Annotated in this window: 54 protein-coding genes (1 of these 54 only partly in view); 26 read left to right on the top strand and 28 right to left on the bottom strand. The window is 72.2% G+C overall.

Translation table 11 applies throughout. The features are described from left to right. Positions 1-137: 137 nt before the first annotated feature. The gene (locus tag AB0I91_RS20965; protein WP_498771062.1) at positions 138-797 is read right to left on the bottom strand and encodes a class I SAM-dependent methyltransferase; all 660 of its coding nucleotides are present in this window, start codon (positions 795-797) and stop codon (positions 138-140) included. Further along, the gene (locus tag AB0I91_RS20960) at positions 794-1993 is read right to left on the bottom strand and encodes a cysteine desulfurase-like protein (protein ID WP_498771064.1); all 1200 of its coding nucleotides are present in this window, start codon (positions 1991-1993) and stop codon (positions 794-796) included. Before AB0I91_RS20960 ends, AB0I91_RS20965 begins: the two co-directional genes overlap by 4 nt. 113 nt (positions 1994-2106) lie before the next feature. Between AB0I91_RS20960 and AB0I91_RS20955 the strand changes: the two genes are divergently transcribed. The 6 genes from AB0I91_RS20955 (at position 2107) to AB0I91_RS20930 (ending at position 6620) form a co-directional block, all read left to right on the top strand. Further along, positions 2107-2658, top strand: a complete 552-nt coding sequence (locus AB0I91_RS20955) for a bacterial proteasome activator family protein (RefSeq protein ID WP_498771066.1) — start codon at positions 2107-2109, stop codon at positions 2656-2658. Between the two features lie 93 nt (positions 2659-2751). Beyond that, positions 2752-3603, top strand: a complete 852-nt coding sequence (locus AB0I91_RS20950; protein ID WP_498771068.1) for a class I SAM-dependent methyltransferase — start codon at positions 2752-2754, stop codon at positions 3601-3603. Between the two features lie 59 nt (positions 3604-3662). Continuing rightward, positions 3663-4586: a galactan export ABC transporter permease subunit Wzm/RfbD gene (gene wzm / locus AB0I91_RS20945; RefSeq protein WP_498771070.1), complete on the top strand. Its 924-nt coding sequence runs from the start codon at positions 3663-3665 to the stop codon at positions 4584-4586. Between the two features lie 19 nt (positions 4587-4605). After that, on the top strand, positions 4606-5421 hold the full coding sequence (gene wzt, locus AB0I91_RS20940; protein WP_230569343.1) for a galactan export ABC transporter ATP-binding subunit Wzt/RfbE: 816 nt from the start codon (positions 4606-4608) through the stop codon (positions 5419-5421). 9 nt (positions 5422-5430) lie between these two features. After that, entirely contained in the window at positions 5431-6327 is an 897-nt protein-coding gene (glfT1, locus tag AB0I91_RS20935; protein WP_498771073.1) for a galactofuranosyltransferase GlfT1, read from the top strand. An 80-nt stretch (positions 6328-6407) separates the two neighbouring features. Next, a complete protein-coding gene (locus AB0I91_RS20930; protein WP_230569345.1) occupies positions 6408-6620 on the top strand; it encodes a hypothetical protein in 213 nt (70 codons plus the stop codon). A gap of 54 nt (positions 6621-6674) precedes the next feature. Here AB0I91_RS20930 and AB0I91_RS20925 read toward each other — a convergent pair whose 3' ends face one another. After that, positions 6675-7613, bottom strand: a complete 939-nt coding sequence (locus AB0I91_RS20925; RefSeq protein WP_499638265.1) for an NADP-dependent oxidoreductase — start codon at positions 7611-7613, stop codon at positions 6675-6677. 112 nt (positions 7614-7725) lie between these two features. On the opposite strand from AB0I91_RS20925, the gene AB0I91_RS20920 reads away from it, so the two are divergent. Beyond that, positions 7726-8247: a MarR family winged helix-turn-helix transcriptional regulator gene (locus AB0I91_RS20920; protein ID WP_498771077.1), complete on the top strand. Its 522-nt coding sequence runs from the start codon at positions 7726-7728 to the stop codon at positions 8245-8247. Positions 8248-8317: 70 nt separating this feature from the next. Here AB0I91_RS20920 and AB0I91_RS20915 read toward each other — a convergent pair whose 3' ends face one another. The 5 genes from AB0I91_RS20915 to AB0I91_RS20895 all read right to left on the bottom strand — a co-directional run bounded on the left by AB0I91_RS20915 (position 8318) and on the right by AB0I91_RS20895 (position 16277). Continuing rightward, a complete protein-coding gene (locus AB0I91_RS20915; RefSeq protein ID WP_499638262.1) occupies positions 8318-10174 on the bottom strand; it encodes a glycosyltransferase in 1857 nt (618 codons plus the stop codon). 85 nt (positions 10175-10259) lie between these two features. Next, positions 10260-12131: a glycosyltransferase gene (locus tag AB0I91_RS20910; RefSeq protein WP_498771081.1), complete on the bottom strand. Its 1872-nt coding sequence runs from the start codon at positions 12129-12131 to the stop codon at positions 10260-10262. Positions 12132-12138: 7 nt separating this feature from the next. After that, positions 12139-13374, bottom strand: a complete 1236-nt coding sequence (gene glf, locus AB0I91_RS20905; RefSeq protein ID WP_498771083.1) for a UDP-galactopyranose mutase — start codon at positions 13372-13374, stop codon at positions 12139-12141. Between the two features lie 34 nt (positions 13375-13408). After that, a complete protein-coding gene (locus AB0I91_RS20900; RefSeq protein WP_498771085.1) occupies positions 13409-15352 on the bottom strand; it encodes a DUF6541 family protein in 1944 nt (647 codons plus the stop codon). Between the two features lie 76 nt (positions 15353-15428). Then, on the bottom strand, positions 15429-16277 hold the full coding sequence (locus AB0I91_RS20895; RefSeq protein ID WP_499608284.1) for a glycosyltransferase family 2 protein: 849 nt from the start codon (positions 16275-16277) through the stop codon (positions 15429-15431). 2 nt (positions 16278-16279) lie between these two features. On the opposite strand from AB0I91_RS20895, the gene AB0I91_RS20890 reads away from it, so the two are divergent. From AB0I91_RS20890 to AB0I91_RS20875, 4 genes are read left to right on the top strand one after another with little or no spacing between them, the layout of a single operon-like run. Beyond that, a complete protein-coding gene (locus AB0I91_RS20890; protein ID WP_498771089.1) occupies positions 16280-17524 on the top strand; it encodes an MATE family efflux transporter in 1245 nt (414 codons plus the stop codon). Positions 17525-17534: 10 nt separating this feature from the next. Continuing rightward, entirely contained in the window at positions 17535-18677 is a 1143-nt protein-coding gene (locus AB0I91_RS20885; protein WP_499608153.1) for a glycosyltransferase family 4 protein, read from the top strand. Between the two features lie 44 nt (positions 18678-18721). After that, the gene (ppgS, locus tag AB0I91_RS20880; RefSeq protein ID WP_230569355.1) at positions 18722-19411 is read left to right on the top strand and encodes a polyprenyl-phospho-N-acetylgalactosaminyl synthase PpgS; all 690 of its coding nucleotides are present in this window, start codon (positions 18722-18724) and stop codon (positions 19409-19411) included. 1 nt (position 19412) lies between these two features. After that, positions 19413-19808: a DUF2304 domain-containing protein gene (locus tag AB0I91_RS20875; RefSeq protein WP_498771093.1), complete on the top strand. Its 396-nt coding sequence runs from the start codon at positions 19413-19415 to the stop codon at positions 19806-19808. Between the two features lie 82 nt (positions 19809-19890). On the opposite strand, the gene AB0I91_RS20870 is transcribed toward AB0I91_RS20875, so the two are convergent. Continuing rightward, complete coding sequence (locus tag AB0I91_RS20870) at positions 19891-20832, bottom strand: NAD-dependent epimerase/dehydratase family protein (RefSeq protein WP_498771094.1); 942 nt, start codon at positions 20830-20832, stop codon at positions 19891-19893. Positions 20833-20908: 76 nt separating this feature from the next. Then, positions 20909-21727, bottom strand: a complete 819-nt coding sequence (locus tag AB0I91_RS20865) for an HAD family hydrolase (RefSeq protein ID WP_498771096.1) — start codon at positions 21725-21727, stop codon at positions 20909-20911. Positions 21728-21760: 33 nt separating this feature from the next. Between AB0I91_RS20865 and AB0I91_RS20860 the strand changes: the two genes are divergently transcribed. Then, on the top strand, positions 21761-22636 hold the full coding sequence (locus AB0I91_RS20860) for an LLM class flavin-dependent oxidoreductase (protein ID WP_499638258.1): 876 nt from the start codon (positions 21761-21763) through the stop codon (positions 22634-22636). 11 nt (positions 22637-22647) lie between these two features. Then, the gene (lhgD, locus tag AB0I91_RS20855) at positions 22648-23835 is read left to right on the top strand and encodes an L-2-hydroxyglutarate oxidase (protein WP_498771100.1); all 1188 of its coding nucleotides are present in this window, start codon (positions 22648-22650) and stop codon (positions 23833-23835) included. On the opposite strand, the gene AB0I91_RS20850 is transcribed toward lhgD, so the two are convergent. Both AB0I91_RS20850 and AB0I91_RS20845 read right to left on the bottom strand, forming a co-directional pair. After that, complete coding sequence (locus tag AB0I91_RS20850) at positions 23822-23926, bottom strand: DUF397 domain-containing protein (protein ID WP_499638254.1); 105 nt, start codon at positions 23924-23926, stop codon at positions 23822-23824. The two genes, lhgD and AB0I91_RS20850, sit on opposite strands and share 14 nt — an antisense overlap. 86 nt (positions 23927-24012) lie before the next feature. Next, positions 24013-24861: a helix-turn-helix domain-containing protein gene (locus tag AB0I91_RS20845; RefSeq protein ID WP_498771104.1), complete on the bottom strand. Its 849-nt coding sequence runs from the start codon at positions 24859-24861 to the stop codon at positions 24013-24015. Between the two features lie 97 nt (positions 24862-24958). Between AB0I91_RS20845 and AB0I91_RS20840 the strand changes: the two genes are divergently transcribed. Further along, a complete protein-coding gene (locus AB0I91_RS20840; RefSeq protein WP_499638251.1) occupies positions 24959-25723 on the top strand; it encodes a hypothetical protein in 765 nt (254 codons plus the stop codon). Between the two features lie 111 nt (positions 25724-25834). Here the strand turns inward: AB0I91_RS20840 and serS are convergent, their stop codons facing one another. Beyond that, a complete protein-coding gene (serS, locus tag AB0I91_RS20835; RefSeq protein WP_498771108.1) occupies positions 25835-27085 on the bottom strand; it encodes a serine--tRNA ligase in 1251 nt (416 codons plus the stop codon). 94 nt (positions 27086-27179) lie between these two features. Between serS and AB0I91_RS20830 the strand changes: the two genes are divergently transcribed. Beyond that, positions 27180-27797 (top strand): DUF6891 domain-containing protein, encoded by a 618-nt coding sequence (locus AB0I91_RS20830; protein ID WP_499638248.1) that lies wholly within the window; start codon positions 27180-27182, stop codon positions 27795-27797. Between the two features lie 110 nt (positions 27798-27907). On the opposite strand, the gene AB0I91_RS20825 is transcribed toward AB0I91_RS20830, so the two are convergent. The 3 genes from AB0I91_RS20825 to AB0I91_RS20815 all read right to left on the bottom strand — a co-directional run bounded on the left by AB0I91_RS20825 (position 27908) and on the right by AB0I91_RS20815 (position 30320). Then, entirely contained in the window at positions 27908-28360 is a 453-nt protein-coding gene (locus AB0I91_RS20825; RefSeq protein ID WP_230569367.1) for a DUF350 domain-containing protein, read from the bottom strand. A 106-nt stretch (positions 28361-28466) separates the two neighbouring features. Further along, the gene (locus AB0I91_RS20820; protein WP_498771112.1) at positions 28467-29630 is read right to left on the bottom strand and encodes a glutathionylspermidine synthase family protein; all 1164 of its coding nucleotides are present in this window, start codon (positions 29628-29630) and stop codon (positions 28467-28469) included. Next, positions 29631-30320, bottom strand: a complete 690-nt coding sequence (locus tag AB0I91_RS20815; RefSeq protein WP_498771114.1) for a hypothetical protein — start codon at positions 30318-30320, stop codon at positions 29631-29633. Positions 30321-30440: 120 nt separating this feature from the next. On the opposite strand from AB0I91_RS20815, the gene AB0I91_RS20810 reads away from it, so the two are divergent. Together AB0I91_RS20810 and AB0I91_RS20805 are read left to right on the top strand one after the other, a co-directional pair. After that, positions 30441-31505 carry a septum formation family protein gene (locus tag AB0I91_RS20810; RefSeq protein WP_498771116.1) on the top strand — a complete coding sequence of 355 codons (1065 nt, stop codon included), beginning with the start codon at positions 30441-30443 and terminating at the stop codon, positions 31503-31505. Positions 31506-31509: 4 nt separating this feature from the next. Then, complete coding sequence (locus tag AB0I91_RS20805) at positions 31510-31860, top strand: metallopeptidase family protein (RefSeq protein ID WP_230569370.1); 351 nt, start codon at positions 31510-31512, stop codon at positions 31858-31860. 15 nt (positions 31861-31875) lie between these two features. Here AB0I91_RS20805 and AB0I91_RS20800 read toward each other — a convergent pair whose 3' ends face one another. Beyond that, positions 31876-32325: a MarR family winged helix-turn-helix transcriptional regulator gene (locus AB0I91_RS20800; RefSeq protein WP_498771118.1), complete on the bottom strand. Its 450-nt coding sequence runs from the start codon at positions 32323-32325 to the stop codon at positions 31876-31878. Positions 32326-32380: 55 nt separating this feature from the next. Here AB0I91_RS20800 and AB0I91_RS20795 point away from each other — a divergent pair, with 55 nt between their 5' ends. Next, positions 32381-33466, top strand: a complete 1086-nt coding sequence (locus tag AB0I91_RS20795; RefSeq protein WP_499638245.1) for a GNAT family N-acetyltransferase — start codon at positions 32381-32383, stop codon at positions 33464-33466. Here AB0I91_RS20795 and AB0I91_RS20790 read toward each other — a convergent pair whose 3' ends face one another. Further along, entirely contained in the window at positions 33467-34081 is a 615-nt protein-coding gene (locus AB0I91_RS20790; RefSeq protein WP_498771122.1) for a histidine phosphatase family protein, read from the bottom strand. It lies immediately after the preceding gene. Continuing rightward, positions 34078-34971 carry a prephenate dehydratase gene (gene pheA, locus AB0I91_RS20785; RefSeq protein WP_499608131.1) on the bottom strand — a complete coding sequence of 298 codons (894 nt, stop codon included), beginning with the start codon at positions 34969-34971 and terminating at the stop codon, positions 34078-34080. Before pheA ends, AB0I91_RS20790 begins: the two co-directional genes overlap by 4 nt. A 114-nt stretch (positions 34972-35085) precedes the next feature. On the opposite strand from pheA, the gene AB0I91_RS20780 reads away from it, so the two are divergent. Next, on the top strand, positions 35086-35688 hold the full coding sequence (locus AB0I91_RS20780; RefSeq protein WP_498771126.1) for a macro domain-containing protein: 603 nt from the start codon (positions 35086-35088) through the stop codon (positions 35686-35688). A 50-nt stretch (positions 35689-35738) separates the two neighbouring features. Here the strand turns inward: AB0I91_RS20780 and AB0I91_RS20775 are convergent, their stop codons facing one another. Continuing rightward, positions 35739-36221 carry a GNAT family N-acetyltransferase gene (locus AB0I91_RS20775; RefSeq protein ID WP_498771128.1) on the bottom strand — a complete coding sequence of 161 codons (483 nt, stop codon included), beginning with the start codon at positions 36219-36221 and terminating at the stop codon, positions 35739-35741. A gap of 60 nt (positions 36222-36281) precedes the next feature. Here AB0I91_RS20775 and AB0I91_RS20770 point away from each other — a divergent pair, with 60 nt between their 5' ends. Then, entirely contained in the window at positions 36282-36911 is a 630-nt protein-coding gene (locus AB0I91_RS20770; RefSeq protein ID WP_498771130.1) for a response regulator, read from the top strand. Here the strand turns inward: AB0I91_RS20770 and AB0I91_RS20765 are convergent. The 4 genes from AB0I91_RS20765 to AB0I91_RS20750 are packed head-to-tail and all read right to left on the bottom strand — an operon-like array spanning position 36903 to position 43721. Next, positions 36903-38021 (bottom strand): GAF domain-containing sensor histidine kinase, encoded by a 1119-nt coding sequence (locus AB0I91_RS20765; RefSeq protein ID WP_498771132.1) that lies wholly within the window; start codon positions 38019-38021, stop codon positions 36903-36905. The two genes, AB0I91_RS20770 and AB0I91_RS20765, sit on opposite strands and share 9 nt — an antisense overlap. After that, positions 38018-41218, bottom strand: a complete 3201-nt coding sequence (gene cydD, locus AB0I91_RS20760) for a thiol reductant ABC exporter subunit CydD (RefSeq protein ID WP_499638242.1) — start codon at positions 41216-41218, stop codon at positions 38018-38020. Before cydD ends, AB0I91_RS20765 begins: the two co-directional genes overlap by 4 nt. Next, on the bottom strand, positions 41215-42231 hold the full coding sequence (cydB, locus tag AB0I91_RS20755) for a cytochrome d ubiquinol oxidase subunit II (protein WP_498771136.1): 1017 nt from the start codon (positions 42229-42231) through the stop codon (positions 41215-41217). Before cydB ends, cydD begins: the two co-directional genes overlap by 4 nt. A gap of 11 nt (positions 42232-42242) precedes the next feature. Next, positions 42243-43721, bottom strand: coding sequence for a cytochrome ubiquinol oxidase subunit I (locus AB0I91_RS20750; protein ID WP_498771138.1), 1479 nt, complete (start codon positions 43719-43721; stop codon positions 42243-42245). Between the two features lie 319 nt (positions 43722-44040). On the opposite strand from AB0I91_RS20750, the gene AB0I91_RS20745 reads away from it, so the two are divergent. Next, complete coding sequence (locus tag AB0I91_RS20745) at positions 44041-44640, top strand: TMEM165/GDT1 family protein (protein WP_499638239.1); 600 nt, start codon at positions 44041-44043, stop codon at positions 44638-44640. A gap of 366 nt (positions 44641-45006) precedes the next feature. Here the strand turns inward: AB0I91_RS20745 and AB0I91_RS20740 are convergent, their stop codons facing one another. The 4 genes from AB0I91_RS20740 to AB0I91_RS20725 are packed head-to-tail and all read right to left on the bottom strand — an operon-like array spanning position 45007 to position 48346. Further along, positions 45007-45591, bottom strand: coding sequence for a Uma2 family endonuclease (locus tag AB0I91_RS20740; protein WP_499638237.1), 585 nt, complete (start codon positions 45589-45591; stop codon positions 45007-45009). A gap of 47 nt (positions 45592-45638) precedes the next feature. Further along, positions 45639-46307: an IclR family transcriptional regulator gene (locus AB0I91_RS20735; protein WP_498771144.1), complete on the bottom strand. Its 669-nt coding sequence runs from the start codon at positions 46305-46307 to the stop codon at positions 45639-45641. 3 nt (positions 46308-46310) lie between these two features. Further along, complete coding sequence (locus tag AB0I91_RS20730) at positions 46311-47483, bottom strand: fumarylacetoacetate hydrolase family protein (RefSeq protein WP_498771146.1); 1173 nt, start codon at positions 47481-47483, stop codon at positions 46311-46313. Further along, the gene (locus AB0I91_RS20725) at positions 47480-48346 is read right to left on the bottom strand and encodes a hypothetical protein (RefSeq protein ID WP_498771148.1); all 867 of its coding nucleotides are present in this window, start codon (positions 48344-48346) and stop codon (positions 47480-47482) included. Before AB0I91_RS20725 ends, AB0I91_RS20730 begins: the two co-directional genes overlap by 4 nt. Positions 48347-48415: 69 nt before the next feature. On the opposite strand from AB0I91_RS20725, the gene AB0I91_RS20720 reads away from it, so the two are divergent. From AB0I91_RS20720 to AB0I91_RS20700, 5 genes are all read left to right on the top strand, one after another. Next, positions 48416-49594, top strand: coding sequence for a homogentisate 1,2-dioxygenase (locus tag AB0I91_RS20720; protein ID WP_499608117.1), 1179 nt, complete (start codon positions 48416-48418; stop codon positions 49592-49594). Between the two features lie 60 nt (positions 49595-49654). Further along, entirely contained in the window at positions 49655-50953 is a 1299-nt protein-coding gene (locus tag AB0I91_RS20715; RefSeq protein WP_499608115.1) for an SWIM zinc finger family protein, read from the top strand. 331 nt (positions 50954-51284) lie between these two features. After that, complete coding sequence (locus AB0I91_RS20710; RefSeq protein ID WP_499638234.1) at positions 51285-52712, top strand: DUF5691 domain-containing protein; 1428 nt, start codon at positions 51285-51287, stop codon at positions 52710-52712. Further along, positions 52709-53797 carry an ATP-binding protein gene (locus AB0I91_RS20705; protein ID WP_498771156.1) on the top strand — a complete coding sequence of 363 codons (1089 nt, stop codon included), beginning with the start codon at positions 52709-52711 and terminating at the stop codon, positions 53795-53797. The genes AB0I91_RS20710 and AB0I91_RS20705 overlap by 4 nt, the downstream gene beginning before the upstream one ends. Continuing rightward, positions 53797-54408, top strand: the beginning of a protein-coding gene (locus tag AB0I91_RS20700) for a DUF5682 family protein (protein WP_499638231.1). 1635 nt of this gene lie beyond the right edge of the window; the window shows 612 of its 2247 coding nt (coding positions 1-612); it begins with the start codon at positions 53797-53799; the stop codon falls past the right edge of the window. The genes AB0I91_RS20705 and AB0I91_RS20700 overlap by 1 nt, the downstream gene beginning before the upstream one ends.

Genomic DNA, 54408 nt, shown 5'->3' with positions numbered 1-54408 from the left:
GGGATGACACGAAACCCGGACCCACAACGGACCCGGCGCAGAACCACCGAACGGGCCGTCATCCTGCTGATCTGCCCGTCCGGCGAGGACATGCTTTTAAGGCTTTTAATCTTTCACCACTTCTCGCCGCCGCAACTTCAGTCCAACGCCGTCGCCGTAGCCAAGAAAGTCCGAGGCGTCGTCCGGAACCGCAGCGCGAACTCCTCGGCCCACCGCACCAGCACGGTCTGCTCGCCGGGGCGTTCGGCGTCGTCCACCAGGACCGCCGCGCCGGGCGCGAGCACGCCGCGCAGCACGGGCAGCGCCGGGTAGCGCGCGTCACCCAGCAGCGGGCCGTCCACCAGCAGCAGGTCGACCAGGCCGTAGCGCTCCACGTACGCCGACACCTCGTCGTGCACGAGCTGCGGGTGGTACCACTGGGCGTTGCCGAGCGCCGCCGGGTGCGGGGTGAGCGGGGCGTGGACGACGCGCGCCACGTGGCCGAGGCCTTCCCGGCGCAGCTGGCTGGCCACGAACGCAGCCGTCCGCTCGTCGTGCTCCACCGACAGCAGGTGCCCGAACCCGCGCCGCGCGAGCAGCCGGGCCAGCACCACCGACGACGCGCCGCACCCGCACTCCACCAGCACGGTCCGCGACCCGAGCAGCACCTCGTCCACCACGGCCGCGAGCGCGGCTGGCCGCAGTTCGTGCGCCGTGGTGGGCAGGTACTCCGACATCAGGGGCGCCAGCCGGTGCAGTGCGGCGAGGTCGGCGAGCTCCCGTGACAGCAGGTCGTCCACCCAGCCCCCCGGTCTCACGCCAGCTCGGCGACCGCCCGCACGAGCTCGTCCACTTCCACCGCGTTCGTGTAGTGCGCCAGGCCGACGCGGATCGCCCCGCCGACCTCGCCGACGCCCAGCACCGAGAACACGCCGTGCTGCCCCGAGTCGGCGAACGCGCACACGCCGCGCTCGGACAGGTGCTCGACGCCGTCGGTCGCCTTCACGCCGGCCACCGTGAACGCCAGCGCGGGCACCCGCCGCATGGCGTCGCCGATTACCATGACGTGACGGAGCGATCGCAGTTCGTTGATGAGATTAGCCAGAAGTCCGGCTTGGTACGCCTTCACCGAGCTCAACGACGTGAGCACGCGCTCGCGTCGCGGGCCCACCGCGGCGTCGTCCAGACCGGCCAGGTACTCGACGGACGCGACCAGACCGGCCAGCAGCGGGTAGGCGTGCGGGCCCAGTTCCAGGCGTTCGGGACCCCGCGCACCCGGCTCGACGGCGACCGACGGCAGCAGGTCGAGCATCGCCGGGTCGCGGAACACCAGCGCGCCGACCGGCGGCCCGCCCCAGTTGTTCGCCGACACCGCCACTACGTCGGCGTCCATCGACGTGATGTCGAGCGGCACGAACGGCGCGGCCGAGGAGGCGTCCACCACGACCAGCGCGTCGGTGCGGCGGGCGGCCTCGGCGATCTTGCGCAGGTCCGGGCGGGTGCCGACGGAGCCGGACGCGGCCGTCACGGCGACCAGCTTGCACTTGGGCGTGACCAGGTCGTCGTACTGCCAGGCAGGCAGCTCGCACGTCTCGATGTCGACCTCGGCCCACCGCACCACGCTGCCGGTGCGCTGCGCGGCCCGCTGCCACGGCGCGATGTTGCCCGGGTGGTCCAGCCGCGACACCACGACCTCGTCGCCGAGGAACCAGCCCTCCGACAGCGCGTCGGCCAGCCGTTGCAGCAGCACGGCGGAGCTCGGCCCGAGCACGACGCCCGCCGGGTCGGCGCCCACGAGGTCGGCCACCGCGCGCCTGGCCGCGTCGACGATCGCCTCGGCGCGTTGCGAGGCGGGGAAGATGCCACCCGGCCCGGAGACGGGTGCGCGCAGCGCGGTGGAGACGGCCGTGGCCACCTGTTCGGGTACTTGCATCCCCGCAGGAGCGTCCAGATGAACCCAGCCGTCGCCGAGCGCGGGGAACAGCCCACGGACCCGGGCGACGTCGAACGCCATGCCGCACACCGTACGGAGGACGTCGGCGGGAGCGACAGCAGGGGCCGGGGGTTTGCCACCCGATCTGTGACCCGGTTCGGCGTCCGCCACCCGATCGGGCCAGGATGGGACGCATGAGCGAGGCACCCCGAGATGATCAGCTGGAGAACGAGCGGCACGTGGTCGTGGTCGGCCCGGACGGCACGCCGGTGGGGACCGCGCGGGTGCCGTCCGGCGACGACGCGGGCGGTCAGGACGTGACCGACCTGGTCGAGCAGCCGGCGAAGGTCATGCGCATCGGCACGATGATCAAGCAGCTGCTGGAGGAGGTGCGCGCGGCTCCGCTCGACGAGGCCAGCCGCAACCGCCTCAAGGAGATCCACAAGCGGTCCATCGACGAGCTGGAGGACGGCCTCGCGCCGGAGCTGCGCGACGAGCTGGAGCGGCTTTCCCTGCCGTTCACCGAGGAGGGCACCCCGTCCGACGCGGAGCTCCGGATCGCCCAGGCGCAGCTCGTGGGCTGGTTGGAGGGCCTGTTCCACGGCATCCAGACGGCCCTGTTCGCCCAGCAGATGGCAGCCCGCGTCCAGTTGGAGCAGATGCGCGGCCGCGCCCTGCCCGCCGGGTCGGGCGCCGCCGATCACGAGGGCGGTCCGCACATCCGGGGCACTGGTCAGTACTTGTAACGTTCCGGTGCGGCGTTGAGGTCGCGGGGCTGGACAACGGGCACCGCGCTGCCCGACCGTGTTCACCGCCACACCCGCGAGAGGAGCCGACAGGTGCTCGACAAAGTCCGGCACAGCCCGATCGTCGAAGAGGTCCGCAAGCGCGTGCGCGGCAAGATCCTGCGGGTCATCGACGACGCGGTCCGCCCCTACCACCGCGAGCAGGCCGAGCGGATCGCCCGGCTCCAGGACCAGGTGGAGGAGCTGCGCAGACAGGCGGACCGCGCGGTCGACGCGACGATCCAGTACGAGATCAGGGCCCGGCGCGACCTGGTGTTCGCCGGTGAGCAGGAAGCGGCCAAGGAGAGCGCCCGGTTTATCCGGGAGCACCTGCCCACCGCGCCGCACTTCGGCCACCCGCACACCACGCTCGAGCACGCCCTCGGCCTGGTCTCGGCCGAGGGCATGGCGCTGGAGTTCGGCGTCTACACCGGCGGCACGCTCAAGCTGATCGCCACCGCGTTCGAGGGCCGCGACGTGTACGGCTTCGACTCGTTCGAGGGCCTGCCCGAGGACTGGCGCAACGGCTTCCCGGCCGGCCTGTTCGGCATGGACGGCCTGCCCGACGTGGACGGCGCGGAGCTCGTCGTCGGCTGGTTCGACGACACCCTGCCCGGCTTCCTCGAGGAGCACGCCGGCCCGGTGTCGTTCCTGCACGTCGACTGCGACCTGTACTCGTCGACCAAGACCGTGCTGGACCTCGTCGGCCCCCGGCTGGTGCCCGGCAGCGTGATCGTCTTCGACGAGTACTTCAACTACCCGGGCTGGCGGGACCACGAGCACAAGGCCTGGTCCGAGTACGTCGCCCGCACCGGCATCGAGTTCGACTACTGCGGGTACACGTACGATCACGAACAGGTGATCATGAAGGTAACCGGGGTGCCGGAGGCCTCGCAGCAGGGGTGACCGCACCGTGACAGCCCGGCGACAGGGTCACCACCCCGTCGCCGGTAGTCTCCTTACTCGTGCAACCCACGAGTACGGTCGAGCGACCTCCCGCTCCCCTGGCACCCAACTCGCGCACCTTCGCGCGCGCGTTCGGCGACGTGCGCGACGCCTGGCGGCAGCGGGAGCTGTGGGGCCACCTGGGCTGGCAGGACATCAAGCAGCGGTACCGCCGGTCCGTCATCGGCCCGCTGTGGATCACGATCTCCATGGGCACGACGGCGCTCGCGCTCGGCCTGCTCTACTCCCAGCTGTTCAACCAGGAGCTGGGCACCTTCCTGCCGTACGTCACGGCGGGCTTCATCATCTGGCACTTCGTCCTCGGCGTGGTGACCGAGGGCACCGAGGTCTTCATCGCCAACGAGGGCCTGATCAAGCACCTGCCCGCGCCCATAACGGTGCACGTGCTGCGCATGGTGTGGCGCCAGACGCTGTTCCTCTTCCACAACCTGGTCGTGTACCTGGTCGTCGTCGCGATCTTCTTCCCGACGCTGACCGAGAGCTACCAGATGGAAGGCGACAAGGTCGTCCAGCCGGGCCTGTCGTGGACGGTGCTGCTGGCCATCCCCGGCCTCGCCCTCGTCGTGGTCAACGCGGTGTGGGTCGCGCTGCTGTTCGGCATCATCAGCACCCGGTTCCGCGACATCCCGCCGGTGATCAGCAGCTTCATCAACCTGATCTTCTTCATGACGCCGATCGTGTGGCACGTCGGCGTGCTCAACAAGGTCACCAACGCCGAAGCGGGCGACGACGGCGGGTGGCGCATGCTGATCGCCGAGCTGAACCCCATCTACCACTACGTGGAGATCGTCCGCGCCCCCATGCTCGGCCACGTGCAGGACTGGCACCACTGGGTGGTCGTCGGCGCGTTCACCGTCGTGGGCTGGGGACTGGCGCTGATCGCGATGCGGAACTACCGTGCCCGCGTCTCCTACTGGGTCTGAGTGAGGCCGCAAACACATCATGGTCAGCATCGACGTCTGGAACGCCTCGGTCGACTTCCCGATCTTCGACGCCAAGTCGAGGTCGCTGAAGAAGCTCGCGCTGGGCAAGGTCGGCGGCAAGATCGGCTCCGAGGGCCGCGTCCCGATCATCGAAGCCCTGCACGACATCAACATCTCGCTGCGCCACGGTGACCGGGTGGGCCTCGTCGGCCACAACGGCGCCGGCAAGTCGACGCTGCTGCGGCTGCTCGCGGGCATCTACGAGCCCACGCGGGGCAGCTCGCGCGTCGTCGGCAAGGTCGCGCCCGTGTTCGACCTCGGCGTCGGCATGGACCCGGAGATCTCCGGGTACGAGAACATCATGATCCGCGGTCTGTTCCTCGGCATGAGCCGCAAGGAGATGGAGAAGCGGGTCGACGACATCACCGAGTTCACCGAGCTCGGCGACTACCTGCAGATGCCGCTGCGCACCTACTCGACGGGCATGCGGGTGCGGCTGGCGCTGGGCATCGTGACGTCGATCGACCCGGAGATCCTGATCCTGGACGAGGGCATCGGCGCCGTCGACGCGGCGTTCATGGCCAAGGCGCGGGACCGGATGAACGACCTGGTGAAGCGGTCGGGCATCCTGGTGTTCGCGAACCACTCCGACGACTTCCTCGCCGAGTTCTGCACCACGGCGATCTGGATGGACGAAGGCAGTGTCAAGATGCAGGGGTCGCTGCGGGACGTGCTCACCTCCTACAAGGGACGTGACCCGTTCGAGAACATGGCCCCGGAGACGCTGGAGCGGATCGGTCAGCCGCGGGTGCTGAGCGGGAACGGTGGCGAGTAGGTGAGCGTCGTGGGCGCACTGCCGGAGGGCTCCGTCGTCGGTGTCGTGGTGACCCGGCACCGGCGCGAGCTGCTGGCCGACTCGTTGAAGGTGCTGGCGTCGCAGACCCGGCCGCTCGACCACCTGGTGGTCGTCGACAACGGGCCCGACCAGCCGGTGGACGACCTGGTCGCGCAGTGCCCGATCCCGACCACCTACCTGGCCTCGCACCGCAACCTGGGCGGCGCGGGCGGGTTCGCGCTGGGGATGCTGCACGCGCTGTCGCTGGGCGCGGACTGGCTGTGGCTCGCCGACGACGACGGGCGGCCCGCCGACGAGACCGTGCTCGCCGTGCTGCTGGAGGAGGCCCGGCGGCGCAAGCTGGCCGCGATCTCCCCGGTGGTGACGAACATCGAGCGGCCGGAGAAGCTCGCGTTCCCGCTGCGGCGCGGGTTGACGTGGAAGCGGCACGCGGCCGAGCTGGGCACCGACTTCCTGCCGGGCATCGCGTCGCTGTTCAACGGGGCGCTGTTCAAGGCGTCCACGGTGGACGTCATCGGCGTGCCGGACTACCGGCTGTTCTTCCGGGGCGACGAGGTGGAGATCCACCGGCGGCTGGTGCGCACCGGCCTGCCGTTCGGCACGTCGCTGAAGGTCGCCTACCTGCACCCCGACGGGTCGGACGAGTTCAAGCCGATGCTCGGCGGCCGGTTCCACGCGCAGGACCCCGAGAACGAGGTCAAGCGCTACTACACCTACCGGAACCGGGGTTACCTGCTGGCGCAGCCCGGTATGCGGAAGCTGGGGCTGCTGGAGGCGTTCCGGTTCGGGCTGTACTTCATCGGCGTGCGCCGCGACCCGAAGGCGTTCCTGGAGTGGTTGAAGCTCGTGCGCCTGGGCCAGCGGGAGCGCTTCTTCCGCAAGTGAGAGCCCGGTTCAGCTCGGCGCGGAATCGCTGACGGCGAACCCGTCTTGCCTGGTCAGGTGGCCGGTGGTGGGGTGGCGCCATGACTTCTGAAGCGCGTAAGACGGCACTGGTCCTGCACCTGGCCGCGAACCCGAACCCGATCTCGATCAAGGTTTCCGCGGAGACCGCCGAGGATCTCGGGTCGAGGTTGATCCAGGTCGTGCGCAACGGCCACACCCAGTCCATCCGGACCGCCGACGACAAGGAGTTCGTGGTCAACTTCAGCCACGTCGTAGCCGCGCACTTCGAGTAGTCGCCGCCAGGCCCCGCCGACGAGGCTCGGGGCATGACGGCGACCTCCGGATCGTCAGGCGGCGGGCGGGACGGCCACGACCTTGCCGCGGACCTCCCCCGCGGCGGCCTGCCGGTGGATCGCGGGCAGCTCGCTCAGCGGCACGCGCCGGGCGATCTCGACGTGGAGCTCACCGCGGTCGACGAGGTCGACGAGGCCCGAGAGCACGTCCGCGTCAGGGTGGACGAAGATCGTGGCCGCGCGCACGTTCCGCTCCTGGTCACCGGGCGTCGGGACGGTCGGTGTCGTGGAGACGACCACTCCGCCGTCGCGGACCAGTACGACCAGGGCCGTGAACCCGTCGGGGGTGATCGGGGCCAGGTTGAGCAGCACGTCGACGGGTTCGGCCACCGCGTCGAGCACCGAGGTGGCCGTGTGGTCGATGATCTCGTCCGCGCCGGCCGCCTTGACGGCCTCGCTGCTGCGCGGGCTCGCGGTGGCGATGACGTAGGCACCCGCGCGCTTGGCCAACTGCACCGCGTACCCGCCCACGGGGCCGCCGGCACCGTTGATCAGCACGCGCTGGCCGGCCGTGAGCCCGCCTGCCTCGAAGAGCGCCTGCGAGGCGGTGAGCCCGACCGACGGCAGCCCCGCGGCGTCCGCCGGCGGGATGGTGGTGGGAGCCTTCACCAGCACCTCTGCGGGGGCGACGACGTACTCCGCGGCCGAGCCGTCGGCGGTCATGGGGATGAGCCCGATGACGTCCTCGCCCACGGCGAAACCTTCCACGCCGTCGCCGAGCGCGTCGATCCTGCCGGAGACGTCGTACCCCGGAACGTGCGGCAGCGTGACCGGGATCGGCAGGAAGCCCTCGCGGATGCCGCCGTCGGCCGGGTTGTAGGCCGACCCCGCGACCCGGATGCGGACCTGGCCCGCGCCGGGGACCGGCTGGTCGACGTCTTCGTAGCGCAGGACTTCCGGGCCGCCCGTTTCGTGGAACCGCACTGCCTTCATGATGTCGACCCTCCGGTGATGTGCTTCGAAGTCGAAGCAACTGGAACGACCGTAACACTGCTTCGATTTCGAAGCAAGTGCTTCGAGTTGGAAGCACTGATAGGCTCGACCCATGACCGCCCCGCCGCCCCGCCTGGACGCCACGCAGCTGGGCGCGTACTTCGCCCTCATCGAGGCGAGCAGCCTGCTGAAGCACGCCGTCGAGCAGCAGTTGCGGGATGCCGGCGATCTCAGCTACGTGCAGTTCCAGCTCCTGGCCACGCTCGGCGACTCACCGACGGGCAGTCGGCGGATGACCGATCTGGCCGACGGTGTCGTCTACAGCCGCAGCGGACTGACCTATCAGGCGCAGACGCTGGAGAAGCGGGGCCTCGTGACCCGGACGCCGTCCGCCGATGACGAGCGCAGCGTCACCGTCACCATCACCGAGGAAGGACGTGCTGTGCTCGCGGGGGTCTTCCCCGGTCACGTCGCCGTCCTCGACGACCTGCTGTTCGCCCCGCTGTCCCGCTCCGACGTCGAGGCGCTCGCCGATGTCCTGGCCCGCGCGCGCGACCACATGCGTCGGACGCCGCCGCGGTCGGCGGAACCGCGGCGGCGCAAGAAGACGACTGGAACCGATCAAGCTCCGTAGCGCGCCGCGCTCGCCTCGACCACCCTGATCGACGACAGCGCGCCCGACCCGACCGCGTGCGGGAGTGCGGTCAGCGGTTCTCGAACGCCTTGCGCCACTGCTCGGCCGAGGTCAGCTCCGGCAGGGCGTCGCGATACAGGCGGCGCAGCCGCGGCCACTCCTTGCCCAGACGCCGGTAGTTGCGGGCGGCACGCGCCATCAGGGTGCGGAACTGGTCGGGGTCGCGCTTGTAGAACGCGACGCCGGTGCCGTCCGCGGTGGACACCGTGGCGCTGTCCAGGTTGCCGAGCAGGAACCAGCGGGCGTTCAGCGCGGGCACGTTGAGCTGCGGGCGGTCGCCGGCGGACGCCTGGGGCGGGCGCAGGTTGTGCAGGACGGACTTGGCCGCGCGCACCGCGATGGTCGCCTTGCCCTTGGACGGCCTCAGCAACGCCTCGGCCCGCACCATGTCGAACGTGGGCGGCGGGAACTCGCGGGCCGACTCCAGCCGTCGGGCGTCGCTGTACTCCTCGCGCATCGCGCGCACCATCGGCAGCGCCGTGCGCAGCGAGTCGAACAGGCCGGCCGGACCGTCCAGGAAGTCCTCGATCGCCTTCTGCTGCAACGCCACGGTGGAGTACTCCATGGACAGCAGGTGCCGCAGCGACAGCTTCAACCCGTGCTTCACGATCCCGTTCCGCACGTCGTACGGGCTGTGCAGCGCGGCCAGCACCAGGCGGTTGCGGGTGTGGAAGTAGGCCTGCCAGTCGGTCGAGTCGTTCTTGTCCGTCCACGGCATGTGCCACACCGCCGAACCCGGCAGCGACACCGTCGGGTAGCCGTGCTCCAGCGCCCGCAACGAGTACTCGGCGTCGTCCCACTTGATGAACAGCGGCAGCGGGTAGCCGGTCCGCTCCACCACCTCGCGCGGGAACAGGCACATCCACCAGCCGTTGTAGGTGGCGTCGACCCTGGGGTGCAGCTCGGGCGTCTCGCGCAGCGACGAGGTGGCGAAGTCGTGGTCGGTGACCGCGCCCGGCGCGGCCCGCCAGAAGCACGTGCCGAGGTCGACGATCTCCGCCGTGCTGTGGAGCCGGGTCCTGGCCTGCAGGTTCAGCATGTGGCTGCCGACGATGACCGGCGACGCCGCCGCGCGCGCGAACGCGTTGGACCGCAGCACGGCCTCCGGCTCCAGCCGGATGTCGTCGTCCATCAGCATGATCTGGTCGGCGTCGGTGTGCTCGACCGCCTCGAACATGCCCCGGGTGAACCCGCCCGCGCCGCCGAGGTTGTCCTGCTCGATGACCTCCAGCCGGCCGCCGAGCCCGGCCTCCGCCTCCGCGAAGCCCGCCACCGAGCGCACCTTCACCGCGCCCTGGTCGGCCACGAACACGTTGCTCACGACGTCGAGCACGGCCGGGTCGCTGCCCAGCGCCCGCAACGCCTCCACCGCGTCGTGCGGGCGCATGGTGGTGATGCTGACCGCGACCTTCTTCGCCGGCAACGGCGACCGCACGGCCCACTCGGCGTCCTGGATCTCCAGCGACGCCTCGTGCGTGAACGCGTCGAACCAGATCAGCCCGCCGTCCTCGAACGGCCGCAGCGACACCGGGAACTCCAGCGACGTCCAGTCCGCCGCGTCCCGCACGAACGAGCCTTCGAGGTGCACGACGTCGCCGCTGGGCTTGGACCGGTACACGTCGATCCGGCCGGAGCCGCGCACGCGCATCCGCAGCACGACCTCGTCGACGACCGTCCACCGCTTCCAGTAGCTGGCCGGGAACGCGTTGAAGTACGTCGCGAACGACACCTTGGCGTGCTCGGGCACGGTCAGCCCGCGCCGTGAGTCGACCTGGCAGTGCACGTTCTCCGGCTCGTCCAGGTACATCGGCCGGACGTCGAGCGGGTCGTCGTCCCTCGGCAGGATGATCCGGTGCACTGCGTCCACTGAAGGTCCCCCGGTGAGAAGCGCGTGAGAAAGACGTGGGAGAAGCGAAGCGGGGCGACCGCTCAGGGCCGCCCCGCCTCACCGGTCACAGGTCGTACAACCGCCGCCAGTTCTCGCGGCTGGTGAGCTCGCCCATCGCGTCGCGGTAGGCGCGCTGCATCTCGGGAGCACGCTGGTAGAGCTCCTTGAGCAGCTTGGTGCCCTGCTTGCCGAGCCGGATGGCCAGCTCGCGGTCGCGCCGCCGGACCCGCACGCCCTCCTGGGACGCGTCGGTGACCACGGCGGTGTTGAACAGCGACACGTGCCACCACGCCGAGTCGCCCGCGGCGACCGCGCCGACGTCGTGCACGCTGCGGCCGAGCAGCTGGTTGACCACGCGCTTGGCCAGCACCGGCGCGAACAGCCGCGGCGCGGGCGGCGCCGTGATCAGCGGCAGGTCGCCGGAGGAGATGCCGGGCACCTCCGACGCCGGGTGCTTGACCGTCTCGGGGTACTCGGCGCGCAGCTTGCGGATGTCCGCCGCCGCCTGGACGCCGCCGTCGCGCAGCATCTCGGGGCCCTTGAGGAAGTCCTCGATGGCCTTGAGCTGGGTCGCCGCCAGGCCGTACTGCATGCCGACGAGGTAGGTGGCGAGCTGGGCCGCCATGGACCGGCAGATCCGCTTCGGGTCGAACTGGCTGTGCAGCGCCGAGGTGATCAGGGCGTTGCGCAGGTTGAAGTACCGGTGCCAGTCGTCCCAGTCCTTCCAGTGGAAGTCGGCGTGCCACACGCCCGCGCCGGGCAGCGTGACCGTGGCGAACCCGTGGGCCCGCGCGCGGTAGCCGTACTCGATGTCGTCCCACTGGAAGAACAGCGGCAGCGGGTAGCCGACCGCCTTGACGATCTCCGACGGGATCAGGCACGACCACCAGCCGTTGTAGCCCGCGTCGACCCGGCGGTCCTGCACGTTGCGCTTGCCGGTCTCCTCGTCGTACCCGGTGAGGTCGGCGTCGTGCAGGGCGCCGTCGACGACCTGGCCCGGGGCCAGCGTGTCGAGGTTGGCGTACTCCGCGCCCACGTGCAGGTGGTTCGGGTGCAGCAGGTAGAGCATCTGGCCGCCGACGATGACCGGCTGCGCGGTGCGGTTGGCGAACGCGGTCGTGCGGACCACGATCTCCGGCTCGCACAGCACGTCGTCGTCCATGAAGAGCACGTTGGCGTGCTCGGCGTGGTCGACCTCCATGACCTGGTACAGGCCGCGGGTGAAGCCGCCGGCGCCGCCGAGGTTGGGCTGGCGGATGTAGCGCAGCTTGTCGCCGAGCGCGGCGGCGACCTCGGCGAACCGGGGCCGCGACTCGACCGGGTCGCTGCCCTGGTCCACCACGTAGATCGCGTCGACCAGGCTCAGCGGCTCGGAGTCGGACGCGAGGGCCGCCATGGTGTTGAGGCAGTCCTCGACCCGGTTGAACGTGCAGATCACGACCGCGGTCGGCCGGACCCGCTTGGGCGGCGCGACCGTCCACCGGGCGTGCTCGACGACCAGCTCGTGCTCACCGGTGACGACGTCGAACCACAGCGCGCCGCCGTCGGTGAACTTGTCGATCTTGGCCGTCAGCGTCACGACCTGGCCCTGCGCGCCCGAGACCTGCTCGGCGACGATGGTCCGGGACTCGCCCTCCGCGTCGGAGGCCACGACCGAGACCGTGCCGGAACCGGTCAGGGTCAGGCTCAGCTCCACCTCGGCGCTGACGCACCACCGCTGCCAGTAGGTGGCCGGGAACCGGCCGAAGTAGGTGTTCATCGACACGGTGGCGTGCGGGTGCACGACCATGCGGTGCCGCTCGCGGTCGGCGATGCCCTGGGAGATCTCGGCGTAGAGGTCCTCCGAGACGATCTGCGACGGCCCGGCGAAGAGGCCGCGCTGCGCCAGCAGTTTCTCCGGTGCCTCGTGCTCGACGAGGGTGGAGTTGCCCGACATAACCGAATCAGTCCTCCAGCGAACCGTCCAGCGCCCGACCGGAGGCCAGGTGCGGGGCGATCTTGTTGTCGAACACGCTCAGCGCGGAACCGATCGCCATGTGCATGTCCAGGTACTTGTAGGTGCCCAGTCGACCACCGAAGACGACGTTACGCTCGGCGGCCTCGGTGCGCGCGAGCTCGCGGTAGCGCTCCAGCTTGGCGCGGTCCTCGGCGGTGTTGATCGGGTAGTACGGCTCGTCTTCCTTCTCGGCCGCGCGGGAGAACTCGCGCACGATGACCGTCTTGTCCGACGGGTACTCGCGCTCGGGGTGGAAGTGCCGGAACTCGTGGATCCGGGTGTAGGGCACCTCGGCGTCGTTGTAGTTCATCACCGGCGTGCCCTGGAAGTCGCCGACCGGCAGGACTTCCTGCTCGAAGTCCAGCGTGCGCCAGCCGAGCCAGCCCTCGCTGTAGTCGAAGTAGCGGTCGAGCGGGCCGGTGTAGACCACGGGCGTGCCGGCCGGGATCTCGTCCCGGACGTCGAAGAAGTCGGTGTCGAGCCGCACCTCGATGTTCGGGTGGTCGGCCATCCGCTCCAGCCACGCGGTGTACCCGTCGACGGGCAGGCCCTCGTAGGTGTCGTTGAAGTAGCGGTTGTCGAAGGTGTAGCGCACCGGCAGGCGGCTGATGACCGCCGCGGGCAGCTCCTTCGGGTCGGTCTGCCACTGCTTGGCCGTGTAGTCGCGCACGAACGCCTCGTAGAGCGGGCGACCGATGAGCGAGATCGCCTTCTCCTCCAGGTTCTTCGCGTCCTTGGAGTCGATCTCGGCGGCGTGCTCCGCGACCCACGCGCGGGCTTCCTCGGGGCTCAGGTAGCGGCCGACGAACTGCGAGATGAGGCCGAGGCCCATCGGGAACTGGTAGGCCTGGCCGGCGTGCATCGCGAACACCCGGTGCTGGTACCCGGTGAACTCGGTGAACTGGTTGACGTAGTCCCACACGCGCTTGTTGGACGTGTGGAACAGGTGCGCGCCGTACCGGTGCACCTCGATGCCCGTCTCGGGCTCCGGCTCGGAATAGGCGTTGCCACCGATGTGCGCGCGGCGTTCCAACACGAGCACGCGCTTGTCGAGCTGTGATGCGGTGCGTTCGGCGACCGTCAGGCCGAAGAACCCGGAACCGACGACGATCAGGTCAAATCCAGCGAAGCTCACAGCAGTCGAGGGTACGGCAGTGACCGGACGCGACCGTCCACACCCCATGGGGTGAAAGTGGGGCACCGATCGGTCGATACGCTCATCGGCCGGCCGCCGCCGCGGCTCCTTCGAGCACGTCCTCTTGGCCTTCGATTTCGTAAATCACCGAATCGGAGTTGCGGAACACCTCGTTGAAGCCCGCCGTGCGGTCGAGGCCGACGAACCCGGGCGCGATCCGGTTCTCCTTGCGCACGAAACCCCGGCCGACGATCACGTACCGGACCCTCAGCTCGGTCAGGGCCTCGCGCACCTCGGGGTTCTCGTCGAGCTCGTTGAGGTGCTTGGTCAGGAAGTTGCTCGGCGTGCCCGCGGGCGTGCCGTAGAACGTCCACTCGACCGGTTCGACCTTCGCCATCGCGTACAGCCAGCCGCTGCCGTCGAACACGTCGTTCATCACCCGCTCGCCGGGCCGGACGCGCTCGGCCAGCCACCGGTAGGCCTCCAGCTCGCCGTCGCTGACGGTGGGCCCGTTCTGGTAGTTCCCGGCCAGCCGGGCGCTGTTGCGCCCGACGTACGCGCCGCTGACCAGGCCGATGAGCAGGAAGAACACCGCGCTGACGGCCACCGGCGCCCACGGCGAGCGGCCGAGCGCGGGCACCCGGTCCCGGTAGCGGGCGACCACCCACGTGCCGAACGCGACCACGGCCACGCCGAACCCGATGGAGCCGGGCAGCGGCAGCATGACCGCGAGCCGCCAGTGGTCGTTGTAGAAGTAGCCGGTCAGCCGCTGGATGACGGCGCCCTCCAGCGAGACGGTGACGGCGTACAGCCCGCCGAACGCCAGCCACACGCCGACCATCCACACCATGAGCCGCCGCTTCGCCATGACCACCATGCCGAACAGCGCGGGCAGGCCGATCCACCACTGCGGGAAGTCGACCACGCCGGAGAACGTGAGCATCTGCCCGAACGCGCCCGCAGGCGTGGCCTCCGACGGCCACACCATGGCGGCCACGCCCTCGGCCGAGCGCATGGACGGCAGGATCAGCGGCACGGCCACCGCCAGGCCCAGCACGCCCAGCGCGACCAGGCCCGGCCACGCGCGCTTCCAGTCGATCGGCACGAGCCGGAACACGCACGCCACGAAGATCACGCCGAGCAGGCCGGCGAGGATGAACGCCAGGCTCGGCTGCAGGCCGACCAGCGCCGCCACCGACACCGCGATGGCGACCGGCCCGGTGATGCCGCGCGGCCGGACCAGGTACGTGACCAGGGCGAGCACGGCGGGCAGCAGGGCGATGCCGGCGACGTAGGGCCACAGCGGACCGCGCCACAGCGAGTCGTACGGGAACGGCGAGAACCAGGTGGACACGGCGGCGGCGGGCGCGACCATCCGGGCGGGCAGCTTCCAGGCCAGGCCCATGGCGGCGATGCCGACCGGCCACACCAGCACGGTGCTCAGCGCGCCGGAGTTGAGCAGCTGCGGCAGCGTGACGCCGAACTGGTCGAGCAGCAGCGCCAGCAGCTGGTGGTAGGTGGCCGGGTAGAAGTAGTCCGCGTTCTCCGGCTGGTTGCCGATCGCGCCCGCCGAGGACACCAGCGACGTCTGGTGCTCGGCGAGCCAGCGCACGAGGTTGCCGTGGTGCGGCGCGTCCCAGTCCTGGGCGAGGCGGTTCAGGCTGCCGATGCCGCGCAGGAACGTGACCGCGCCGACCGCGAGGCCGACGGCCACGCCCGCGCCGACCACCAGGTGGCCCCGGCGCGACACGCGCGGCTCGTCGTCGTCCACCCGGGCGGGCCACCGGCGCTGCACCAGCGTGGTGACGGCGAACAGCACGGCCGACGCGGCGAGCGTCCACGCGCCGAACGTGAGCAGCGTCCAGGAGAACCCGAGCTCGCCCAGCAGCAGGCCGCCGACCGCGACCAGGCCGTAGGTCAGCGCCGGCGCCGCCGCGGCGAGCGTCCACCCCCGCAACCGGACGGCCGCGCCGAACAACAGGCCAGGCACCCACAGCAGCAACAGCACCAGCAGTGCAGCACTCATCGCGTCAGCAACCCGATCACTTGGTGTAGGAGCGGGGCCCCCGTCCCGCCGCGACCGCAGACTACCCGCGCGGGCCTCACCAGCGGCGGTGGGCCACTTGCACGCCGAGCCACGCGGCGTGCCGGGCGGCGACGCCGAGCCCGCTGACCCCGATCCGCTTCGCCAGCGCCTGCTTGGACCGCCGCAGCAGCTTCGTGTGGGAGCCCATGAGCGCGCCGCGGCTGTACTGGCCGGGGTGCACGCGGTAGCCGACCAGCTCCTCGGGCAGCACGTCGCCGTCCGCCAGCGCCATGACGCGCAGCCACAGGTCGTAGTCCTCCAGCCGCACCAGGCGCGGGTCGAAGCCGCCGACGCGCGCCGCGAGCTCCTTGCGGACCACGATCGTGGAGGTGATGAGGCAGTTGTAGAGCAGCATGGTGCGCGCGACCTCGGGCCCGATGGCCGAGTGCATCTCGCCCACGACCTGCCCGGACGGGTCGATCTGCCGGGCCCACGCGCCGACCAGCCCCAGGCCCGGCCGCTGTTCGAGCACGGCGACCTGGTGCGCGAGGCGTTGCGGCAGGCACAGGTCGTCGGCGTCGAGGAAGGCCACGAGGTCGTGCTTGGCCGCGTCGAGCCCGATGTTGCGGCCGACGGCGGGCCCGCTGCGCGGCGCGGGCGTCAGGTGCACCTGCACCCGGTCGTCGGGCAGCGTGCGCGCGGCGGCCCGGTTCTGCTCGCACTCGCCGTCGAGGACCAGCACCACTTCCCAGTCCTGGTGGGTCTGCTCGGCGACCGAGCGCAACGTCTCGGCGAGGAAGTCCGCCCGGGGCGCGCACGGGATCACCACGGACACCGGCGATGGCATGGGGTTCTCCTGCTGCGGGGATGGATCGGACAACGCCGTACAGTAAGGCCCGCTCTGGCACCCCCAAGAAGAGGACACCCGTGACGGCGGCGAACAGATCACGGCTCGACGGTCTGCGCGCAGTGGCCGGCACGGCGGTGCGCCAGTCGGCCGTCACCCTCGACCAGCTGGTCTTCAGCGCCATCACGTTCGCCGTGCAGCTGATCGCCGCGCCGTTGTCGACCGACGCCGAGTACGGCGTGTTCTCGCTGGTCGCGATCGTGCAGATCGGCCAGTGGTACCTGGGTCGCGCGGTCGCCGCGGAGCCGCTGCTGGTGTCGAAGGTCGTCGCGTCCGGCGACGCGCGGGGTGTGCGCGGCGCCGCGGCGACGTCGTTGCTGCTCGGCCTCGCGATCGGGGTCGGGTGCCTGGTCGTCGGGCTGCTGTCCGACGGGCCCGCCCGGACGTTGCTGCTGGTCCAGGCGCTGGCCTCGCCGTTCACCGCGGTGCTCGACCACGGCCGGTACGTCTCCTACGCCCGGCAGCGGCCGTTGCGGGCGCTGGCGCTGGACGCCTCCTGGCTCGTGCTGTTCCTGGGCGCGATCGGCGTGGCCCTCCTCGTCGGCGAACTGGACACCTCGTCCACGTACTTGCTGTGGGCGCTGAGCGCGGTGCCCGTGGCGGCGGTGTGCGCGTGGCTGACCGGCGGCCCGTTCGCGGTCGGCGCGGTGCGCGGCTGGCTGCGCGACCGGCGGTCGTTGCTGCCGGGGTTCCTCATCGACGCCGTGTACCTGACCGCGGGCACCTGGGCCACGTTCGGCGTGACCGCGTGGGTGGTCGGCCTCGACGGGCTCGGCCTGCTGCGCAAGGCGCTGGTGCCGGTGACCGCGCTCACCGTGCTGTTCATCGGGATCAGCAACGCCCTGCTGGCGCACCTGGCGGGCCGGTCGGCGCGCGAGGTCGTGCGCGCGCCGATGCTGGTCTCCGGGCTGGCGGCGGTCGTCAGCCTCGTCTTCGCGGGCCTGGCCCTGGTCGCGCCCGCCGACCTGCTCACCGCCGCGCTCGGCACGCCGTGGGAAGGCCTGCGGCCGATCGTGCTGGTGCTCCTGGCGTACGCGTTCCTGCTGGCCACGGCGCAGACGGCGCTGGTCGCGGGCAAGGCGAGCGGCCGGGCCTGGCTCGGACCGCGGGTGCGCACCGTCCAGTTCGTCACCGAGATCGCCCTCGTGGCGGGCCTCGGCCTCCTGCTCGGCGTGATGGGCGTCGCGTTCGGCATGGCGCTGGCGTGGCTGACCGCCGCCGCACTGGCCTGGGCCGGCCTGCTCGGGCATCGGGAAAGGGCCTAGATTCGTGGCCGTGCACTTGGTCGACATGCCCGTCTACTACCCGCCTCACAAGGGCGGGGTGGAGGCGTACGCGCACGAGCTCCACCGGCGCATGCTCGAAGCCGATCCGGACCTGCGGATCACCGTGTTCACCTCGGCGGTCGGCGCCCCGGCGGGAGTGGAACGGCTGGGCGACCGGTGGACGGTCGTGCGCTGGCCGGGCCGCGAGGTCATCTCCCACTACCCGGTGCCCTACCCCGGTTTCACCCGGAAGCTGCGCGAGCTGTGCGGGCCGGACGCCGTGCTGATGACCCACACCCGGTTCTACTGGCCGCACCTGTGGGCGTCGCTGTTCGCCAAGCGGGCGGGGCTGCGCCGGCTGCACGTCGAGCACGGGTCGAGCCCGGTGCAGAGCGGCGGCTGGTTCGTCCGGTTCGTCGCGGCCACCGTCGACACGCTCACCAGCCAGCCCGTGCTGCGCTGGGCGGACGCCGTGGTGGCCGTGTCGCAGTCGGCCGCGCGGTTCGTCCGCGACCTGGCCAAGCGCGAGGCGAAGGTGCTCTACCGGGGCATCGAGCTGCCCGACGGCGTGGTGGCCCGCCGTCCGGACGAGGCCGACGGCCCGGTGGCCTGCTACGTGGGCAGGCTCATCAACGGCAAGGGCGTGGCCGACCTGCTCACCGCCACCGCCACCCTGCACCGCCGGGGCGTGCCGCTGAAGCTGCGCCTGTGCGGGGACGGCCCGGCCGCGGCCGACCTGCGGGCCCAGGTGGCGCGGCTCGGCCTGGAGGAGCACGTGCGGTTCCTCGGCGAGGTCGACCACGACACGGCGCTGCGCGAGATGTCCGCCGCCTCGCTGTTCGTCAACCCGAGCTGGACCGAGGGCCTGCCGACCACCGTGCTGGAGGCGGCGGCCATGGGCTGCACGGTCGTGGCCACCGACGTGGGCGGCACGGCCGAGATCGTGGACAACGGCGTGACCGGCTGGCTCGTGCCCGCGCGCGACCCCGCCGCGCTCGCCGTCGCCCTGGAGACGGCCGTCACCGACCCGGAGCGCGAGGCGCGCGCGGCCAAGCTCGGCGAGATCACCCGCGAGCGCTTCTCGTGGGACCGGACCATCGCCGAGTTCGCCGCAATGCTGGTCGGCGGCGGCGGGGACCGGTCCGCGCGCTAGCCTGTCTGCGAAACCCATCCGACTCACTCGCCAGGGAGGCCGCCGTGGCGGACCAGTCTGACGTATGGCTGGTCGTGCCCGTCTACAACGAAGCACAGGTGATCGCGGACGTGGTGCGCAACGCGCTCCAGACGTTCCCGAACATCGTGTGCGTCGACGACGGTAGCCGGGACGGCTCAGCGGACGCGATCCGCGGCACGGGCGCCCACCTGGTGCAGCACCCGGTCAACCTCGGCCAGGGCGCGGCGATCCAGACGGGCGTCGAGTACGCCCGCGAACAACCGGGCGCGGAGTACTTCGTGACGTTCGACGCCGACGGCCAGCACCAGGTCGCGGACGTGGTGCGGATGCTGGACCGGCTCCGCGCCGAGCCGGTCGACATCATCGTCGGCACCCGGTTCAAGGGCGACGACTCGCACATCCCGCTGATCAAGCGCGTGGTGCTCAAGACCGTGGTGGCGGTCAGCCCCAAGCTGCGCAAGCTGAAGCTGTCGGACGCGCACAACGGGCTGCGGGTGTTCAACAAGAAGGTGGCGGACGAGCTCCGCATCACGCTGAACGGCATGGGCCACGCGTCGCAGATCGTCGACATGATCTCGCAGCGCGGGTGGCGGGTCACCGAGGAACAGGTCGAGATCCTCTACACCGAGTACTCGATGTCCAAGGGCCAGTCGCTCATCAACGGTGTGAACATCCTGTTCGACTCGGCTCTCAAGACGGGGTCCAGGCGCTGACATGCTGATCCAGTTCCTGCTCATCGCCGCGGTCATCGTGCTGCTGGTGTTCTTCCTCAAGAACCACGGCACGACCAAGACCGCGGCCGGCGTCAAGATCGGCTTCCTGCTGTTCCTGGTGCTGGCGGTCGTCGCCGTCATCAGGCCGGTCGAGGTGTCGAAGGTCGCCGAGCTCGTCGGCGTCGGCCGCGGCACCGACCTGCTGCTCTACGCCCTGGTCGTGGCCTTCGGCTTCCAGACCATCAACACCTACCTGCGGTTCAAGGAGCTGGAGCTGCGCTACGCGCGGCTGGCCCGCGCCATCGCGCTGCGCAACGCGGAGGCCCCCGAACCGCCCCAGGACGCGCCGGTCGTCGAGGCCGTCGAGCGCGTCGAGGACCCGGCCCACACCTCCTGACCCGGACGAACCCCGGACGAACGCGGACGGGCCGGTCGCTCCCCTCCCGGGAGGACCGGCCCGTCCGCCTGTTCCGCTCGGTTCAGCTCTCCAGCGCGCGGAAGTAGTCCACGGTCAGCCGCACGCCGGTGGCGATGTCCACCTCGGGCTTCCAGCCCAGCTCGGCCCGCGCGAGCGACGGGTCGATGGCCGACGCGCGCAGGTCGCCGAGCCGGGCAGGCGCGAACTCCGGGTCGTCGGCCACGCCCGCCGCCTGCGCGACGAGGGTGTGCAGCTCGCGGTCGGACACCTGGTGCGCGGTGCCGATGTTGTAGCGCCGGCCGCCGCCCGCCTCGCCGGAGGCCGCGACGAACGCCGACACGACGTCCTCCACGAACACGTAGTCCCGGGTGTTGCCGCCGTCGCCGAACACCTTCGTGGGACGGCCCGCGAGCAGCGCGGACGCGAAGATGGCCACCACGCCCGCCTCGCCGTGCGGGTCCTGCCGCGGCCCGTAGACGTTGGCCAGCGCCAGGTGCGTGCACTCCAGGCCGTACAGCTGCCGGTAGGTGTTCAGGTACACCTCGCCGGACACCTTGGACGCCGCGTAGGGCGACTTGGGGTTGATCGGGGTCGACTCGGCGACCGGCAGCACCTCGGGCGTGCCGTAGATCGAGCCGCCGGACGAGGCGAACAGCACCTTGCGCACGCCCGCGCGACGGGCGGCCTCGGCCAGGTTCACCGTGCCCAGCACGTTCTTGTTGGCGTCCAGCAGCGGGTCGGCCACGGACACGCGCACGTCGATCTGCGCGGCCAGGTGGAACACCACCTCGGGGCCGAACGAGGACACCACGTCGGTCAGCTCCGGCGAGGTGATGTCGACCCGCGAGAACGAGTAGCGGTCGGCGTGGGCGGGGTCGGCCGGGGCCGTCCGCTTGCCCCGGCTGAGGTCGTCGACGACGTGCACCTCGTGCCCGTCCCTCAGGAGCCTGTCGACCAGGGTTGAACCGATGAAGCCGGCTCCGCCGGTCACGAGTGCGCGCACGGGTGTCTCTCCAGTGTGGGCCGATCCGGGTGGGGCGGATCGGGGTGGGTGTGGGGGTCGAGTCGTCACGGGCAGCCTAGAACCACCGCTCGAGCACCAGCGCGACCCCGTCCTCGGAGTTGGCCGCGGTGACCTCGTCGGCGGCCCCCCGGGCGTCCTGGTGGGCGTTGGCCATGGCCACGCCGTGACCCGCCCACGTGAGCATCGGCACGTCGTTGGGCATGTCGCCGAACGCCAGCACGCCGCTCGCGGGCACGCCGAGGCGTTCCGCGACGGCGGCCAGGCCGGACGCCTTCGTCACGCCGGGCGCCGCGAACTCCAGCAGGCCCTCGTTGGTCGACCAGGTCATCGCCACGGAGTCGCCGACCAGCGGGCCGACGGCCCGCGCCATCTCGTCCGAGCTCATGTTCGGGTGCCTGACCAGCAGTTTCACCGCCGGCTTGCCGACCAGCTGGGCCCGCTGGTGCCCCGGCAGCGGCTGGGCGCCGTCGCCCCACGGGTGCAGGTAGTGCTCGTCGGCGATGAACTCCGGCTCGGTGGAGCCGCGGGCGGACTCGCCGACCCGCTCCGAGGCCAGGGCGCAGCCGGGCAGCGCCTCGTCCAGCACGGCGGCCAGCTCGGTCAGCTGCTCGGGGGTGAGCAGCTCGGCCGTGACGACGCGGTCGGCGCCGATGTCGTAGAGCACCGCGCCGTTGGAGCACACGGCGTAGCCGGACAGGCCCGCGGCCTCGGCCACGTCCGGCACCCAGCGGGGCGGGCGGCCGGTGGCCAGCACGAACGGGACGTCGGCCGCCAGCACCCTGGCGATCAGGCCCGCCGTGCGCGGGCTGACCCGGCCGAGGGGCGTGAGCAGGGTGCCGTCGACGTCGGATGCCACAAGGGAAGGTCTCTGCACCTGCCCATCGTGCCTCTCGGCTACCGTCGCCGGGTGCGCACAGGGATTGTGATCCTGCCCGAACACCGCTGGTGGATGGCCGAACACAAGTGGAAGGCCGCCGAGGAGTACGGCTTCCACCACGCCTGGACCTACGACCACATGGGCTGGCGCTCGCTGGTCGACGGACCGTGGTTCGGCGCGGTCCCGACGCTGGCAGCGGCCGCCGCGGCCACCGGGACGATCCGGCTCGGCACGCTGGTCGCGTCACCCAACTTCCGCCACCCGGTGCCGTTCTCCCGGGAGCTGCTCGCCCTCGACGACCTCTCCGACGGCCGCTTCACGCTCGGCGTCGGCGCGGGCGGTGTGGGGTACGACACGGAGGTGATGGGCGCCACGTCACCGCGCAGCAGGCAGGGCCGGTTCGAGGAGTTCGTGACCGCGCTGGACATGCTGCTGGCGCAGGACCGGACCACGTTCAGCGGCGACTACTACGAGATCCGCGACGCCCGCAGCGCGCCGGGCTGCGTGCAGCGGCCGAGGCTGCCGTTCGTGGTCGCGGCCAACGGGCCGAGGGCGATGGCGGTCGCGGCGAAGTACGGCACGGGCTGGGTCACCACCGGGCCGGAGACCGAGGACGAGGACGAGTGGTGGGACGGCGTCGCCGCGATGACGGCCCGGTTCCGCGAGGTGCTGGCCGGGATCGGGCGGGCCAAGGAGTCGATCGACTTCCACCTCAACGCCGATTCCTGCCCGGTGTACTCGCTGACCAGCGTGGAGCGCTTCCGCGAGGTGGCGGGCCGGGCGCGCGGGCTGGGGTTCACCGACCTGGTCGTGCACTGGCCCCGGGCCGACGGCGTGTACGCGGGCAGCGAGGCCGTGCTGGAGCGGGTCGCGGCCGACGTGCTGCCCGAACTCGTCGGCGGCTAGCGTTCCCGGCTGTGCGACGAGTCGTGGTGATCGGTGGCGGGATCGTGGGGCTGGCGACCGCTCGGGAGTTGGCCCGGCGCGGTCACGACGTGGTGGTGCTGGAGAAGGAGCCGCAGTGGGCGGCGCACCAGACCGGGCACAACAGCAACGTGGTGCACGCGGGCCTGTACTACAAGCCGGGGTCGTTGAAGGCGCGCATGTCGGTCGCGGGCAACGCCTCGATCGTCGCCTACGCCCGGGAGCACGGCGTGCCGGTGGACGTGTGCGGCAAGCTCGTCGTCGCCACCTCGCCGGACGAGGTGCCGCGGCTGGAGGCGCTGGCGGAGCGGGCCGAGGCGAACGGGGTGCCCGCCCGGCGGATCGGCGTGGACGAGGCCCGGGAGTACGAGCCCGAGGTGGCGGCCGTGGCCGCGTTGCGGGTCGAGAGCACGGGGATCATCGACTTCCCCGCCGTGTGCGCGGCTCTCGTGCGCGAGCTGAACGGGCACGACCTGCGGCTGCACACGCCCGCGTTGGCGATCCGGCGGGCGTTGAGCGGCGGTGGCGTCGAGGTGGCCACGACGCGCGGGGTGGTGCGGGCGGACGCCCTGGTGAACTGCGCGGGCCTGCACAGCGACCGCGTGGCGCGGCTGGCGGGCGTGACGCCGTCGGCGGCGATCGTGCCGTTCCGCGGCGAGTACTACGAACTGCGGCCGGACCGCCGACGGCTCGTGCGCGGCCTGATCTACCCGGTGCCGGACCCGGCGCTGCCGTTCCTGGGCGTGCACCTGACCCGGATGCTGGACGGCAGCGTGCACGCGGGCCCGAACGCGGTGCTCGCGCTGCGCCGCGAGGGCTACCGCTGGCGTGACGTGTCCGGGGCCGACCTCGCCGACGTGGCCCGCTTCCCCGGCACGTGGCGGCTGGCCCGCAGGTTCGCCCGCACGGGGGCCGAAGAGGTGCTGCGGTCCTTGTCGCGCAAGCGGTTCGCACGCAGCCTGGCCCGCCTGGTGCCCGCGATCCGCGAGGACGACCTGGTGCGCGCGTCGGCCGGGGTGCGGGCTCAGGCGATGCGCGCGGACGGGTCGTTGGTGGACGACTTCCTGATCGACACCGCGCCGCGGCAGGTGCACGTGCTGAACGCGCCCTCACCCGCCGCGACGTCGGCCCTGGAGATCGGCCGGCACGTGGCCGGCCAGGTCGAGCTCAGCTGGACTTGAGCGAGCCCAGGAAGGACGCGAACGCCCCCCGGCTGAACTCCAGCACGTCCCCGCCGGGGTTCTTCGTGTCCAGGACCCCGGCGCGAGCCACCTCCACCGACACCCCGACACAGGCACTCGCGGTGTTGCTGGCACTGGAAGTGAGGTACACCCTTCCATCCCGAACGAGTCGCTTTCTCATGTTTCCCTCACCGCTCGAATGAAGTCGACAGTCTCCTCGACCGACAGCGCGTGGGCAGCCGCGTCATCCCACACCGCCCGCAGCCGCGCGACCCCTTCCGCATCCTCCACCGGGCTCAGCCCGGCGAGACTGTCCACATAGGCCGAGCCCAGGTCATCAGCGGGGAAGTCGTAGATGATCAGTGTCCCAGAGAGGGCGCCGTAGGCACCAGCACCATTCGGGATGACCTGGATGTTCACATTGGGCAGTCGCGCCGCTTCCAGCAGGTAGTCCCACTGATCGGCCATGGTGGCGGGTCCGCCGATCTCCCGGCGCAATGCCGCTTCGTCGATGAGCGCGTGCAGGATGAGCGGGTTCGGTTCTCGGCGCAGCAGGCCCTGCCGGTCCAGGCGTTCCGGCGCGGCCCGCTCTTCCCAGTTCTCCCCTGGCAGCAGGAACCTGTTCCCCACCGCCACCGCTGAGGCGTAGTCGCTGGTCTGAAGCAGACCGGGGACCAGCACCACGTCTATGGCCCGCTCCACCACCGCTTCCGTCTCGTCGCGACGGAAGCGCAGGTAGCTCTTGGGCAGCGAAGCTGCGTGTTCGATGGGGACCGCCTCGTCGTCGGCGATCTCCCACAGCGCCATTGCACGCTCGCGCTCTTCGTCGCTGACCTTCATCACGGAGAGGATGGCGAAGAACAGGGCCCACCTCGGCCTGGCCTCGCCCGCGATCATCCGGCTCCACGTCGAGCGGGACGTCCGGACCTCCTTGATGATCACGTCGGCCTTGAGGCCGGACTTCTCGCGGTACTCCTCCATGAGCGCGCCGAGCTTGCGCTTGCCGCGCGTGGTCCCTACTGCCATTGGCCCACCTTAGCGACACTGCGTAGCCGAACGTTCACCACAACATCACCCTTTTGGGAAGAGGAGTTTTGGGCATTGCGAAGACTACTGTGTCGCCATGGATAAGGTGATGAAGGGCATCCGGGCGTGCATGACGAAGGGCGCGGTGGAGGACGCGGCGACCTTGCTCCTGCACCTGTGGGCGGAGGCGCCGGACGTGGCCGGGCTGCGGGAGACGAGCGTGGAGTTGGCGGACCGGTTCCCGCTGTCCGACTCGGCGGCCGAGGTGCTGCGGGCGGCGGCGTTGAGCAGCGCGGAGCGGGGTCTGCTGCCGGCGGCCGAGGAGTTGGCCAGGCGGGAGGTGGGTGTCCGGCGGGCGCGGTGCCAGGCGGAGCCGACGCCCGAATCGCTGATGGCGCACGTGGGCGCGCTGGACGTGTTGGCGAGCGTTCGGCGGGCGCTCGGCGAGGAGGGTGGCGTCGCCGCGTGCCTGGCCGAGGTGGTGGAGTGGCAGTACGACCACGGCGACCGGGCGGGCGTGGCGTGGGCGTTGCGGGAGCTGGGCGTGCTGGCGATCGAGGAGGGCGACCTCCCGCTCGCGGGCCGGCGGCTGACCCGTGCCGTGTCGCTGTACCGCGAGCAGGCCGACGACTCGGCCGTGCGGTTGGCGCGGGCCGGGTGCTGGGTGCTGCTGGCGTGCGTCCGCTGGGCCGAGGAGCGCCCGACGGAGGCCCGGGTGCTGCTGGAAGCCGCGTTGGGCGACCTCGGGGACGACGACGCGGCCGTGGACGTGCTGCGCCTGCTGGAGGCACTCGACTCCGGCGACGACCTGCCGGAGTCGGTGCCCCTCGGTGCGGAGTTCGGGCAGCTCAGCTGGGTCTGATCAGCGGGGTCTGATCAGCGGGGTCTGATCAGCGGGGTCTGATCAGCGGGGTCTGATCAGCTTGGTCTGATCGCGATGCCCACCGGATCGTGGTCGACCACGAGACGTCGGTCAGGAGGGCTTGAGCACGTCCAAGCCGACGAACGGGCGCAGCGCCTGCGGGACGACGACCGAGCCGTCGGCCTGCTGGTGGTTCTCCAGGATCGCGACGATCCACCGCGTGGTGGCCAGCGTGCCGTTGAGCGTGGCGGCGATCTGCGGCTTGCCGTTCTCGTCGCGGTAGCGCACGTTGAGCCGACGGGCCTGGAACGTGGTGCAGTTCGAGGTCGACGTCAGTTCCCGGTACGCCTGCTGGGTCGGGATCCACGCCTCGCAGTCGAACTTGCGCGCGGCCGACGTGCCCAGATCACCCGCGGCCGTGTCGATGACCCGGTAGGGGACCTCGATCTTGGCCAGCATCTCCTCTTCCCACGCCAGCAGCCTGGCGTGCTCGGCCTCGGCGTCCTCCGGCTTGACGTAGGAGAACATCTCGACCTTGTTGAACTGGTGCACGCGGATGATCCCGCGGGTGTCCTTGCCGTACGAGCCGGCTTCGCGCCGGTAGCACGACGACCAGCCCGCGTACCGCTTCGGGCCGTCCAGGATCTCGTCCGCGTGGTACCCCGCGAGCGGCACCTCCGACGTGCCGACGAGGTACAGGTCGTCGGCTTCGAGGCGGTAGATCTCGCTCGCGTGCGCGCCGAGGAACCCGGTGCCGGCCATGATCTCCGGGCGCACCAGGGTCGGCGTGATCATCAGCTTGAACCCGGCCGCGGTGGCCTGGGCGACGGCCATGTTCAGCAGCGCCAGCTCCAGCTGCGCACCCACGCCGGTCAGGAAGTAGAAGCGCGAGCCGGACACCTTCGCGCCGCGTTCCATGTCGATCGCGCCGAGCCGGACGCCCAGGTCCAGGTGGTCGAGCGGCTCGAAGTCGAACTCGCGCGGCTCGCCGACGTGCTTGAGCACGGCGTAGTCGTCCTCGCCGCCCTCGGGCGCGTCGGGGTGGACCACGTTCGGCACGGCGCGGTGCAGTTCGTTCAGCTCCGCCTCGGCGGCGGACTGCTCCGCCTCGGCGGCCTTGACCTCGGCGGCCAGCTCCTTGCCCTTGGCCAGCAGCGCGTCGCGCTCCTCGCCCTTGGCCCGGCCGACCTGCTTGCCGAACGTCTTCTGCTCGCCGCGCAGCGCGTCGGCGCGGGCGATGGCGGCCCGGCGGCGCTCGTCGGCGGACAGCAGCGCGTCGACCACGGTCTCGTCCTCGCCACGCGCGCGTTGCGACGCGCGGACGGCTTCCGGGTTCTCGCGCAGTGCCTTGAGGTCAATCACACCAGGAAGGGTAGTACCCGGCCGGAAACGGTTTGCACGACGTCGCGCCCCGCTGCCGGACGCCGCTGTCGGACCCCTCGGGCAGGATGCGCGCGTGGTTGAACGAACGGACGACGACGACGCCGGCCTGCCCACCGAGGCGCCGGAACTGGCCGAGAACTACGCGCGCACCCTGGTGCACGCGGGCATGACCTCGTTGGACGACACGGTGGAGCAGGTGCTCGACTACGTGGCCGACGAGCACCCGATCACACCGGCGGTCGCGCGGGCGGTGGTGGAGCGGGTGTGGCGGGAGCGGTCCGCGGAGCAGGAGGCGTGGCCGGAGAGCACGGACGTGGACCGGCTGTTCGCCGTGTTCGACGCGCTCGACCGCGACGGGATCGTGGCGCGCGCCGACTTCACGTGCTGCCAGACGTGCGGGCACGCCGAGATCGGCGACGAGGCGGGCGACGACGCGCGCGGGTACGTGTTCTTCCACCGGCAGGACACCGAGAGCGCGGTGGCGGGCGACGGGGTGTGGCTCGCCTACGGCTCGTTCGGCGAGCCCGCGGGCCACGGGTCCACCGACCACGCGGCGGCCGACGAGGCCGTGGCGCGCGAGGTGGTCGCGGCGCTGGCGGCGAGCGGCCTGCCCGTCGAGTGGAACGGGTCGGCGCGCACCCGGATCAAGGTGGGGCCGATGGACTGGCGGAAGCGGCTGCCAGTGGCTTGACCAGCACATCCCTGGCGGTACGGGCTCGGCAGCACGCAACCCGGCAGCACGGCCCAGCAGCGCGAAGGGGGCGTGCCCGACCAGCGGGCACGCCCCCTTCGCCGTGCGAGCTACGAGATCGCGACGGCGACCACGAGACCGAGGGCGACGTGCGCCGAAGCCACGACGACGCTGGCCGGCGCGAAGCGGTCCGACTCGATCAGCGAGCCGATGTCCAACCTGGTCACCCATTCCAGCAGCCGCACCGCCAGGACCTGCACGATGATGCCGACGAAGCCGAAGATCAGGGCCGAGAGCAGCCCCTCGTCCAGCTTGCCCGCCGCGCTGTAGATCGCCACGACGACGATCAGCGCCATGCTCACCAGACCGGCGGAGGTGACGATGACCGCGTTCGGGGCGCCACCGCGGACCAGGGCGCTCAGCTTGCCCGGGGTGGTCCAGTCGATGGCGTAGAAGCCGACGACCATCAGGATGAGGCCGACGATCGCGTACAGCGCGATCGCACCGACGCCGGTGCCGATGGCGGACCCGAAGCCGGGGTCCAACGCGAGTGGGGGAATCACAGACCCTCCATGTGCAGGTTGATCGGTTGTGCCGCCGGTGAAGGAGCCGGTGACGACGGGTGTGGTGAGGACGGGCGTGGTGCGGTCACGCGTTACGGGGAGGGTCTCATTCGACGATCCTGTGCGGCACGAACGCCGCGCCGTCGTCGGTGACCAGGCCGACGGTCTCCCGGATGCCGAGGCCCGCCGAGGCGTCGCCGACGACCCACGCGCCGAGCGCCGGCCGGTAGCCGTCGAACTCGGGCAGCGGGTCGAAGAGCTGGTAGACGAAGCCCTCCTTGCCATAGACCCCGCCGGTCTGGGTCTCGTAGCCGGGGGCGACGATCTGGATGTTCTGCCCCTCACGGCCCAGCCTCGGCTTGCGCACGTACTCGGTGAGCAGGCCGGGGTCGTCCAGGAACGCGGGCAGCAGGTTCGGGTGGCCCGGGTACATCTCCCACAGCACGGCCAGCAGCGCCTTGTTGGACAGCAGCATCTTCCACAGCGGCTCGACCCACAGGGTGCCGGGCAGGCTCTCCACGGCGTAGCGGCCGAACTGCTCGTCGACCACCCACTCCCACGGGTAGAGCTTCACGACCGTGCCCATCGGCGCGTCTTCGAGGTCGACGAACCGCTTCAGCAGCGAGTCCCAGCCGATCTCCTCGATCGCCAGGCCGACGGTGTCCATGCCCGCCTCGGCCGCGGTCTCCTGCAGGTAGGCCACGGTGACGTGGTCCTCGCCCGAGGGGTCGGCACCCGACCAGGTGAAGTGCAGCTCGTTGGACGGCAGCCGACCGCCGATCTCGGCCCAGCGCTCGACCAGCTTCTCGTGGATCGAGTTCCACTGGTCGTCCTCGGGGTGGACGTCGGTCTTCCAGTTCCACTGGACGACCGACGCCTCCAGCAGCGACGTGGGCGTGTCGGCGTTGTACTCCAGCAGCTTGGCCGGCCCGCTGCCGTCGTAGCGCAGGTCGAACCGCCCGTAGACGTGCGGGTCGCGGCGCTTCCACGACTCGGCGATCGCGGGCCACAGCCACTCGTTGATGCCGAAGTCGCGGTAGCGCTCGGTGACCACCACGTTGTCGACGGCTTCGAGGCACATGTTGTGCAGCAGCTCGACGTCGGCTTCCAGCGACAGCACGTCGCTCATGTCGAAGACGTAGTGCGCCGACTCGTCCCAGTACGGGCGCGGGCTGCCGTCCGCGGCCCGCGCCGGCGCCCCGAACACCAGCCCCTGCTCGGAGACGGTGCGCTGCCAGTTCGGCCGGGGCGCGGAGGTCTCCCGACGCACTCAGCTGCCCCCGCTCTTGCTGCCGCCGGACACGCCGAACCCACCGCGCTGCACGACCGTGCCCGACTTGGTGCTGATGTTCGCGCCCTTGGGCATGGTGTAGGTGCCGCCGCTGATCTTCTGGCCGACGGGGGTGCTCGGCGCGCCGTAGTTGTACCGGTACGAGCTGCCGCCGATGTAGATGAACCCACCGCTGACGTAGCCGCCGTGCGACCGGGCGTAGCTCTCGTCGCAGTACTGGTCCTCGACCACCACGTCGTCCTTGACGCACTGCGCGACCACGTCGTCGGGGCTGGACGCGGCGTACCAGATGGCCACCACGCCGGCCACGCCGACGGCCACGCCACCGCCGATGAGCAGCCGCTTGCGCAGCTTCTTGCGCCGCGCCTCCTCGGCCTCGACGGCGAGCTGCTGCTCGCGCTGCTGCTCGATCGCCGCAGCGCGGGCGCGCTGCTCGGCCAGTGTCGGCGGCCGGGGCTTGGTCTGGCCCGCCTCCTGGTTGCGGATCTGGCCACGACCACCCGACGGCGGTCCTTGCGGCGCGCCCTGCGGCGTCGGGGGCACGTACGGCGGCGGCGACGCGCCACCGCTCCCCGGCCCCGGCGTCGCCGGTCCGCTCGATCGGTCCGGTCCGCTCGGCCCACCCTGGCCGGGCGTCGCGGCGCTACCGGTGTTGTCGTTCTCAGTCATCAGCCACTCCCGGCGGGGACGGTACAGAGATCGGCCGCCGAATGGGTGACGAGTGTCCCAAAAGCAACACTCTCCACCCGCCCGAACGGTTGCACGGCCTACACAGGCATCATGGAGTAGATGTCCGCCACCACGCGCTGGTTTCGTCGAGGTGACCACTTGGTCATGCTCGGCGCGTCGGCTGGCGCGTTCGTGCTGCTCGCCCTGAGCACGCTCACGGGCTGGCCGGTGGGCGCGGGCGGCCTCGGCAGCCCGGCCACGACCAAGGTCAACCCCGTCATGGCTGCTCAGGCGGGTGATTGCCTGAACTGGACCAAGCCGGACCTCTCGGACGTCGAGAAGGTCGACTGCGCGGCCCAGCACCTGTTCGAGGTTACCGGTGTGGCGGACATCTCCGCCGCTCACGGGCCTCAGGCGCCGTTCCCGGACGACGAGCAGTGGCAGTTGATCAGCCAGGAGCGGTGCGCGAAGACGTCGCTGGACTACCTCGGCGGCAAGTTGGACCCGTTCGGCAAGTACACGGTCGGTCCGCTGAACCCGGGCGAGCGGCTGTGGGGCGAGGGGCAGCGGACGCTGCGCTGCGGCCTGCAGGTGGCCGGTCCGGCGGGCGGGCTGCTCCCGTCCTACGGCACGGCGCGCACCCAGGACCAGTCCGACGTCTACGACCCGGGCGTGTGCCTCGGCATCACCGCCACCGGGTCGGTCGGCGACCCGATCGACTGCGCGAAGCCGCACACGTTCGAGATCACCGGCGTGGTGCCCCTGCCGCCCGGCGAGTTCCCGCCGGCCGAGCAGCAGGACGACGTGCTGTTCGGCGAGTGCGGCAGGCTCACCGCCGAGTACACCGGCGGCGCCGACCTCAAGGCCCGCGGCCTCATCGTCACGTGGGACACGCGGGCGCCGGAGAGCTGGGCCGCCGGCTCCCGGCTGGCGAACTGCAAGGTCGGCGCGCAGCCCGTGGACAACGTCCTGATCGCGTGGGAGGGCAGCGTCCGCAACCCGAACGCGCCGCCGCTGACCACGTCCAACCCGCCGCAGACGACCGCCGTGCAGCAGGACGAGCCGACCGGCGCGCCGCTGCACTCGCAGTCCAACTCCAGCTCCGCCGCGCCGCCCTCGTCGGGCTCCAAGCCGCCGAAGTCGGACGAGACGACGACAGCCACGACCACGACGACGTCGAGGTGACGACATGCCGGTGGAGATGACCCGTCAGCGGTTCGAGGAGCTGGTCGGCGAGGCCCTCGACCTCATCCCGCCGGACTTCGCGGCGGCGATGAGCAACGTCGTGGTGCTGGTCGAGGACCGCAACGCGGACGTGCCGAGCCTGCTCGGCCTCTACCACGGCATCGCGCTGACCAGCCGGACCACCGACTACGGCGGCGTCCTGCCGGACCGGATCTCCATCTACCGCGAGGCGATCCTGGACATCTGCCGCACCGAGGACGACGTGGTGGAGGAGGTCGTGGTCACCGTGGTCCACGAGATCGCGCACCACTTCGGCATCGACGACGCCAAGCTGCACGAGCTGGGCTGGGGCTAGACGCGCCCAGCCTGATCAGTCGGGCAGGTCCGCGATCCGGTTGGCGATGGTCTCCAGGGTCGTCAGCTCGTCGGCGGACAGGTGGTCGATGAACCGGTCCCGCACCGACCGCACGTGCCCCGGCGCGGCCTGCTCCAGCGCGGCGAAGCCCTCGTCGGTGAGGTGGTAGATGCTGCCGCGGCCGTCGTTGACGTCCTCGGTGCGTTCGAGCAGCCCGCGGGCTTCCATCCGGGCCGCGTGGTGCGAGAGCCGGCTGCGCGACCACTGCATCTTCGCGGCGAGGTCGCGCAGCCCCCAACGCCGGTCCGGCTTCTCCGACAGCGTGCTGAGCACCTCGTAGTCGGTCGAGGAGAGGCCGAGCGCGGCGAGGTCGCGAGCGGTGCGCGCGGGCAGCACGGTGAGCAGGCGCCGGAACGCCCGCCACGCCCGCTCTTCGTCCGGCGTCAACCACGGCACCTCGGGCATCGCCCCATCCTGCCACCTTTGACATGTCAACGAAACCGGAGCTAGCCTCGTTGACATGTCAAAGAAACCCGTCCGCGTCCTGGTGGTCATCGCCGGCACCCGACCCGGTCGGCTCGGCCGTGCCGTCGGCGAGTGGTTCACCCGGGTCAACCACGACGTCGCGGTCGACAGCGCCGCCGAGACCGCCATCGCCGACCTCGCGCGGATCGGGCTGCCCCTCCTGGACGAGCCCGAACACCCCTCCTCCGGCATCTACCACCACGAGCACACGCGGGCGTGGAGCCGGCTCGTCGCCGACGCCGACGCGTTCGCGATCGTCACCCCCGAGCACAACCACGGGATGCCGGCCGCCCTGAAGAACGCCCTGGACCACCTGTCCGAGGAGTGGGCGTACAAGCCGGTGTCCTTCGTCGGCTACGGCCACACCTCGGCGGGCACGCGCGGCGTCCACATGGCCAAGCAGGTCGCCACCACCCTGCGCATGATGCCCACCGGGGCCACCGTCGCCCTGCGCATCGGCGACCACTTCGGCGACGACGGGCGACTGCTCGACGACCCGTCCAGGGACGAGGCCGCGCGCCACGCGTTCCGCGAGCTGGTCCGCCTGGCCCGCGTCCTGCGCCCGCTGTACCGGCCGGACGGCGACGCGGTCGCCCCGGCCGTCCCGCCGCCGGTGCCGGGGGTGCGCCTGCGGCCCGCCGACGCCGCCGACGCGGCGGAGCTCGTCGTCCTGCAGCGCTGCTGCTGGGTCCAGGAGGCCGTCGCCAACCACGACTGGGACCTCGCGCCGCTGCACGAGGCGGTCGACGACGTCCGCGCCTGGACGGCCGACTGGGCGGTGTGGTGCGCGCGCCTCGACGGCCGGCTGGTGGGCGCCGTCCGCGCCCGCCGCGACGGCGACACGTGGGACATCGGGCGCCTGATGGTCGCGCCCGACCTCGCGGGCCGGGGGCTCGGCGCCTGGCTGCTCCGCTTCGCCGAGGGGCAGGCGCCGGCCGGGGTGCGCACGGCGCGGCTGCACACCGGCGCCCGGAGCCACCGCAACGTCGCCCTCTACGAGCGCTCGGGGTACCGGCGCGGCGCCGTCCAGGACGGCGTCGTCCCGTTGACCAAGCCGGTCCCGGCGGGCGCGCGGCGCTGATCAGTCCCCGACCACGTCCACCCCGGTCCACGACGTGCAGCGCCAGCCGTCGCCGCCGCGTTCCAGCACGACCCGGCCGGTGTTGGGCAGCAGGCCCGCCTCGGCCAGCGCGGGGCCCACGTTGCGGGCCAGGGCGAGCGCGCCCATCCGCAGCACCGCGCCGTGGCTGACCAGCACCACCGTGTCGCCGTCGCGGTGCTTGGCGGCGATCCCGTCGACCGCGGCCAAGTAGCGGTCCAGGGCCTGGCGACCGCTCTCGCCGCCGGGCAGCGGCACGTCCAGCTCGCCCTCGGCCCACTGCTTCACCGTGGCGATGAAGACCTCGAACGCCTCGCGGTCGTGCCGCCCTTCGAGGTCGCCGCAGAAGATCTCCTGCACGCCGTCCACGACCTCGACGTCCAGGCCGTGCGCCGCCGCCACGGGCGCCGCGGTCTGCTGCGCGCGCACCGCCGTGCTGGCGTACACGGCCGCCACGGGCTCGGCGGCCAGCTGCTCGGCCAGCGCGGCGGCCTGGGCCCGGCCCGCGTCGGTCAGCGGCGGGCCGGGTGGCAGCGAGTCCAGCGCCATCTTCACGTTCGACGCCGTCTCGCCGTGTCTGACCAGGATCAACCTCACGCGCCGTGCCCCCTCCGGACCGCGTCGACCCACTCGGCCGCCGCCACGAACTCCTCGTTGCCCGCCACCACACCGCCCGGCTCGGCCTTCGGGTACGAGCCCAGGAACCGGGTCTGCGGGCAGTGCCGGTGCAGCGCCGCCAGCGCGTCGCCCACCCTCGGCTCGACCACGTGGCCGTCGAAGTCGATGTAGAACCGGTACTCGCCGAGCCTGCCCTTGGTCGGCCGCGACTCGATGCGGGTCAGGTTGATGCCGCGCAGCGCCAGCTCGGTCAGCAGCTCCGACAGCGCGCCGATCCGGTCGGCCGCCGTGCAGACGACGGACGTGCGGTCGTGGCCGGTCGGCTCGGGCAGCTCGCCGGGCGGGCGGAGGAGCAGGAACCGGGTCTTCGCGTCCCGCACGTCGGCCACGTCGGTGGCCAGCACCTCCAGCGGGTAGTGCCGCACGGCCACCGGAGCGCTCACGGCGGCGTCGAACTCGCGGTTGAGCACGGCCCGCGCCGCGGCGGCGGTGGACGTCGTGGCGACCGCCTGGGCCTGCGGCAGGTGCTCGGCGAGCCAGTGCCGCACCTGGGCCAGCGCGTGCGGGTGGCTCGCGACCGTGCGCACGGGCTCGCCGCCGGGCCGCACCAGCACGCTGAACCGCACCGGGAGCACCGCCTCGGCGACCGCGACCAGCGGCTCGCCCTCGGTCAGCGCGTCCATCGTCGCCGGCACCGCGCCCTCGACGGAGTTCTCCACCGGCACGCACGCCGACGCGGTCTCCCCGCGCCGGGTGGCGGCCAGGGCGGCGGGCACCGTGTCGAACGGCACGAGCTCCTGCTGCGGAGAGGCGAAGCCGCGTGCGGCCTGCTCGGTGAACGTTCCCTGCGGTCCGAAGTAGGCGAGCACGGCCGCAACGATACGAGGACCACGTCCGGTGACCGTTGTTGAGGCGAGGATCACCCGCCTGGTGGGTGCCCGCCCCCGTTCCGCCGCAACCCGTTCTCCTGGAATGCTGGTGACGTGTCCGCCGCCGATACGGAGGGTGAGATCAACGCTCCGGTAGCAGTTCCCCGTCTGGTGTTGTGCGCCGTCGACGAACCGCTCGCCCGCGCCTGGCTCGCGGTGGCCGAGGGCCGCAGCGGCGTCGAGGTGCACCGGGGCTCGGTGCTCGACATCGTCGCCGAGGCCGTGGTGAGCCCCGCCAACTCCTCCGGCTGGATGCGCGGGGGCATCGACGCGGTCTACGCGCGGGCGTTCCCGCTGGTGGAGGGCAATGTCCGCAGTGCCGTGCTCGGCCTGCACGGCGGCGAGCTGCCGGTGGGCGAGGCGCTGGTCGTGCCGACCGGCGAGCCCGAGCCCGAGTGGCTGATCAGCGCGCCGACCATGCGGCAGCCCGGTGAGCTGCTGCCCGAGGACACCGTGCACCCGTACCTGGCCGCGCGCGCCGTGCTGCGGTTGTGGCTGGGCGGCCGGTTGGACGACGGCCGCCCGGTGCGCGAGGTCGTCCGCACGATCGCCATGCCCGGCCTGGGCACGGGCGTAGGCGGAGTCGCGCCCGCCACGTGCGCCCGGCAGGTCGCGGCGGCGTGGGACGAGGTGTTCAGCCCGCTGCCCAGCAGGTAGCCGCCAGTTGTGCACAACCTGTGGACAGTTCGCCCGGGACCTGTGGACAACTAGCGCGGCGCGACCCAACGTTCCAGGTCCAGCTCGTCGGTGATGGGGATGCCGTAGTCCCCGACGCTGGGGATCTCCGGCTTGAGGCGACGGGCTTCGCGCACCGCGTCGGCGCGCAGGGCGGTGAGCCGGAAGCCGCGGCGCTGGTAGAAGCGCAGGGCGTCGAGGTTGTCGTTGGTCGTGGTGAGCCTGACCCGGGAGCAGCCGAGCTGGCGGGCCCGGCGGACGGCGGCGTCGACCAACGAGCTCCCGACACCCCTGCCTCTTCGCAACGCGTCGATGGTGACGATCTCCAAGTGTCCGTCGGCGGCGGCGTAGGTCAGCAACCCGACCACGGTCTCCTGCTGTTCGACCAGGAACCCGGGCAGGCTCGCCGGGAAGAACACCTGGCCGTGGGCGACCGCGGTGTGCGCGCCCCACAGTTCAAGCACCAGCCTGCCGACGACGATCCGGTCGGCTTCCTCGATCGCGCGTACGAGCATTCCTGCACTGTCTTGGCGGGCGCGCGCGGTGGGTACCGGCATTCGACCTATGGTTGGTTCGTGCCGGTGCGAGTGTTGCTCGTAGACGACCACGAGGTGGTGCGCAGGGGGCTGCGCGAGTTGCTGGAGGACGAGGACGACATCTCGGTGGTCGCCGAGGCGGGCGGGGTGGACGAGGCCCTGGTCCGCGCTTCGGCGACCCGGCCCGACGTCGCCGTGGTGGACGTGCGGCTGCCCGACGGCGGCGGCGTGGAGCTGTGCCGCCGGCTGCGCGGCCTCGCGGACGGGCCCAGGTGCCTGGTGCTGACCGCGTTCGACGACGAGGAGGCGCTGGTCGGCGCGATCATGGCCGGCGCGTCGGGCTACCTGCTCAAGCAGGTGCGCGGGCAGGACCTGGTGACGGCGGTGCGCGAGGTGGCGGCCGGCCGTTCGCTGCTGGACCCGCAGACGACGTCCCGCGTCCTGGACCGCATGCGCCGCCCGGTCGAGGTGGACGTGCTGGACGCGTTGACCGAGCAGGAACGGCGGGTGCTGGACCTGATCGGGGAGGGCCTGACCAACCGCCAGATCGCCGAACGGCTGTTCCTGGCGGAGAAGACGGTGAAGAACTACGTCACCGCCGTGCTGTCGAAGCTGGGCATGGAACGCCGCACCCAGGCCGCCGCCTGGGTGGCCCGCCGGTCACGCTAGCGGCACGTGCCAGCTGATCGTGGTGCCGGTCCGGGGCGACGAGGTGATCTCGCAACCGCCGCCGGCCGCCAGGGCGCGCTCCTCCAGGTGCCGCAACCCCCGCTTGGCCACCCCCCGCGGGACGCCGCACCCGTCGTCGGCGACCTCCAGGTCGAGCCGGTCGGGCGTGCGGCGCAGCGCGATGCCGACGTGCCGGGCGCCCGAGTGCCGCACCACGTTCGACAACGCCTCCCGCAGCGCCGCGCGGGCGTGGTCGGCCAGGTCCGCGGGCACGTCCGCGACGTCGCCCTCGACGCGCACCTCCGGCTCGAACCCCAGCAGCTCGCCCGCCGTGCGCGCCTCGGCCAGCACCGAGCCCTTGAGGTCGACGTCGGCGGGCTTGCCCGGGTCCGCGCTGCGCAGGGCCCGGACGGTGGCGCGGACCTCGGCCATCGTCCGGTCGAGCTGGTCCACGCAGTCCGCCAGCCGCCGCGCCTCCCGGCCGTCGAGCTTGAGCCGCCGGTCGAGCAGGTCGAGCTGCACGCCGGTCGCGTACAGCCGCTGGATGATCACGTCGTGCAGGTCGCGCGCGATGCGCTCGCGTTCCTGGTAGACCGCTATCCGCTGCCGCGCGGTCGACCCCTCGGCCAGCACGACCGCGAGCCCCGCCTGCGCGGCGAACGCGGCCAGCACCTCGACCGTGTCCTGGCTGAACGGCTGCGCGCCCTTGCGCCGGTACACCGCCAGCGCGCCGATCCGGCGCTCCTTGGTGCCGAACGGCGCGACCGCGAACGGCCCGTAGCCCCGCAGCTCCTTGGGCACGAACGGCGCGGTGCGCGGGTCGGTGGTGAAGTCGTCCGCGACCACGGGCACGCCGGTCCGCGCCGCCCGTGCCGCCGACGAACGGCTCGACAGCACGACGCCCACCGGGTCGTCGTCGCCGGAGGACGCCTCGACGGTCAGCGTGCCGTCCTCCGCGGTCACCATGGCCAGGCCGAGGTCCGCGCCGGCGAGCTCGACGGCGCTGCGCACCACGAGCGGCAGCACGGCGTCCGGGTCGTCGCCGGCCAGGGCGGCCGAGGTGATCTCGGTCGACGCGGCGAGCACGCGGGCTGGGTCCACGGTGGTCAACGGTAGGCCCTGGTCCGCATCCGCCCGTCGGCGACGTCCAGCACCAGGTCGGCGCGGTCCGCTTCCGCCGGCCGGTGGGTGATGTGGATGACGGTCTTGTCCCGCAGCACGTCGTCCAGGCGGGCCAGCAACGCGGCGGCGGTCGGCTCGTCGAGGTGGGCGGTCGGCTCGTCCAGCAGCACGAGGTCGGCGTCGTGGAGCAGGGCGCGGGCCAGCGCGACCCGCTGCGCCTCGCCGCCCGAGAGCAGGGTCGGGCCGATCACGGTGTCGAGGCCCAGCCGGACGCCCGCGACGTCGAGCGCCCAGAGCAACCGCGCGTCATCCGCTCGGGGGTCGCCCAGCCGCAGGTTCTCGCGGACCGTGGTCGAGACCAGCATCGGCTCCTGCGGGCACCAGGCCACGCGGTCGGGCCGCCACACCAGCCCGCGTTCGGGTTCCAGGAACCCCAACAGCAACGCGAACAGGCTCGACTTGCCCGCGCCCGACGGGCCCACCACGGCCACCTTGGCGCCCGCAGGCAGGTCGAACGACACCCGCTCCAGCACGGGTTCCGCGCTGCCCGGCCACTTCAGCGTCACGCCTTCGAGCCCGACCGCGCCGCCGACCGAACCCTGCTCGACCCGGGCCGGCGAGGTGCTCGGCGACTGGTCGACGATCCGGCCGTACGACTCGCGCAACGCCGCGCGGTGCTGGGCGGCGGCGGGCAGCGCGCCCAACACCTCGGCCAACGCGAGCGGCACGAGCCCGAGGACGGGCACCAGCAGCGGGTCGACGCCGCCGGCCAGGCCGATGCACACCGCCGACGCCAGCCCGGTCGTCAGGTGCACGATGCCGATCGCCGCGCCCGCGCCGAGGGCCTGCCGCCGTGCCTGGCGGGCGAGTTCGGCGTCCTGGCGCGCCAGCTCGGCGCGCACCTCGCGGTCGGCGCCGAACGCGATCAGGTCGGGTGCGGCGGTGAGCAGGGTCAGCACCTGCTCCGACACGTGCCGCCGTCCCCTGGCGAGCACGGCGGTGGCGCGGCGTTCGGCGAGCACCGCGACGACCGGCGCGAGCGTGCCGCCGAGGACCAGCGCCACGGCCAGCGCGAGGCCGGCCATCGGCTCGATGATCGCGAACAGCGCCACCGCGGCGGCCGACACGCCCACCGCGATCAGCGGCGGCTGCAGGACGCGCGGCACCAGGTCGCGGACCGCGTCGACGTCGTCGACCAGTCGGGTGAGCTCGGCCCGACCCGGCCGGAGGCCGCGCCACAACCGGACCCGCAGCGCCTCGGCGTAGCGGAACGCGGCGTCGTGCGACACCAGCCGCTCCAGGTACCGGAACACGCCCTTGGCCAGCGCGAACGTCCGCACGCCCACCACCAGCACCGACAGCGTCAGGATCGGCGGCTGGGTCGCGGCCTTCGCGATCAGGTAGGCCGCGAACGCCGTCAACGCCACACCGCTCAGCGAAGCCGCCGCGCCCAGCAACGCACCCGCCAGCAGCCGCCGGGTCGGCCGCGGCGTCCGCGCGGTGGTCGACCGGTCGTCCACGACGCCGACCTCACGGGCCGCCGCGACCTCCTCGGCCTGCTCACCCACCCGCCGGTGCGTCGCCAGCACGACCGCCGCACCACCCTCGGCGGCCCGGTGCACGGCGGCCATCACCTTCGCGGCCGTCGCCGGGTCGAGGTGCGCGGTCGGCTCGTCCAGCAGCAGCACCGTCGCGCCGTCCCGGACCCGGGTCAGCGCACGCGCGACCGCGACCCGCTGCCGCTCCCCGGTCGACAGCTCCGCGATCGGCCGCGCCACCAGGTGGTCGGCCGCCACCGACGCCAGCACGTCGTGGTCGACCCGGCCCGCGGTCAGCTCCAGCTCGTCGGCCACGGTCCGCCCGGCGAACGCGGGCCGCTGCGGCACCCAGGCGATGGCCGACCGGTCGACCGCCACCGACCCGCCGTCCGGCTCCACGAACCCCAGCAGCACGGCGAACAGCGTCGACTTGCCCGCCCCGCTGGGCGCGTCCAGCCGGTGCACCTCGCCGGGCCGCACCCGGAACCCGACCCCGTCGGGCGCGAACCGCTCCCGCCGCCGGACGCGGAGATCACGGACCTCCACCCCCTCGACCGAACGGTCCGAGCCGACCGAGCCGTCCTGGCCGACCGAGCCGACCGAGCCGTCCTGGCCGACCGAGCCGACCGAGCCGTCCTGGCCGACCGAGCCGACCGAGCCGTCCTGGCCGACCGAGCCGTCCTTCGCCGGACCGGGCGCGGGGATCTCCGCGACCCGCCGCACGGCCTCCACCCCGTCCTCCGAGGCGTGGTGAGCCGCACCGGCCGCCCGCAACGGCAGGTAGCACTCCGGCGCGAGGATCAACACCACCAGGCCCGTGACCAGCGTCATCTCCCCCGACACCAGCCGCAGCCCGATGCCGACCGCGATCAGCGCCACCGACAGCGACGCCACGATCTCCAGCACCAGCGCCGACAGGAACGCCACCCGCAACGTCCCCATGGTCGCCCGCCGGTACCGCTCGCCCACCTCCCGCACGGCCGACGCCTGAGCCGCCGCGCGCCCGAACGCGGTCAGCACCGGCAGCGCCCGCACCAGCTCCGCCAGCCGCCCCGACAACCGCTCCAGCGCCGTCGCCGCCGCGGCCACCCGCGCCGAGGTGAACCGGCCGATCAGGATGGCGAACACGGGGATCAGCGGCAGCGTCACCGCGATCAGCACGGCCGACGTCGGGTCGGTGAAGAAGATCCAACCGCCCACCGCCACCGGCACCACGGCCGTCGTCACCAGAGCCGGCAGGTACCGGGTGAAGTACGCGTCCAGCGCGTCCAGCCCCTTGGTCGCGAGCACCGCCAACGACGCCGGCCCCCGCGCCACGATCCACGACGGCCCGAGCCCCAGCGCCCGGTCCAGCACCGCCGCCCGCAGCTCCTCCTTCGCGCCCGCCGCCGCACGCGCCGCCACCGTCTCGGTCGCCCACGCCAGCACCGCCCGCGCCACGACCGCGCCCGCCAGCACCCACAACGACCCGCCGGTCACCAGCGCCGACGCCAGCGCGACCGCCTGCCACACCAGTGCGCCGGCCGTCAGCGCGGCCAGCACCGCACACCAGGCCAACGCCCGGCGCGCCGAGCGCGAGAGCGCGGGCAGCGCGCCGAGCGGGCCTTTCCCCGGCTTCTTGGCGGAAGGGGCTCCGGGGAAGTTCATCGGGTCGTCCCGGCGGGCACGTGGGCCTCCGGGATGTGCCGGGTGCCGATCCGCTTGCGGAACACCCAGTACGTCCACCCCTGGTAGACGAGCACCGCGGGCGTGCCGAACGCGGCGACCCACGTCATCACGGTCAGCGTGTACGGGCTCGACGCCGCGCCCGCCACCGTCAGCGACCAGGCCGGGTCCAAGGTGGACGGCAGCACGTTCGGGTGCAGCGCGCCGAACAGCGCCGCCACCGCCGCCGCCACCACGACGCCCATCAGCGCGAACGCCTGCCCCTCGCGCCGCAGCACCAGCCGCCCGTACGCGCCCAGCGCCGCCAGCGCCACCACGATCGACGCGCCCCACGTCCACACCGAGCCGAACCGCAGCTGCACGATCAGCAGCAGCACCAGCAGCGGCAGCAACGCCACCGGCGCGACCCTCAACGCCAGCGCGCGCGCCCGTTCCCGCACGTCGCCCTCGGTCTTCAGCGACAGGAACACCGCGCCGTGCACCAGCGCGTACCCGGCCACCGCCACCGCGCCGAGCAGCGTCTCCCACCGGATCGAGGCGAACGGCGAGCCGACGCGGTCGCCGGCGGCGTCCAGCGGCATCCCGAACACCGTCGTCGAGAGCAGCAACCCGACCGCGAGCGCGGCGGTCCACGACCCGGTCACGATGACCGCGTCCCACACCCGCCGCCACCGCGCCGAGTCGACCTTCCCCCGGTACTCGAAGGCGACACCGCGCCCGATCAGCGCCAGCAGGAACAGCACCAGCGGCAGGTACACCGAGCTGAGCAGCGCCGCGTACCAGGCGGGGAACGCGGCGAACGTGGCGCCGACCGCCACCAGCAGCCACACCTCGTTGCCGTCCCACACCGGCCCGATGGTGTTGATCAGCACCCGCCGTTCGCGCTCCGAGCGCCCGAGCACGGGCAGCAGCATGCCGACGCCGAAGTCGAAGCCCTCCAGGAACAGGTAGCCCAGCCACAGCAGGGCGATCACGCAGAACCAGAACGTCTCCACGGCTCCCCCTCTCAGTAAGCGAACGTCAGGACGTCGTCGTCACGCGATCCGGCGTCGTCATCCGGCTTTCGAGCCGGCAGCACGCCCGCGATCCCCGCGCGGACGTACCGCCGGATCAGGAACACCTCGACGCCCGCCAACACCCCGTAGACCAGCGTCAAGGCGACCAGCGACGTCAACACCTCCCCCGGTGTCGACGACGACACGGCCCGCGCGGTGAACATCCACACCCCGTCCACCCCGCTCGGGTTCGGCACCACCACGAACGGCTGCCGACCCATCTCGGTGAAGATCCAGCCGAAGCTGTTGGCCAGGAACGGCGTCGCGATGCTGCCCAGCGCCAGCCACTTGAACCACCGGCCGCGCGGCGTCCGACCACCGCGCGTCAGCCACAGGATCAGCAGCCCCGCGCCGACCGCGATGCCGCCGAAGCCGATCATCAGCCGGAAGCCCCAGTACGTGACCGGCAGGTTCGGCACGTAGTCGATCGGCTTGCCCGACAGCTCGCCGAGCTTCGGGTCGACCGGGTAGTTCGCGCCGTACTTCTCCTGGTACATCGGCACCAGGTCCTCGATGCCCTTCACCTCGGTGGTGAAGTCGTTGTGGGCCAGGAACGACAGCAGCGCGGGCACCGTGATGCTCTTGACGTTCTCGCAGTCGGGCCGCGACACGTCGCCGAGCGCGAACACCGAGAACGCGGCGGGCGACTCGGTGTGGCACAGCGCCTCGGCGGCGGCCATCTTCATCGGCTGCTGCTCGAACATCAGCTTGCCCTGCATGTCACCGGTGATCGCGAGCCCGGTGAACGCCGCGACGCCCACCCACGTGCCGAACTTGACCGACGCGCGCCACACCGGCCCGTCGTCGCTGCGCCGCCACAGGTGCCACGCCGCGACGCCGACCAGGAACGTCCCGGCGACGGCGAACGCGCCGAAGATCGTGTGCGGGAACGCGGCCAGCGTGGTGTTGTTGCCCAGCACCGCCCAGATCGACGTCAGCCGCGGCCGCCCGTCGACCAGCTCCACGCCGACGGGGTGCTGCATCCACGAGTTCGCGGCCAGGATGAAGTACGCCGAGGCGATCGTGGCCAGCGAGAACGCCCACACGCAGGCCAGGTGGACCTTCTTCGGCAGGCGGTCCCAGCCGAAGATCCACAGCCCGAGGAACGTCGACTCGACGAAGAACGCGACCAGGCCCTCCATCGCCAGCGGCGCGCCGAACACGTCGCCGACGAAGCGCGAGTAGGCGCTCCAGGTCATGCCGAACTGGAACTCCTGCACGATGCCGGTGACCACGCCCATGGCGAAGTTGATCAGCAGCAGCTTGCCCCAGAACTTGGTCATCGCCAGGTACTTGCGGTCACCCGTGCGCACCCACGCGGTCTGCATCCCCGCCACCAGCAGGGAGAGCCCGATGGTCAGCGGCACCATCAGGAAGTGGTAGACGGTGGTGATGCCGAACTGCCACCGTGCCAGGTCGAGGACGTCCACGGGTCGACCGTAGGTCCGGGCCGGGGGCCGGCCTCAGGTACGACGGTCCCCCGGGACCCGGGACCAAGGTCCCGGTGTTCGGCGTCACGCCGGCGCCGCCGCCCGAACCGGCTACGATGTTCGGGCCAGAGGGGAGTAGTTCCCCCGGGTCACCACGACCGGGGCGAGAGGATCGACACACTGATCCGCCTGCGCGCGGATCCGGTCCCTCACCCGTTCTCCGGAACGGGCGAACGAGACCTCCGGCCGGGTAGCGCACCACGCCCGGTCGGGGTCGTGCTGCCTCCGTCCGGGTTCACATCGGACGTCGGAGGTTCCCGTGGCACCTGAACTCATCGCGGCGGCGACGGCTTTCGCCATCGTCTTCCTGGCCGAGCTGCCGGACAAGACCATGGTCGCCACCCTCGTGCTCACCACGCGGTACCGGGCGTGGCCGGTGTTCGCCGGCGTCACGGCGGCGTTCGCGATCCAGTGCGTGGTGGCCGCGACGTTCGGCGGCGTGCTCACCCTCCTGCCCGACCGGGTGGTCGCGGGCGTGGTCGCCGCGCTGTTCGGCGTGGGCGCGTTCCTGCTGCTCAAAGAGGGTTTCTCGAAGGACGGCGACGAGACCGGCGCGGCCGCGGACGGACCTGGTCGGGTGACGTTCCGGCGGGCCGCGCTCACGTCGTTCGGCGTGCTGTTCGCCGCCGAGTGGGGCGACGCCTCGCAGCTGGCGACCGCCGCCCTGTCCGCCCGCTACGCGAGCCCCGTGTTCGTCGGCCTCGGCGCGTTCCTGGCGCTGGTCACGGTCGCCGCCATCGCGGTCCTGGTGGGCCGCCGGATCGCCACCCGCATCCCGACGCACCTGATCCAGCGGGTGAGCGGCTTCGTGTTCGCCGCGTTCGCCCTGGTGGCCCTGTGGCAGGCGGTGGTGGGCTAAGCGGTCGCGTCGACGCCGCGGGTGAGCAGGTGGGCCTCGCGCATCCGGCCGTCCGGGGTGAACCGCCCGAAGAAGTGGACGTCGATGGCGAGCGGCTTGCCGAGGTTGACCACGTGCAGGGTGTACCGGGCGGCGATCCGGTCGCCGGGCGGCCGGCGCGGGTGATCCGGCGGGGCCGGGAGACGGGCGAGTTCGACGACAGGCTGCCGGTGGACTGCTGATCGCCGTCACGGTGAAGCTCGGCCACGCGGCGAGCGAGGAGGTCGAGGCCGGCCGAGCTGTCCGAGGAGGAGTCGGCGCACCCTCCGGACCACCCTCCTGCGCGTCCTCCGCGTCGGACCGCTGACCACCGGTCCGACCCGGGTGTCAGACCAGCCCGTCGAGCTTGAGCGTCACCGGGAACGGCACGGAGGTGGTGAATTCGCCTGTCACGTCGCCGGCGTCCTGGTACCCGAACTCGCCGGCGTGGTGGCAGGCCACCAACGAGACCGGCGGGTCGAGGTCGACGATCCAGTAGTGCGGAATACCCGCGTCCGCGTACTCCCCACGCTTGAGCACCCGATCCATGCGCTTCGACCCGGGCGACACGATCTCGATCACCACCAGCACGTCGGACGCCTTGAGCAGTCCCCCGCTCCGGGTCGCCTCACGCGGCACGACGACCAGGTCGGGCCGCCGCGAGAATCCGGGATCGCCCGGCGGGACCAGTTCCAGGTCGACGTCGACGTCCTGGATCGCGACCAAGTCGCCGGGCACCTGGTCACGGAGCTGGACGAACAGCTCACCCGAAGCCATCATGTGGCGCGGACTCGGGCTCGGTGACGTCAAGGTGCGACCCTCTTGCAGCTCGGAGTAGCCGCGCTCGGTCTCCCCGAGCGCCGCGTATTCGGCGACCGTGAACAAGTGGACGTCCTCGGCCGAGTTCTCCATGTCCTCGGACAGAGCGATCACTTCGTTCCCCTCAGTCTCACTGAGAGTGTCCCAGAGGCTACTGTGCGTCAGCGCAACGCGTCAGCGACCTCCTGGGCCGCCCGCACCACGTGCGGCCCCACCACGTCACCGTCCAGCTTCTCCAGGGCCACCACGCCCACGCTGGCCCGCAATCCGGGCACGCCCCGCACCGGCGCCGCCACCCCGAACGCACCCGGCTGCAACTCGCCCGTCGAGTGGACCCACTGCCGCCCTTCCGGCGACAGCCCGATGGCCTTGCCCGCCGCGCCCCGGTGCACGGGGTGGCGCGACCCGACCCGGTAGGCCACGTGGTACGCCGTCCACGACGGCTCCACCACGGCCACCGCCTGCGCCTCGCTCCCGTCGGCCACGGTCAGGTGCGCCGTCGCGCCCACCGTCTCCGCCAGAGTCCGCAGCGCGGGCTGCGCGGCCAGCCGCAGCTGCGGCAGCACGTTCGACGCCAGCCGCAGCACGCCGAGCCCGAGCCGCACCTTCGACCCCTCCCGCCGCACCAGCCCACGCGACTGCAACGGCACCAGCAGCCGGTACACCGCCGCCCGCGACGCGCCGATGGCCGCCGCCAGCTCGCTGATCGACGGCGCCTCCGACTCGGCGTCGGCCACCGCCTGGAGCAGGGCCAGGCCCCGCTCCAGGGTCAGCGAGCTCTCCTTCGACGCGGGTGCCGGCAGCCGGCCGCGGGGATCGGGTCTGACCACGCTCTACCTCTCGTCGGCGGGGACGACCGTGCCGAGGACCTCGGCCAGCCCGACGACCGAACCGCCTTCACCCGGAGCCGTCGCGGTGATCCGCACCGTGTCGCCGTCCTCCAGGAACGTCCGCTCGCCGTCGTCGAGCACCACCGGCTCCTTCCCGCCCCAGCTCAGCTCCAGGAAGGAGCCGCGCTCGTCGCGGGCCGGGCCGGACACGGTGCCCGACGCGATCAGGTCGCCCGGCCGAACGGTAGCGCCGTTCACCGACAGGTGCGCGAGTTGTTGCGCGAAAGTCCACGACATCTCGCGGAACGGCGGCCTGGACACCACCGTGCCGTTCCACTCGACCTCCAGGTCGATGTCCAGGCCCCACGACCGGTCCTCGACCAGGTACGGCAGCAGGTCGTTGCCCAGCGGCGGCGGCGACACCCGGGCCACCGCGAACGCCTCCAGCGGCGTGATCCACGCCGAGACCGACGTGGCGAACGACTTGCCCAGGAACGGCCCGAGCGGCTGGTACTCCCACGCCTGTACGTCCCGCGCGGACCAGTCGTTGACCAGCACCACGCCGAACACGTGCTCGACCGCCTGCGACGGCGTCAGCCGCGAGGCGACCGGCCCGCCGCAGACGAACCCGACCTCGGCCTCGATGTCCAGCCGGCCCGTCGGCCCGAACACCGGGCCGGACGACGACCGGCGCTGCCCGTGCGGCCGGACGATCGGCGTGCCGGACACGACCACCGTCCCGGCCCGGCCGTGGTAGCCGACGGGCAGGTGCGTCCAGTTCGGCAGCAGGGCCTCGCCGTCGGGCCGGAAGATCCGGCCGACGTTCTCCGCGTGGTGGCGAGACGAGTAGAAGTCCACGTAGTCGGCCACGGTGAACGGCAGCACGGCGCCGTCCAGCCCGACCAGCTCCGCGCCGCGCGGCGCCGACGTGGCCGAGACGATCTCGACCAGCCGCGCCCGCAGTTCGCTCCACGTGGGCCGGCCGGCCGCCAGCAGGGCGTCCAGCGTGCCCGTGGCCACCAAGGGCTCCAGCCGCTCGCCCAGGGCCAGTCCCCGCAGCAACAACGCCTGGTCGCCCACCCGCACCGCGACACCGCCGGGCACCACGCCGTAGGGCAGCGTCTGCGGCCCGAACGGCTCGTCCGCGGTGAACGCGGGGTCCTCGATCCAGCTCACAGCAGACCCAGCTCCTCCAGGTCGGCGATCGGCTCGTCCAGCGAGCACGACCCGTAGGAGGCGAACACGCCCCGGACGGCGTGCGCGGCCTGGTCGGACAGCCCGTTGGCCTCTTCGCCCAGCGCGACCGCGTCCGTGCTGGACAACGCCTCGCGCACGTCGCCACCGGAGAGCGAACGCGCGGTTGCGACGAGCAGGTTGAGGAACCCGTGGTGGGTGAACCCGGTCTCGGCGTCCGTGTGCCGCACGGCGTGGTGCAGGCCGGCGGTCGCCTTGAAGGCCACGCCGCCGCTGCTCACCACGGCCAGGAAGTCGGCGACCTCGTCCACGCTCGGGAAGTTCTCCTTGCTGACCCCGCCGCAGCGCAGCTTCGGCCAGCTGCCGTGCTCGATGACGCGGCGCACGCCGTCCAGCCACTCGGCGCCGCCCCGCCGGGGCTCGACGACGCGGATGACGTCCTCGGGCACGAACTCGGAGACGCGTTCGAGCCACACCTCGTCCACGTCGGACGGGGCCGGCATCTCGACCATCCGCAGCGCCAAGAGCTCACTGCGGGACTCGACGATCGACACGGCCTTGGGCACACCTCCCAGACCCGTGTCGATGACCAGCGAGAGGGCGACCGGCTTCACCGGCTTGACCTTGATCAACTCGGTGATGAGCTCGGCCAGTCGCGAAGCGGGGCACAGGAAGAGGCCGACCGCACCGGCCCATTCCCCGGCACGTGCGTCGAGGTGGCCGCGGACCGCGTCGGGCATCGAGGCGTTGCCCGGCGGGAACAGTGCGGCGTCGTCGACAAGCCTCGCGAGCAGGGGCGGAGTGCCGCGTGGACCGGGCGCACGGAGTTCGAAGGCGCTTGACACGGCTGACACGCTAGTGGCGTACCGGTCAATGAACAAAGATGTCCGACTATCGAACGCCCGGAGTGAACCATGGCGTACTACCGCCAGGTGGGTGAGATCCCCCGAAAGCGCCACACCCAGTTCCGCACACCGGAGGGCGGGCTGTACGCGGAAGAGCTCATGGGGGTCGAGGGCTTCTCGGCCGATTCGGCGCTGCTCTACCACCGCCACCTGCCGACCGCGATCGTCGACGCGGTCACCGTCGAAGAGACGCGCGGCGCGTTGACGCCGAACCTCCCGCTCAAACCGCGGCACTTCAAGACACCGGCGTTGACCTGGGAGTCCGCCGAGGTGGACGCGGTCACCGGCCGCCGCACGCTGTTCGGCAACGCCGACGTGGTCATCGGTTTCGTGACCGCCACCGCGCCCAGCCCGCTGTACCGCAACGCGGCCGGCGACGAGCTGCTGTACGTGCAGTCCGGCGAGGGGGTGGTGGAGACGATCTACGGCGCGCTGCCGGTCGCCGAGGGCGACTACGTGGTGCTGCCGACGTCGTGCACGTACCGCGTGGTGCCGTCGGAGCCCATGAACATCCTGGTGCTGGAGGCCACCGGACACATCGGACCGCCGAAGCGGTACCTGTCGGCCAAGGGCCAGTTCCTGGAGCACTCGCCGTACTGCGAGCGCGACGTCCGCGGGCCGGCGGAGCCGTTGCTGGTCGAGGGCGAGGACGTCGAGGTGCTCGTGCGGCACCGCGCGGGCCTCACCCGGTTCACCTACGCCAATCACCCGTTCGACGTCGTCGGCTGGGACGGCTGCCTGTACCCGTGGGTGTTCAACATCCGCGACTTCGAGCCGATCACGGGCCGCGTGCACCAGCCGCCGCCGGTGCACCAGACGTTCGAGGGGCCGAACTTCGTGGTGTGCTCGTTCATGCCGCGCAAGGTCGACTACCACCCGTTGGCGATCCCGGTGCCGTACAACCACGCCAACGTGGACTCGGACGAGCTGATGTTCTACGTCGGCGGCAACTACGAGGCGCGCAAGGGCTCCGGCATCGGCATCGGCTCGCTGTCGCTGCACCCGTCCGGCTGCACGCACGGGCCGCAGCCGGGTGCCGTCGAGGCGTCGCTCGGGGTGGACTACTTCGACGAGACCGCGGTCATGGTCGACACCTTCCGGCCGCTCGACCTCGGCGAGGCCGCGGTGGCGTCCGAGGACCCCAAGTACGCCTGGTCCTGGGCACGTCGGGGTCCTGACCTGGATTGATCGACTTTCTGCCGTCGAGTGCCCCGATTCTGTCGGTGGATGCCTCTAACGTCTGCCGGCATGGACGCACAAGCGCTTCTGGAGCAGGCCCCGGACGGCCAGGTGGCGAGCAGCGCCACCCGGCTGGCGGGGTTCTCCGGGTGGCAGGGGACGGGTCGCAGCGACACGGCCCTGTGGGGTCTGTGCAAGGGCAGCGGCAAGAACCCGTACCAGGTGTGCGTCGACCTGGGCGACCGGGCGACGAAGTGCTCGTGCCCGTCGCGGAAGTTCCCGTGCAAGCACGCGTTGGCGTTGCAGCTGCGGGACCTGCGCGAGCCGTTCCCGGTGGCGGAGACGCCCGACTGGGTGACGGAGTGGCTGAACCGCCGCAAGCGTGCCGCGGGTCCCGCCGGGTCGGGCTCGTCGGGCTCCTCCGCCTCCGACGAGTCGCCGGAGGCGGTCGAGCGGCGGGCCAAGGCCAAGGAGAAGACGGCCAGGGCCAGGGAGAACGCGGTGCGCGCCGGCGTCGCCGGGTTGACCGACTGGCTGGGCGACGTGGCCGGCGCGGGGTTGGCGGGGCTGCCCGCGCGTGACGCGGCGTGGTGGCACTCGACCCAGGCGCGGATGGTGGACGCGCAGGCCAAGGGGCTGGCGTCGGCGGTGGACGAGGTGCGCGGGATCGTGGCGGCGGGCGGGCCGCGGTGGGCGCACGACGCGGCGGACCGGCTGGGCGGGCTGCATTTGTTGGCGCGGCTGTCGTCCTCACCTGATCCAGTGATTCGCCGCCGGCTGGGGTTCTCCGTGGCCGAGGAGGAGGTGCGCGCCGGTCCGGGTTGGACGGACCAGTGGGCGCCGTTGTTGAAGGTGGAGAGCGACGACGGCCTCGTGCGGACCGTGCGGCAGTGGGCGTGGGGTCGGGCGCACGGCTGGGTGGTGGCCGTGCGGCATGCCGGTGGCGGCGCCCGCCCCGTGCCGCCGTTGACGCACGGGGTGCAGGTGCAGGGGGTGCTGCACCCGTATCCCGGCGTCCCGCCGCACCGGGTGGCCGTGGGCGAGTTGCTGGTGGAGCGGCAACCGGACCCGGTGCCCGCGCCGGCGTCGTGGCGTGCGGCGCTGGCCGGGCTGGAGGAGCAGCTGAAAGCCGACCCTTGGCAACGCCTCCACCCGCTGGGCTGCGCGGCGGTCCGGGTCAGTGCGGACATCAGGCACCTGGTCGACGGCGAAGGCCGCGGCCTCCAGGTTCGCGGCGACCTTGCCTTGGACCAGGCGCTGGCGCTGACGGGCGGCGAGGAGTTCGACGCGTGGGGCCTGTGGAACGGCCGCGAACTGCGCCTGGGCGCCGTCGCCACGCCGGGCGGAGCACCGGAGGTAGTGGGATGATCACGCAGGCAGCACGGGCACTCCTCGAACACGATCGGGTGATCATCGCCCGAAAATGTACGGAAACACCGTTACCAACCCTCGGTTGCATACGAGGAACCGCGACCCCCCAACCCCACCCCCGACCGACCAGCCGCCCCCGTCCCACCGACCACCGTCCCACCGACCCCCGTCACGAAACCCTCCGACGCACCACCACCCCAGCCGAACCAACCACCTCAGCCGACCCAGCCAATCCGGCCGACCCAGCCAATCCGGCCGACCCGGCCGACCCAGCCAATCCGGCCGACCCGGCCGACCCGGCCGACTGGATCTCGATCGGCGGCCGGCCATGACCCTCCAAGCCGAATGGGACGAGGCCGTCCAAGCGGCCCTGATCGGCGCCCACCGCGCGGGCACGACGCCGACCGCCCTGCTGGACCGCGTCGCCGCCCTGGGCCTGGCCGCACACGGCGCGCAGCTCCCGCCGCCCGTCGACACCCCGCCGCTGCCGGCCGCCCCGGCGTCCGACGACGTGCGCGCCCACCCGGCCGCGAGGTCCGTGCTGGTCCAGATCCTGGCTCTCGACGACCAGGTGCTGCTCACGGAGTGGTGCGGCATGGCCAAGACGGCACGCGTCGTCGCCGACCACCGCGAGCTGCCCGCGCTGCTCGGCCTGGGCACCGCGCACCCCGGCCTGCGCCCCGCCGTGTCCGCCGTCCTCGGCGCCCGCGGCCGGTGGCTGGCGGCCATCCGCCCGGCCTGGGCGTGGGCGGCGACCGGCGCGGTCGCGGAGGAGATCGACCTCGAACAGGCCCTCGACCTGCCCGGCACGTCCCGCCTCGCCGCCCTGCGCCGCGCCCGCCACCAGGACCCGGCGGGCACGCGCGCGTTCCTGGCCGCGCAATTCGAGGTCCAACGCCGCGCCACCGACCGCCAGGTGCTGATCAGCGCCCTGGAGGCGAACCTCGGGCCGGACGACGAACCGCTCCTCGAACGCGCGCTGGACGATCGCGCGATCGGCGTGCACGACGAGGCGTTGCGGCTGCTGCGCACCCTGCCCGCGTCCGACCTGGCCGAACGCGCCGCCGAACGCCTGCACCGCGGCCTGTGGCTGACCGCGGACGGCTTCGACGTGCAGACCGACGAGCTGTGGGCCGAGACGTCCCCCGAGCCGGACGAGGCCCGTGACCTGCTGAAAGACGGTTCCGAGGCGGGGGTCGCGGGTCGGCTGCGCGGCGCGGCGGCGAGCGTGCCGCCACAGCACTGGACCGGCCGGCTGAACACCGACGACAAGGGCGCCGCCGCCGAACTCGCGCGCGGCCCGTGGGCGAGTTCGCTGCTGCGCGGCGTGGCGCAGAACCTGAAGCTCGCCGACGACGCCCGGCCGTGGGCGGTCGCGGCGACCCGGTCGCTGACCGGCATGGAGCAGCTGGAGATGCTCGGCGGCCTGCCCGCCGAGCTGGCCGCGCGCACCGTCGTCGAGGTGTCGCGGCAGTGGAACTACGACCTGCTCGACCACGCGTGCTCGCAGTTGCCCGGGCCGTGGAGCGCGCAGGCCACCGCGGACCTGCTCGACCGCTACGCCGGGATGCGCGACCCGAGGTGGCGCGCCGGCCGGCCGCCCGCGGTGCTGCTGGCCAGGGGTGACGCCGAGGTGCTCGGCGCGAACTGGGCCCGCATCACCGAGCGCTGGCCCGAGCACACCGTCGAACTCGACGTCCTGCGCCTGCGCATGCAGCTGCGCGAGGCGTTCAACCACCGGGAGGAAAGCCAGTGACCACCGAATCCGTGCTGCGGCCCGCCGCGGAACAGCAGTACGCCGCCGAGCTCGCGGCCCTGGCGGCGGCGGACGACCGGCCCCGCCCGCCGCAGTGGCGGATGTCGCCGCAGGCGGTGGTCACCTACGTGCTCGGCGGCACGCTCGCGGACGGCACCGTGATCACGCCGAAGTACGTCGGCGACCGGCGGCTGGTCGAGATCGCCGTCGGCACGCTGGTCACCGACCGGGCGTTGCTGCTGGTCGGCGTGCCGGGCACGGCGAAGTCGTGGCTGTCGGAGCACATCGCGGCGGCGGTGAGCGGCAACTCGACGCTGGTCGTGCAGGGCACCGCGGGCACGGGCGAGGACCAGGTCCGCTACGGCTGGAACTACGCGCGGCTGATCGCCGAGGGGCCGTCCGAGGCGGCGGTGGTGGCGAGCCCGGTGATGACGGGGATGCGCGAGGGCGCGGTCGTCCGGGTCGAGGAGCTGACCCGGATGCCCGCCGAGGTGCAGGACTCGTTCATCACGATCCTGTCCGAGAAGACGCTGCCGATCCCGGAGCTGGGCGTGCAGGTGCAGGCCGTGCCGGGGTTCACCGTGATCGCCACCGCGAACGACCGCGACCGCGGCGTGAACCAGATGTCGTCGGCGCTCGCCCGCCGCTTCAACACCGTCGTGCTGCCGCCGCCCGCGACCGAGGACGACGAGGTGGAGATCGTGTCGGCGCGGGCCGCCCAGCTCGGCCGGGCGTTGCGGCTGCCCGCCGAGCCGCCGGCGTTGGAGGAGGTGCGCCGGGTGGTGCGGATCTTCCGCGAGCTGCGCAACGGGTCCACTGTGGACGGACGCACGCAGCTGAAGAAGCCGAGCGGCAGCCTGTCCACGGCCGAGGCGATCTCGGTGGTGACCAGCGGCATGGCGTTGGCCGGGCACTTCGGCGACGGCACGATCACCGCCGACGAGCTGGCGTCCGGCTTGCTCGGCGCGGTGGTGAAGGACCGCGTGTCGGACACGGCGGCGTGGCAGGAGTACCTGGAGGCGGTGGTGAAGGAGCGCGCCGAGTGGCGTGACCTGTACCGGGCGTGCCAGGACACGGTGGGCTGATGGCGCGCGACCAGCCCTTGCCGGAACGGGTGACGCTGCTCGGTATCCGGCATCACGGTCCGGGTTCGGCGCGCATGGTCGCGGCGGCGTTGGCGGCCGTGCGGCCGGAGGTGGTCCTGATCGAGGGACCACCGGAGGGTGACGCCCTGTTGCCGCACGTGCCGAACCTGACCCCGCCGGTGGCGTTGCTGCTGCACGACGAGGCGGAGCCGGCGCGGGCCGCGTTCTGGCCGTTCGCCGAGTTCTCGCCGGAGTGGCGGGCGATGACGTGGGCGCAGGCCAACGGCGTCCCGGTGCGGTTCTTCGACCTGCCGGCCGCCGCCTCCCTGTCCGACCCCGAGACACCCGAGACACCCGAGACTCCCGACTCCCCCGACACTCCCGACACCTCTGACTCCCCCGAGAACGCACCGAAGGCGGCGCTCGACCCGCTCGGCACGCTGGCCGAGGCGGCGGGTTTCGACGACCCCGAACGCTGGTGGGAGGACGTGGTCGAGCACCACACCGACCCGCGTGACCTGGCCGAGGCGGTCGCGGAGGCGATGGGCGCGTTGCGGGAGGAGTTCGCCGACCAGGTGGACGTCCGCACGTTGCGCCGGGAAGCCGCGATG

The organism is Actinosynnema sp. NPDC049800 (genome assembly GCF_040656635.1).
GTDB lineage: Bacteria > Actinomycetota > Actinomycetes > Mycobacteriales > Pseudonocardiaceae > Actinosynnema.
This window is presented reverse-complemented; position numbering and strand designations above follow the sequence as displayed.

What these genes read in the sequence shown, in the direction of transcription:
- cydD (WP_499638242.1), bottom strand. Translation starts at nt 41,218, where the DNA reads ATGAACTTCCCCGGAGCCCCTTCCGCCAAGAAGCCGGGGAAAGGCCCG.
- AB0I91_RS20900 (WP_498771085.1), bottom strand. Translation starts at nt 15,352, where the DNA reads ATGAGTGCTGCACTGCTGGTGCTGTTGCTGCTGTGGGTGCCTGGCCTG.
- AB0I91_RS20875 (WP_498771093.1), top strand. Translation starts at nt 19,413, where the DNA reads ATGCTGATCCAGTTCCTGCTCATCGCCGCGGTCATCGTGCTGCTGGTG.
- AB0I91_RS20925 (WP_499638265.1), bottom strand. Translation starts at nt 7,613, where the DNA reads ATGAAGGCAGTGCGGTTCCACGAAACGGGCGGCCCGGAAGTCCTGCGC.
- glf (WP_498771083.1), bottom strand. Translation starts at nt 13,374, where the DNA reads ATGGGGTGTGGACGGTCGCGTCCGGTCACTGCCGTACCCTCGACTGCT.
- AB0I91_RS20845 (WP_498771104.1), bottom strand. Translation starts at nt 24,861, where the DNA reads ATGGCAGTAGGGACCACGCGCGGCAAGCGCAAGCTCGGCGCGCTCATG.
- AB0I91_RS20800 (WP_498771118.1), bottom strand. Translation starts at nt 32,325, where the DNA reads ATGCCCGAGGTGCCGTGGTTGACGCCGGACGAAGAGCGGGCGTGGCGG.
- AB0I91_RS20815 (WP_498771114.1), bottom strand. Translation starts at nt 30,320, where the DNA reads ATGACTGAGAACGACAACACCGGTAGCGCCGCGACGCCCGGCCAGGGT.
- wzt (WP_230569343.1), top strand. Translation starts at nt 4,606, where the DNA reads ATGGTCAGCATCGACGTCTGGAACGCCTCGGTCGACTTCCCGATCTTC.
- AB0I91_RS20715 (WP_499608115.1), top strand. Translation starts at nt 49,655, where the DNA reads ATGGACGCACAAGCGCTTCTGGAGCAGGCCCCGGACGGCCAGGTGGCG.
- AB0I91_RS20805 (WP_230569370.1), top strand. Translation starts at nt 31,510, where the DNA reads ATGCCGGTGGAGATGACCCGTCAGCGGTTCGAGGAGCTGGTCGGCGAG.
- AB0I91_RS20795 (WP_499638245.1), top strand. Translation starts at nt 32,381, where the DNA reads ATGTCAAAGAAACCCGTCCGCGTCCTGGTGGTCATCGCCGGCACCCGA.
- AB0I91_RS20810 (WP_498771116.1), top strand. Translation starts at nt 30,441, where the DNA reads ATGTCCGCCACCACGCGCTGGTTTCGTCGAGGTGACCACTTGGTCATG.
- AB0I91_RS20930 (WP_230569345.1), top strand. Translation starts at nt 6,408, where the DNA reads ATGACTTCTGAAGCGCGTAAGACGGCACTGGTCCTGCACCTGGCCGCG.
- AB0I91_RS20920 (WP_498771077.1), top strand. Translation starts at nt 7,726, where the DNA reads ATGACCGCCCCGCCGCCCCGCCTGGACGCCACGCAGCTGGGCGCGTAC.
- AB0I91_RS20840 (WP_499638251.1), top strand. Translation starts at nt 24,959, where the DNA reads ATGGATAAGGTGATGAAGGGCATCCGGGCGTGCATGACGAAGGGCGCG.
- AB0I91_RS20960 (WP_498771064.1), bottom strand. Translation starts at nt 1,993, where the DNA reads ATGGCGTTCGACGTCGCCCGGGTCCGTGGGCTGTTCCCCGCGCTCGGC.
- AB0I91_RS20955 (WP_498771066.1), top strand. Translation starts at nt 2,107, where the DNA reads ATGAGCGAGGCACCCCGAGATGATCAGCTGGAGAACGAGCGGCACGTG.
- AB0I91_RS20910 (WP_498771081.1), bottom strand. Translation starts at nt 12,131, where the DNA reads ATGTCGGGCAACTCCACCCTCGTCGAGCACGAGGCACCGGAGAAACTG.
- AB0I91_RS20710 (WP_499638234.1), top strand. Translation starts at nt 51,285, where the DNA reads ATGACCCTCCAAGCCGAATGGGACGAGGCCGTCCAAGCGGCCCTGATC.
- AB0I91_RS20720 (WP_499608117.1), top strand. Translation starts at nt 48,416, where the DNA reads ATGGCGTACTACCGCCAGGTGGGTGAGATCCCCCGAAAGCGCCACACC.
- AB0I91_RS20775 (WP_498771128.1), bottom strand. Translation starts at nt 36,221, where the DNA reads ATGCTCGTACGCGCGATCGAGGAAGCCGACCGGATCGTCGTCGGCAGG.